The sequence below is a fragment of the Scandinavium sp. UTDF21-P1B genome, from assembly GCF_040750395.1.
In the GTDB taxonomy this organism is placed as follows: Bacteria; Pseudomonadota; Gammaproteobacteria; order Enterobacterales; family Enterobacteriaceae; genus Scandinavium.
Genome location: NZ_JBFLVD010000008.1, coordinates 171559 through 229229 on the forward strand (window position 1 = coordinate 171559; position 57671 = coordinate 229229).

Here is a 57671-nt window from a genome sequence, read left to right on the forward strand (position 1 = left end):
CCGGCAGCGGTGTCGATGATCCAGAAGATTCCTCTGGAGCAGGTCCCGGCGGCTTTCGGTAAGATCGAAAACCAGTTCGTGGGTATCCTTGTCGGTATTATTTCTGCTGAGCTGTACAACCGCTTCAGCGGCGTTGAGCTGCCGAAAGCGCTGTCGTTCTTCAGCGGCCGCCGTCTGGTACCTATCCTGACCTCCTTCCTGATGATCGCCGTTGCGTTCCTGCTGATGTACATCTGGCCGGTTATCTTCGGTGGCCTGGTGAGCTTCGGTGAGCACATTCAGAAACTGGGCTCTGCGGGCGCCGGTATCTATGCGTTCTTCAACCGTCTGCTGATCCCTGTTGGTCTGCACCACGCGCTGAACTCCGTATTCTGGTTTGACGTTGCCGGTATTAACGACATCCCTAACTTCCTGGGCGGTGCGCAGTCTATCGAAGCCGGTAAAGCGGTTGTCGGTATCACCGGTCGCTATCAGGCAGGCTTCTTCCCAATCATGATGTTCGGCCTTCCAGGTGCTGCGCTGGCGATTTACCAGTGCGCACGTCCGGAAAACAAAGCCAAAGTGCTGGGTATCATGATGGCGGGTGCCTTCGCGGCATTCTTCACCGGTATCACCGAGCCTCTGGAGTTCTCCTTCATGTTCGTGGCACCAGTGCTGTACTTCATCCACGCTGTGCTGACGGGTATTTCCGTGTTTATCGCGGCGAGCATGCAGTGGATTGCTGGTTTCGGCTTCAGTGCCGGTCTGGTGGATATGGTGCTCTCCTCGCGTAACCCGCTGGCGACGCACTGGTGGATGCTGATCCCTCAGGGCCTGGTGTTCTTCGTTATCTACTACGTGGTGTTCCGCTTCACCATCACCAAATTCAACCTGATGACGCCAGGTCGTGAACTGGCGGTTGCCGGTAGCGAAGAAGATGGTCAGGACGTGAATGTGAGCACCGGCAAAGAGCAGGATGCATCCGCGCTGGCTCGTCAGTACATTGCTGCCGTAGGTGGTTCTGATAACCTGACCGGTATCGACGCGTGCATCACCCGTCTGCGTCTGAACGTGAAGGATTCTTCTCTGGTTAACGAAGCGCTGGCCAAACGTCTCGGTGCGTCCGGTGTGATTCGTCTGAACAAAACCAGCGTGCAGATTATCGTGGGCTTCGTGGCAGAAAAAATTGCTAACGCGATGAAAACCACCGGCCACGTTGCCGCAGCAGAAGCAACTCCTGCTGCGGCGGCACCAGCAGCGGTAAAACCACAGGCTGTACCAAACGCAGCAGCGACTATTGCTGCGCTGGTATCCCCGGTTACCGGTGATGTTGTTGCTCTGGAGCAGGTTCCTGATGAAGCGTTCGCCAGCAAAGCCGTCGGCGACGGCGTAGCGGTGAAACCAACGGAGAAAACCGTCGTTTCTCCGGCAGCAGGCACCATCGTTAAGATCTTCAACACCAACCATGCGTTCTGCCTCGAAACCGAAAAAGGCGCGGAAATCGTTGTCCACATGGGCATTGATACCGTTGCGCTGAACGGCCAGGGCTTTACTCGCCTGGTGGAAGAGGGTGCGGAAGTGGTAGCCGGTCAGCCGGTTCTGGAAATGGATCTGGACTTCCTGAACGCCAACGCACGCTCCATGATCAGTCCAGTGGTGTGCAGCAATATCGACGACTTCAGCGGCCTGGTAATCAAGGCGCAGGGTCAGGTCGTTGCAGGCGTCACGCCGCTGTATGAGATTAAAGGCAAATAATCGTTCCTGAGTAAATCTTATGTGCCTTAGCGGCGGGGGAATTCCTCCGCCGCTTTTTTTTGCAGCAAATGCTCCCATTATTTTCATCAGATACGTATTTTCCGTAACTAAGGGTTGTCACTACGTCCGGCTTATAAGATCATATGCCGTTATATGTTGTTTACGCCTTGAGGAACCCGCGATGAGTGAGGCTGAAGCCCGCCCGACTAACTTTATTCGCCAGATTATTGATGAGGATCTGGCCAGTGGTAAGCACACGACCGTTCACACCCGTTTTCCGCCAGAGCCGAACGGGTATCTGCATATCGGTCACGCTAAATCGATCTGCCTGAACTTCGGCATCGCCCAGGACTATCAGGGTCAGTGCAACCTGCGTTTCGATGACACCAACCCGGTGAAGGAAGACATCGAATACGTTGAATCGATCAAAAATGACGTCGAGTGGTTAGGTTTCCACTGGTCTGGCGATATCCGCTACTCCTCGGACTATTTCGATACCCTGCATCAGTACGCCGTTGAGCTTATTAATAAAGGTCTGGCGTATGTCGATGAACTCTCTGCAGAAGAAATCCGCGAATACCGCGGCACGCTGACTGCGCCGGGTAAAAACAGCCCGTACCGCGATCGCAGCGTGGAAGAGAACCTGGCGCTGTTTGAAAAAATGCGCGCCGGCGGTTTCGAAGAAGGTAAAGCGTGCCTGCGCGCCAAAATTGATATGGCGTCATCCTTCGTCGTAATGCGCGATCCGGTGCTGTACCGCATCAAATTCGCCGATCACCACCAGACCGGTAGTAAGTGGTGCATCTACCCGATGTACGACTTCACCCACTGCATCAGCGATGCGCTGGAAGGGATTACTCACTCCCTGTGTACGCTTGAGTTCCAGGACAACCGTCGCCTGTACGACTGGGTACTGGATAACATCTCCATTCCGGTTCATCCGCGTCAGTACGAGTTCTCTCGTCTGAATCTGGAATACACCGTGATGTCCAAGCGTAAGCTGAACCAGCTGGTCACCGACAAGCATGTGGAAGGCTGGGATGACCCGCGTATGCCAACTATTTCAGGCCTGCGTCGTCGTGGCTACACCGCAGCGTCCATCCGTGAATTCTGTAAGCGTATCGGCGTCACCAAACAGGATAACACCATCGAAATCGCGTCGCTGGAATCCTGCATTCGTGAAGATCTGAACGAGAACGCACCGCGCGCGATGGCCGTTATCGATCCGGTTAAGCTGGTTATCGAAAACTACCAGGGCGAAGGCGAAATCGTCACCATGCCGAACCATCCGAGCAAACCGGAAATGGGCAGCCGTGAAGTGCCGTTCAGCCGTGAAATCTGGATCGATCGCGCTGACTTCCGCGAAGAAGCGAACAAGCAGTACAAGCGTCTGGTGATGGGTAAAGAAGTGCGTCTGCGCAATGCCTACGTGGTGAAAGCGGAACGCGTTGAGAAAGATGCAGAAGGCAATATCACCACTATTTTCTGCACTTACGATGCCGACACCCTGAGCAAAGATCCGGCCGATGGCCGTAAAGTGAAAGGCGTTATTCACTGGGTGAGCGCACAGCATGCGCTGCCGGTTGAAATTCGTCTTTACGATCGTCTGTTCAGCGTGCCAAACCCGGGTGCCGCGGAGGACTTCCTGTCCGTCATCAACCAGGACTCTCTGGTGATCAAACAGGGTTACGCTGAACCTTCCCTGAAAGCCGCTAAGGCGGGCGTTGCGCATCAGTTCGAACGCGAAGGTTACTTCTGCCTCGACAGCCGTTACAGCACCGCTGATAAGCTGGTCTTCAACCGCACCGTTGGCCTGCGCGATACCTGGGCGAAAGCGGGCGAGTAAGCTTGCTGCTTTAAGTCCTGAAAGCGTCGCTTCGTGCGGCGCTTTTTTTATGCCATTTTCGCGATGCGAAATAATCTCATTTCTGCTACTGAAACACTTATCGGCTCTGTTACATATTGCCACCTGCCCCATTTACTGGGCTGCTGACAAACCCCTGCTATTAGCGGTTCCTGCCATTTTGTCTCGCACTTGTACTTTGTAACAAAACGCAATCAAATATGTGCGCACTGTCATACTCTTGCGCATTCGTGCGGAAAAAGGATTGATAATTCGCGTCGCGAAAAATAGTCTACTGACATAGCGTCAGGCCCTTTCTGCCTCGCTACTTTTTTGCAGTGCTTATTTTATCGCTTTCGCCTTTTGCGACGGCGTTTTTAAAGTCAAAGAGGATATACACATGCGTACGTTCAGTGGCAAACGTAGTACGCTGGCGCTGGCTATTGCCGCCGTCACCGCAATGTCGGGCTGGGTTGCATCTCCGCAGGCCAGTGCAGCAGGATTCGTAGACGATTCAACGTTAACCGGCGGCATCTATTACTGGCAGCGTGAGCGTGACCGTAAAGACGTCACTGACGGTGACAAGTACAAAACCAACCTTTCTCACTCGACCTGGAACGCCAACCTCGACTTCCAGTCTGGCTTCGCCGCTGATTTCATCGGGCTTGATATCGCCGCCTTTACCGCAATCGAAATGGCCGAATCTGCCGAAAGCGGCCACCCGAACGAAATCGCGTTTTCCTCTATCAATAAGGGCTACGACGAAGACTACTCCGGTGATAAGAGCGGGATTAGCCTTTATAAAGCCGCTGCGAAATTTAAGCTTGGGCCTGCCTGGGCTCGTGCGGGTTACATTCAGCCAACCGGCCAGACGCTGTTAGCGCCGCACTGGAGCTTTATGCCTGGCACCTATCAGGGTGCTGAAGCCGGGGCGAACTTTGACTACGGTGATGCGGGCGCGCTGAGCTTCTCGTACATGTGGACCAACGAGTACAAGGCACCATGGCACCTTGAAACCGACAAGTTCTACCAGAATGACAGGAAAACCAAAGTCGATTATCTCCACTCCATCGGTGCGAAGTACGACTTTAAAAATGACCTCGTTCTGGAAGCCGCATTTGGTCAGGCGCAGGGCTTTATGGATCAGTACTTCGCCAAAGCCAGCTACAAATTCGACGTGGCCGGTACGCCACTTTCTACCAGCTACCAGTTCTATGGTGCACGTGACACCGTAGATAAAAACACCGTCAACGATATTTACGACGGTACCGCATGGTTACAGGCTCTGACCTTCGGCTACAAAGTGGCTGACGTGGTTGACCTGCGCCTCGAAGGGACATGGGTTAAGGCAGAAGGCCAGCAGGGCTTCTTCCTGCAGCGTATGACGCCAACCTATGCTTCCTCCAACGGTCGTCTGGATATCTGGTGGGATAACCGTTCCGACTTCAACGCCAACGGCGAAAAAGCCGTGTTCTTCGGCGGAATGTATGACCTGAAAAACTGGAACCTGCCAGGCTGGGCGGTGGGCGCTTCCTACGTTTACGCGTGGGATGCTAAACCGGCGGACTGGATGATCAACAGCGCAGGGCAGAAAGAGAGCATTGCCTCAAACAAAATCAAAGAGTCTTCCTACAGTCTCGATGCGATGTACACCGTCCAGGAAGGGCGCGCCAAAGGCACGCTGTTCAAGCTGCACTTCACTCAGTACGACAACCATTCAGATATCCCAAGCTGGGGCGGTGGCTACGGCAACATGTTCCAGGATGAGCGCGACGTGAAATTCATCGTTATCGCTCCGTTCACCATCTTCTGATAAGCGACGCGGCGGGCACGATGCCTGCCGCGTAACCATGAGGTCGTATCATGAAAAAATTGATTCTCGTCGCGATTATGGCGTCCGGGCTGGTGGCTTGTGCACAGCCGCAGGCACCGAAAGAAGACAGCAAGCTGAAAGCCGCCTACAGCGCCTGTATTAATACCGCGGAAGGCAATCCGGATAAGATTGAAGCCTGCCAAAGCGTGCTGGATGTGCTGAAGCAGGAGAAGGAGCACAAGCAGTTTGCCGAACAGGAAACGGTGCGCACGCTGGATTATCAGCAGTGTATCCAGGCGACCCGTACGGGTAACGATCAGGCAGTGAAGGCGCGCTGCGATAAAATCTGGCAGGAAATTCGCAGCAACAATACCCCCGCGCCGTAAGCCTTATTTCAACTCTGTTTTTGCCCCAAAATATGCCCATAAAAAAAGCCAACCGTCAGGTTGGCTTTTGCTTTTGCACGAGCGTCGATTATTTATCGGCGGCGTCGTGGGCGTGTTCATCTTCGCGGCAGTCGCCTTCAGCGCAGTGGCCGTAAAGATAAAGGCTGTGGTTAGTCAGACGAATGCCGTGCCTGGTGGCGATTTCACGCTGGCGTGCTTCAATCGAGTCATCACTGAATTCGATAACCTTGCCGCAGTCGAGGCAGATCAGGTGATCGTGGTGATGCTGCTGAGTCAGTTCGAAAACAGATTTACCGCCTTCGAAGTTGTGGCGGGTGACAATTCCGGCATCGTCGAACTGGTTCAGAACGCGATAAACCGTTGCCAGACCAATTTCCTCGCCCATATCGATCAGGCGCTTATAGAGGTCTTCCGCACTGACATGGTGATTGTCCGGCTCCTGAAGCACTTCCAGAATTTTAAGACGCGGAAGCGTGACTTTCAGGCCTGCCTTCTTTAATGCGATATTGTTGTCAGTCATGCGGAATCAGTCCTGTTGCTAGGCGATACACTTCCTTATTGGAAGTATTACTAAGAATGAATTCAGGATAATGCGTCTCATTATAGAACTGCGAAGTCTAAATGAAAACTGCAAACCCTGAGCAAAGTATGCTTTTCAGAAACGAGGCATCATCTGCAAAGCGAAACATCCGACCTCGTTAAAACAGCTGACATTGTACAGACATGTGCTCAAAAGTTAAAAATTTGTAGCGATTAATTTGATTGCTTTTATCTATTAATTTTACGGAACTTATCGCTAATACGGCGCAACCTGAGCGCTGCGCCATACGTTTATCAGGCGTTTTTGATCTCTTCGAGGTGCAGCTCTTCAGAAATCTGCTTAACCCACTTTTCAACGCGCTCAGCGGTCAGCTCCGGCTGACGGTCTTCGTCGATGGCCAGGCCCACAAAGTGATCGTCATCGGCCAGGCCTTTAGACGCTTCGAAATGATAACCCGCCGTTGGCCAGTGGCCGACGATGGTTGCGCCGCGTGGTTCGATGATGTCGCGGATGGTGCCGAGCGCATCACAGAAGTATTCTGCGTAATCTTCCTGGTCGCCGCAGCCGAACAGGGCCACCAGTTTGCCGTTGAAGTCTACCTCTTCCAGCGTCGGGAAGAAGTCGTCCCAGTCACACTGTGCTTCACCGTAGTACCAGGTCGGGATACCCAGCAGCAGAATATCGAAGCCTTCAAGATCTTCTTTGCTGCTTTTGGCAATGTCATGCACTTCAGCTACATCTTTACCAAGCTGCTTCTGAATCATCTTCGCGATATTTTCGGTATTGCCGGTGTCGCTGCCGAAGAAAATGCCTGTAATTGCCATGAGTAAAATAACCTCTTGAAACGTAATGAAATGATGGTGGAATGTTGCCCACAGATAAAGGCAATGATAGCAGGAGGAGAAGGGCGCGGGAACCGCAATCGCGCCGGACTGCACTCTCTGCTACATGAAAGTGATTTTTTGTCGGATTTTCAGACGAGTTTCTGGCTTCGCAACGCAGCCAACTGATGCATCAGTATTTCTTCAATCAGCTCGCTGCGGCTCATGTTTCTGGCTTCAGCCAGCTCGTTGAGCGCATCGACCGCTTCGTGATTGAGCTTTAGCTCAACGCGCTTGAGACCATTGCTTTTGTCGCGCTTCAGCTGATTACGCTTATTAATGCGTAACTGTTCGTCGCGCGAGAGCGGATTGGTTTTCGGCCTTCCCGGGCGACGCTCGTTTGCGAACAAATCTAATGTCGTTCGGTCCGTTTGTTCTTTTGCCATGATTCAGAGTGACTTCGGGGAAACAAGCCGCCGGACGACAGGCCCGGCGCAGATAGCGCGCAATCATACATCAGCGAAACCCCCACGCCAACGCCGGGAGCCACAATGGCGCTTGCTTGCTCGGATTTTAATCATTCCGCCAGATAGCGGCGAACAGCGCGCAGTACCGCGTCCGGTTTTTCAGCGTGGACCCAGTGCCCGGCACCGGCAATCACGTGTGCACGAGCCTGCGGGAATTGTGCCAGCAGCGTGTCGCGATACTCGGTGGTGACGTACGGAGAATTTCCGCCTGCAATAAACAGGGCAGGGTGGTCCCAGGCCGGAATCGTCTCCCAGCCGACAATATGCGGATACTGATCCCACAAAACCGGCACGTTAAAGCGCCATGCGCCACCGACGAAGGACTTCAACAGGAACTGAACCACGCCTTCTTCCTTTATATGCTGCCGCATTACTTCGGCGGCCTGCTGTCGTGTGGAAACGCCCGCTTCCGTCACCGCGTTAATCGCGGCAAAAATTTCATCGTGACGACGCACCTGATAATCCACTGGCGCAATGTCGATAGCCACCAGTTTTCCCACGCGTTCCGGTGCCAGGGCGGTAAACGCCATCACCGCCTTGCCGCCCATGGAGTGCCCAACCAGGGTGGCCTGCTCAATATCGTGAGCATCCAGCGTATCAAGTAAATCCTGAGCCATTGCCGGATAGTTCATGTCCGGGCTTCTTTCCGACAAGCCATGGTTGCGCATGTCGACTTGCAAAATATCGTGGTCGGTAACCAGGTCGCGGGCGAGGATCCCGAGGTTGTCCAGGCTGCCAAAAAGGCCGTGAACGAGGACGATGGGAGAATTAGTGTGCTGGTTTTGTGCAGATTGCGCTCGGCTGTTTAATTTCATGGCAAAGTTCTTTTTTTCGCTACGTCGGGTTAGGGTATCATGTTGAACATTCTGCCGCCCGGCTGCAACACTCAGTAGTCGTCTGAGTTTTTGCCGACACGCTATCCGCTGTTGGGTTTTGTCCCTATAATCCCAACGACTTGTATTCAGCAAAGAAATATCACTGGATTAAGATGAAAACGATCGAAGTTGATGACGAACTCTATGGCTTTATTGCCAGCCACACTAAGCACATTGGCGAGAGCGCATCCGACATTTTACGGCGCATGCTGAAAATTTCTGCCGTAGCCCAGAGTGCAGCCCCCGTTGTCAAAGAGACCCCGGCCCCGAGCGCTGCGCCGGTCGTTGCGGCGGCGGTGAAAAAAGCCTCTTCTCCGAAGGACAACGTCCGCGCCGTGCGTGAACTGCTCCTTTCTGATGAATACGCCGAGCAGAAAAAAGCGGTCAACCGCTTCCTGCTGGTGCTGACTACACTTTACTCCTTAGACAACAAAGCATTTGCCGAGGCCACAGAGTCGCTGCACGGGCGCACGCGCGTCTATTTCGCTTCCGATGAAGCGACGCTGCTGAAAAACGGCAACCAGACCAAGCCTAAGCAAGTGCCTGAAACCCCATACTGGGTGATCACCAATACCAATACCGGTCGTAAATGCAGCATGGTGGAGCACATCATGCAGTCAATGCAGTTCCCTGCGGAGCTGATTGAGAAGGTTTGCGGCACTATCTAACCCTTGCATAAGAAGGACCAGGCAATGGCAACTCATCCCCGTGCAGGCCAGCCTGCACAACAGAGTGATTTGATCAATGTCGCCCAGCTGACGTCTCAGTACTACGTGCTGAAGCCGGAAGTGGGTAACGCAGAACACGCGGTGAAATTCGGTACCTCCGGCCACCGTGGAAGTGCAGGTCGTCATAGCTTCAACGAACCGCATATTCTGGCGATTGCCCAGGCGATTGCGGAAGAGCGTGCCAAAAATGGCGTCACCGGACCGTGCTACGTAGGTAAGGATACCCACGCGCTGTCAGAGCCGGCGATCATTTCCGTACTGGAAGTGCTGGCGGCTAACGGTGTCGACGTGATCGTGCAGGAAAATAACGGCTACACGCCAACCCCTGCCATCTCTAACGCTATCCTGGTTCATAATAAGAAGGGCGGCGCGCAGGCGGACGGGATCGTTATCACGCCATCGCACAACCCACCGGAAGATGGCGGCATTAAATATAACCCGCCTAACGGTGGCCCGGCTGATACCAACGTGACCAAAGTGGTGGAAGACCGTGCCAACGCGCTGCTGGCCGATGGCCTGAAGGGCGTGAAGCGTCTCTCTCTGGATGCGGCTTATGCGTCCGGCCACATTAAAGAACAGGATCTGGTGCAGCCGTTCATTGAAGGGCTGGCGGATATCGTCGATATCAAAGCGATTCAGAAAGCCGGCCTGAAGCTGGGCGTTGATCCGCTGGGCGGTTCCGGGATTGAATACTGGAAGCGTATTGCTGAGTTCTACAAGCTCGATCTGACCATCGTTAACGATCACGTCGATCAGACCTTTCGCTTTATGCACCTCGATAAAGATGGCGCAATCCGCATGGACTGCTCCTCAGAGTGCGCGATGGCGGGCCTGCTGGCGCTGCGTGAAAAATTCGATCTGGCCTTCGCCAACGATCCGGATTATGACCGTCACGGCATTGTGACCCCCGCGGGTCTGATGAATCCAAACCACTATCTGGCCGTTGCCATCAACTACCTGTTCCAGCATCGTCCACAGTGGGGCCAGGACGTGGCCGTCGGCAAAACGCTGGTATCGTCTGCGATGATTGACCGCGTGGTGGAAGACCTGGGCCGCAAGCTGGTGGAAGTGCCAGTAGGTTTCAAATGGTTCGTTGACGGTCTGTTCGACGGCAGCTTCGGCTTCGGCGGCGAAGAGAGCGCGGGCGCGTCGTTCCTGCGCTTCGACGGCACGCCGTGGTCAACCGATAAAGACGGTATCATTATGTGCCTGCTGGCGGCTGAAATCACAGCCGTGACCGGCAAGAACCCGCAGCAGCATTACGACGAACTCGCTGATCGCTTCGGTGCGCCAAGCTACAACCGTTTACAGGCATCGGCAACCTCTGCGCAGAAAGCCGCGCTGTCAAAACTTTCCCCTGAAATGGTCAGCGCCGATACCCTGGCGGGTGACCCGATCACCGCTCGTCTTACGGCTGCGCCGGGCAACGGTGCCTCCATTGGCGGCCTGAAAGTGATGACCAAAAACGGCTGGTTTGCGGCGCGTCCTTCCGGTACGGAAGATGCGTACAAAATCTATTGCGAAAGCTTCCTCGGCGCGGAACACCGTAAGCTGATTGAGAAAGAAGCGGTAGAGATTGTCAGCGAAGTGCTGAAGAACGCCTGACGTTCAGCAATGAAACAGGCCCGGCCAGCGTTAGCGCTTCCGGGCCATTTTTTTATGCCGGGGGCAGTTCGTTTGCCCGGCCTGCAGAGTCATGCTGATTGGCAGGCCCGGTAAGCGCAAGCGCCACCGGGCATGTTTCAGCCGTGTTTATTGGTCAGCTCAAAACGAGGCGACACCAGCCCGTAGAGCGTCCAGCCCAGGAAGGTCACGATCGCGCCATACAGCATCGCTTCTTCACCTGACGAGTAGAGCGCATAGAAGCTGTACATCGCCCCAAGAAACGCCACCGCATTCGCTGCTTTCGCTTTACCCGGCGCGACCTCTGCCACTTTCTGAATAATAACCAGCGCCGCCATCGACAGAATATAAGGAATGATGTTGGTCACCACCGCCAGATTGACCAGCACGTTGAACTGGTTATTCAGCGACGGGCTAATGGTCATCAGCGACAGACCTGACTGGATGACGACAATCGCCAGCATCCCCTGAACCGGCGCTTCAGCGCGGGAGAGGCGAGAGAATATTTTCGGGAAGTAGCCTTCATCCGCCGAGGATTTGAACACCTGCGCGATGGTGAACTGCCAGCCAAGCAGAGAGCCGCAGCACGACATCACCATCAACCCCATGATGACTTTGCCCACTTCCGGGGTGAACATCTGCGCAAATGCCAGCCCGAATGGAGCAGTGGAGTTTGCCAGATCGCTGTTGGGCACAATCCCGGCGATAACGTTGGTGGAAACGATATAAATCACCGCTGCTCCGAGCGTGCCGCCGAGCACGGCAATCGGTACGTTGCGTTCCGGGTTTTCTACCACGTCGGTATTGGCACAGGCAGATTCCAGACCGAGAAACGCCCAGAGCGTCATTGCAATAGAAGAGCCTACTGCGCTAAAGAACGGAACGTGGTGCGGGTTCCAGGACTCAACGTAGAGCGTCGGGCTGAACCAGAACCAGCCAATGACGCAGAGGCCGACCACAGGAATGATCACACCCCATACGGTCACGCTGCTGATTTGGCCGGTGATGCGCGCACCGCCAAAGTTGGCAATGGTGCACAGCCACAGCACGCCAATAGTGGCGAGCCCAATCTGCAACGGGCTCAGCGTGACGCCGAACAGTTCGGTGCCGTAGCCCACGGCGGAAATGGCAATCGCCACGTTGGCAATCAGCAGCGACACGCCGTAGGTGTAGTTGGCCATAAAGTTGCCGGATTTGCCAAAAGCGTACTCCGCATAGCCGCCCATGCCGCCGGATTTACGGCTGAACATCCCGCATTTCGCGAAGGCCCATGCCAGCGCCGTGGAGCCTACCGCGGTCACCATCCAGGAGATGATCGAGATGGTGCCAACCTCGGCGAGCTTGGTCGGCAGCATGATTATCCCTGAGCCCATCATGTTAACCATGGTCAGGATGGTGAGCTGAACGACTCCCATCTTGTTAGATTTACTCATAATGTTTCCCCTTTCAGCAGCGGCTGGTGGGCGTTACGCGTTTTAATGACGTTGCACCATACCTGTTTGCGGCCATCCACTTCTGCGATGTAAACCCCTTGTAGCTCCGGTGCGAAGCCGGGCAGCAGATTGATGCCTTCCTCCAGAGCGGTGAAATAGCGCAGAACGGCACCACTCCAGATTTCACCCGGTACCACGCACAGCACACCCGGTGGATAAGGGAGCGCGCCTTCGGCAGCAATTCTTCCCTCCGCCTGCGGCAAAGAGACCAGTTCGACTTCACCGCGCAGGTAGGCGTAGTTAGCACTCTGAGGATCGATACTAACCTGTGGGAAATGCGCTTTGCGGAACATCTCTTTTTGCAGCTGCTTCACGTCATGCCGCGCGTAAAGCTGATGCATTTCCAGGCACAGCTGGCGCAGGCTGTACCCGGCGTAGCGCTGTTCGTGCTGCCGGTAAAGCGAAGGCAGCACTTCCTGAAGAGGGGCATCTTCATCGAGCAGTTTTTCAAAACGCACCAGCAGCGCAACCAGCTGCTGCAGCTTGGCCATGTCTTCGGCAGGCGTCAGCAGGAACAGAATGGAGTTGAGATCGCACTTCTCTGGGATCACGCCGTTTTCACGCAGGAAGTTGGCAAGTACGGTCGCCGGAACGCCGAAATCTTCATACTCGCCACTGGCGGTGTTGATGCCCGGCGTGGTCAGCAGCAGTTTGCACGGATCGACGAAATACTGATTCTCTGCATAGCCTTCAAATGCATGCCAGCGCTCGCCCGGAACGAAATGGAAGAAATGCAGGTTGTTAGCAATCTCTTCTGTCGGATAAGCGTGCCAGGGTTTGCCATCAACGACCGGCGGAACAAACGGGCGAAGATGATGACAGTTTTCAAGAATCAATTTACGGGCTTCAATGCCGTTGGTGACGCAATCCATCCACATGTTGCGCCCGCTCTGGCCTTCATGCATTTTAGCGTTAACGTCCAGGGCGGCAAACAGCGGATAGAACGGGCTGGTGGAGGCGTGCATCATAAAGGCGTTGTTCATCCTTTTATGCGGCACGTAGCGAGACTGACCCTTAATGTGGCTGTCTTTTTTGTGGATTTGCGAGGTTTGCGAGAAGCCAGCCTGCTGCTTATGCACGGACTGAGTCACCATGATCCCCGGATCGTTTTCATCCAGCTCCAGCAGAAGCGGCGAGCAGTCGGCCATCATTGGAATAAACTGCTCGTAGCCGACCCACGCTGAATCAAACAAAATGTAGTCGCACAGATGCCCAATCTTATCGACCACCTGGCGGGCGTTATAAATGGTGCCGTCGTAGGTGCCCAGCTGAATAACCGCCAGGCGGAACGGCCGGGCTTCACGGGCTCGCTGCGGGGCAACTTCGCTAATCAGCTCCCGCAGATAGCGCTCTTCAAAGCAGTGGGCGTCGATGCCGCCAATAAAGCCGTAGGGATTACGGGCGGTTTCCAGATACACCGGCGTGGCACCCGCCTGCAACAGCGCGCCGTGGTGGTTAGATTTGTGATTATTACGGTCAAACAGCACCAAATCACCTGGCGTCAGCAGCGCGTTAAGCACCACTTTGTTTGAGGAAGATGTCCCGTTGAGAACGAAGTACGTTTTATCGGCATTAAAGACTTTCGCCGCATGCTGCTGCGCCACGCACGGCGCGCCCTCGTGGATGAGAAGGTCGCCCATCGCCACGTCAGCGTTGCAGAGGTCTGAACGAAACAGCGTCTCGCCAAAGTACTCTACAAACTGGTTACCTGCCGGATGACGACGGAAAAATTCTCCGCCCTGATGCCCCGGACAGTCGAATGCGCTGTTGCCCTGGTTGACGTAGTCGACCAGCGCGCGGAAAAACGGCGGACGAAGTTGGGTTTCGTATTTGTTTGCTGCGGCTTCCAGCTGGCGGCCGTAGAATTCGCTACGAGCTTCATCGTGCTCAAAGACGCCATGAATGCGGGCCAGCGTTTCCGCAGGTACGATCTCTTCTTTATTAATGGCGATAAACACCGGCAGGTTATAGCCCGTCGCTGCAATATCGTCGAGTTTTCCCTCTGCAATATCGTTAAGGGATAATACCGCGGCGGCGACATCAATAAATTTAGTTCCGTGGGTGTCAATAATAGCGCGTGTGGTTGTGAAACAATCAGGGCAGGAAGCGCTGACGGCAATTTTTAATTCAGACATTTTTCATCTCTTTAATTTCAGGAAATAGCAGGCCCTCAGCTTCCGGGAAAGGAAACTGAATGCTCCGGTGAATAAGCCATAGCTGTCCGCTGATAATAAAATCAGGGCAGGACATATTCGGATAATATAAATCCCTCCGGCCCGGTTGCCGGAAATGCAGGGTTTATCAGGGTGAGCGCAGCGAGCGGCAGGAAAAAGCCTGTCGGTTCAGGGAGTCAGGAAAGACCTGTATGCTGAGCGCCCGACGTCAGAAGACTATCGGGCGTTAAAGAAGTGAAAGTCGAAGCTATTGCGGTGGGCAAACATCATAATATGCGTTGTTCGCCGGATGTGCGGCATAATTCGGTTATTGTTTTCCATAATAAATACCTTCATAAATGTGTGAAAGCGCAGGTAGTTTATCTGCAAACGAAAAGGATTCTGTGAAGGCGATCACCATTAAGTGAATAAAGCGGCAAGATATGCTGCTATTATCGGATGTTGTTGGGATTAAATGCTGATTTGTTTATTTGTTGTAAATGGATTGTGTGTGTTTTATTCGTGAATATAATTTACGACGGAAATAATATCCAAATGGCGGAGTGAATCAGAGGGGGAATAAAGTTAGATGAGCGAATTGATACCGTGAATAACTATTCACGGTATCAGATAAAATAAGCAGAAAAATTAAAGCATAAACCGGTACCCAATCCCGGTTTCAGTGAGAAGATGCTTTGGCCTTGCCGGGTCGGCCTCCAGCTTCTGGCGTAAATGCCCCATATATATCCGCAGATAGTGGCTGTGCTCCACGGCGTTTGGGCCCCAGACCTGGCTCAGCAGCTGGCGCTGGGTGAGCACTTTTCCGTGGTTGTTCAGCAGCACTGCCAGCAGGCGAAATTCGATGGGCGTCAGGTGAATCTCTTCGCTGCCCCGCACTATGCGGCGATTAACCAGATCGACCTGAATATCAGCAAATGCAATCTCCGGCTGCTGCTGTTCCGCGCTGCCGTGGCGGCGCAGAGCGACGCGCAGTCGGGCCTGCAATTCGCCAATGCCGAACGGTTTACTGAGGTAGTCATCAGCGCCGGCATCCAGCGCGGTGATTTTATCGGTTTCTTCAGCGCGGGCGGAAAGGACAATGACCGGCACCTGGCTCCACTGGCGAAAATCACGGATGAACTCGATGCCGTCGCCGTCCGGTAAGCCTAAATCCAGAATGACCAGGTCCGGCTTGCGCGTGGCGGCTTCCAGCAGGCCACGTTGCAGCGTTTCCGCCTCAAAAACCCGCAGGCCGTCGCCCTCCAGCGCGCTGCGCAGAAAGCGACGAATAGCCTGTTCATCTTCAACGATCAGTACGTTAATCACAGTTCCTCGGGAAGTTCATCCAGTTCCGGGGGCGCGTCCAGTGGCAGCGTGATGACAAAGCTTGCCCCGCCTTCCGGGCGATTATGTGCGCTCAGCTCGCCGCCGTGCACGTCGACGATAGCCTGACAAATCGCCAGTCCGAGCCCGACGCCCGGAATGGCCGACTCTTTGTGGCCTCTGGAGAATTTAGCAAAGATTGCCTGTTCCTGACCAGCGGGGATGCCAGGGCCGGAATCCCAGACCTCAAGCTGCAACAGTGCCGGTTGAGCCTTTGCGGAAATGCCGATGGTGGCGGAAGGGCCGGCATACTTCACCGCATTTTCCAGCAGATTGATCAGCACGCGTTCAAACAGGGAGCCGTCAACGTGAATCAGGGTGAGCGGGTTGCCAAGCGCCAGCTCGATATGACGACCGCCAAGCCCCATCTCGAGGGTACGGATAGCGCTGCCGACGACTTCCTCCAGCGTGAGCCACTCCCGGCGCAGATTGAAGCCGCCGGACTGAATACGCGCCATATCCAGCAGGTTATTCACCAGGCGGGTAGTGTTGAGCACGTGCTGGCGAATTTCATTGGCCTGGGGTGCGTGCTTTGAACCTTCCGTCGCCAGGTCGAGAGTCAGTATTTCTGCCTGGCCGAACAGAACGGTCAGCGGCGTGCGCAGGTCGTGAGAAAGTGCCGCCAGCAGGGAGTTGCGGAGGCTTTCCCGTTCACTCGCCAGGCGGGATTGTTCTTCACTGGCGGTCAGCGCGAGACGCTCTAGGGCGCTGGCGACCAGCAGCGTACAGGTTTCCAGCAGGCGCTGCTGTTCGGGGATCATCAGCTGGCGCAGGTTGCCCGGTTCCACCACCACCACGCCGTGCGTTTTTTCCGCTGTTTTTAGCGGCAGGATCAGGTAAGGCACGCCAGGCAGTGTGTCGGTGCCTGCACCCGCGGGCTGGCCTTTGTCGAAGCTCCAGCGGGCAATGGCTTCATCCCATGGCGTGATGCCGTCGCCGTCGGTCAGGCCGTGAAGATGGCCTTCAGCATTGGGCAACAGGACCTGGCTACGGGCATGAAAGGTGGAATGAATAAATTGTTCGCTGGTGCGGGCGATATCCAGCTGCGTACGCCCGGTTGCCAGCGCCTTCGACATCTCATACAGATGCCGAGTGCGCTGTTCCCGATAGCGTGCCACGCGGGCCTGGTAGCGTACTCCGGCGGTCAGATTACCGATCACCAGCCCGACGGTCAGCATCACGCCGAAGGTCAGGATGTACTGCACGTCGGACACGGCGAGCGTGCCGCGTGGGGCGACAAAGAACAGATCAAAGCTGATGACGTTGAGAATGGTCGCCAGCACAGACGGCCAGCGTCCGTAAAACAGCGCCACGATAACCACGCCCAGCAGGTAGATCATCACCAGGTTAGCGGCTTCAAACGCCATCATGAAATGGCTGGCGAACAGGGTGATGAAAGCACAGAGCGCTACGGCAACGACGCAGCCGCGAAGCTGTACGCGCCAACGGTCTAACCACGGACGGCTGTCCGTGCTGCGGGCAGTGTTGCCGGTTGCATTCTCTTCCAGCGCGACGATCACCAGATCGAGATCCGGGGCGCGGCGGGCGAGCCTGTCGGCAAAGGATTCACGACTCCACCAGCGGCGCTGGCTGCGGCGGCCAATAATGATTTTGCCGAGGTTGTGTTCGCGGGCATAGCGCAGAATGGCTTTGTCTTCTGCCGGGTCGGAGAGAGTGGCGGTTTCTGCGCCTAATTCCTGAGCCAGACGTAAAGCCGACAGAATATTGCGCCGTTGGTTTTCAGGCAAACGGTGAAGACCGGGCGTTTCGACATACACTGCGTGCCAGGCCGTGCCAAACTTGGCGGCCAGACGCGCAGCGGTGCGAACCAGTTTTTCATTCCCGCCGCTATGCCCGACGCACAGCAGAATGGCATCGCGGGTATGCCAGACTTTTTCCTCGCCCTGCCTGTCGCGCCAGGCGCGCATCTGATTGTCCACGCGGTCAGCTGTCCGTCTCAGCGCCAGTTCACGCAGGGCGATCAGGTTGCCTTTACGGAAGAAGTGCTCAATCGCCCGTTCGGCCTGACCTGCGATGTACACCTTGCCTTCATGGAGGCGCTGACGCAGATCATCCGGCGGCAGGTCGACCAGCACGACTTCGTCGGCAGAATCGAAAAAGGGATCGGGAACGGTTTCACGCACCTTAATACCGGTGACGCCGCTCACCACGTCATTCAGGCTTTCGAGATGCTGAACGTTAACGGTGGTGAACACGTCGATCCCGGCTTCGAGCAGTTCGTCCACGTCCTGCCAGCGTTTGGGATGACGCGAGCCTGGCGCATTGGTATGAGCCAGCTCGTCCATCAGAATTAAGGCAGGTCGACGGGCGAGGGCGGCATCAAGATCGAACTCTTCTATCTGCCTGCCGCGAGAGTGAATGCGTTTTCGCGGTTGGGTGGCGAGGCCGTTAAGCTGGGCGGCGGTTTCTTGCCGACCGTGGGTTTCCACCACGCCAACCAGGATATCGAGCCCCTGCGCCCGCAAGCGCTGCGCCTCGCTGAGCATAGCGTAGGTTTTCCCGACGCCCGCGCAGGCGCCGAAAAAGACTTTCAGTTTACCCCGATGCCAGCCGGCAGATTGCTCCAGCAGGCGGTCGGGGTCCGGGCGCAAGGGCTCGTCGGTCATGCTCAATCCTTAGGGTTGATTCAGGCCATCCAGCGCCATATTCAGTTCAACAATGTTCACCACAGGCTGACCGATAAAGTTTACCAGCGGCTGCTGCGTGCGCTCTTCGACCAGCTTCGTCAGCGCTTCGACGGAGAGGTTTCGTGCCTTCGCTACGCGCGGGATTTGCCAGATGACGGCCTGCGGCGTCAGGCTGTAATCCAGCCCGCTCGCGGAGGTTGTTACCAGCTCGACGGGTACTTTTGCGTCAGCCTGCGGATTCTCCTCACGCAGCTGCGCCACGCGTGCGGCCACCGCTTTATCCAGCTCGGGATTGCTGCCCGCCAGATTGCTGCCGCCGGACGCTTCTGGATTATAGGGGCTATTGGCGGTGGCGGAAGGGCGGCCGTGAAAATAACCTGGGGCAGAAAACGGCTGACCAATCAGGCGCGAACCGCGTATCTCATTACTCTGCAAAATCAGTGAGCCATTCGCCTGGTCGTGAAACCACCATTGTCCGAGCGCCGTCGTCAATAGCGGATAAACGCCGCCGGTTATCAGGGTCAGAAAGATCAGCACGACCAGAGCAGGGCGTAAAGTTGCCATGTTTATTTCCTCTTAAACCAGACCGAACAGCGTCAGCAGAAGGTCAATCACTTTAATGCCGATGAACGGCACCAGCAGGCCACCGAGGCCATAAATCCACAGGTTGCGACGCAGCATTGCCGCTGCCGACAGCGGTTTATAGCTCACGCCCTTCAGCGCCAGCGGGATCAGAAACACGATGATCAGGGCATTGAAGATCACCGCGCTCAGGATGGCCGAGGCGGGGGAGTGCAGATGCATCACGTTCAGCGCATTGAGCTGTGGATAGGTGGCAGCAAAGGCTGCCGGGATAATGGCGAAATACTTCGCCACGTCGTTGGAAATACTGAAGGTGGTCAGCGAGCCGCGGGTCATCAGCATCTGTTTGCCAATATGCACCACCTCAATCAGCTTGGTCGGGTTGGAGTCGAGGTCGACCATATTCCCCGCTTCCTTCGCGGCCTGCGTACCCGAGTTCATTGCGACCGCCACGTCGGCCTGCGCCAGCGCGGGCGCATCGTTGGTGCCGTCACCGGTCATCGCCACCAGGCGACCTTCAGCCTGATACTGACGGATAAGCGCCAGCTTGGCTTCCGGCGTGGCTTCCGCAAGGAAATCATCCACGCCCGCTTCGGCGGCAATGGCGGCGGCGGTCAGGCGGTTGTCACCGGTGATCATGACCGTTTTGATGCCCATCTTGCGCAACTGGGCGAAGCGCTCTTTGATACCGCCTTTGACGATATCCTTCAGGGCAATGACGCCCAGCACCGTTGCACCTTCAACCACGACAAGCGGCGTTCCGCCCAGGCGTGCTACGCTTTCGACCAGCGCATCTACCGGCGCAGGGAAGTGGCCGTTATTGGCCTCTACGTGGCGACGAATCGCATCGACAGAACCTTTACGGATTGAACGATCGTGAATGTTGATGCCGCTCATGCGAGTCTGGGCGGTGAACGGTACGAACGTCGCCTGCAGCTCCTGAACGTCGCGAACGCGGAGGTTGAAACGCTGCTTGGCCAGAATCACAATGCTGCGGCCTTCCGGCGTTTCATCCGCCAGTGACGCCAGCTGGGCGGCATCTGCCAGCGTTTTCTCATCCACGCCAGGGGCAGGTAAAAACTCAGATGCCTGACGGTTGCCGAGGGTGATGGTGCCGGTTTTATCGAGCAGCAGCACGTCGATATCGCCCGCCGCTTCCACGGCGCGTCCGCTGGTGGCAATCACGTTGGCACCGAGCATCCGGCTCATCCCGGCCACGCCGATGGCGGACAGCAGGCCGCCAATGGTGGTCGGGATCAGGCATACCAGCAGCGCCACCAGTACCGTAACGCTGACCGCTGCGCCGCCATAGGCGGAGAATGGCCACAGCGTAGCGGTTGCCAGCAGGAACACGATGGTCAGCGCGACCAGCAGAATGGTCAGGGCGATTTCGTTGGGGGTTTTACGACGCTGTGCGCCTTCCACCATCGCAATCATCCTGTCGAGGAAGGTTTCGCCCGGGTTGACGCTGCACTGGATAACCAGCCAGTCGGAGAGAATGCGCGTCCCGCCGGTGACCGAGGCGAAATCACCGCCGGATTCGCGAATAACCGGGGCGGACTCCCCGGTGATCGCGCTTTCGTCTACGGAAGCACCGCCTTCAATCACTTCGCCGTCGCAAGGGATAATATCGCCTGCTTCCACCAGGACGATGTCGCCCTTGCGCAGATCGTCAGCCGGAATATGATCCACCTGCGCCCCGTATTTGGGCTCGCGCAGCTTGCGGGCGAAGGAGGTTTTCTGGATCCCTTTCAGGCTGTTGGCCTGAGCCTTACTGCGACCTTCCGCCAGCGCTTCGGCAAAGTTGGCGAACAGCACGGTAAACCAAAGCCAGACGCTGATTGCGGCAGTGAAGCCCGCGCTGCCGGGCAGTTTCCCTATCGCCATCGCCACGGCGAGCAGGGTGGTCAGCACGCTGCCCAGCCAGACGATAAACATCACCGGGTTGTGCCACTGAACGGCTGGACTCAGTTTTTTCACGGCATCCAGCAGGGCCGGGCGAACCAGGGCCGGTTCAAAAATTGCCGTTTGCTTGCGACTCATAAAACGTGTCTCCAGCGTGCTTATAAAGAAGAGAGATGTTCTGCGACCGGGCCTAGCGCCAGGGCAGGAATAAAGGTCAGGGCGCCGACTAAAATCACGGTGCCAATCAGCAGGCCGACGAACAGCGGGCCACAGGTCGGCAGCGTGCCGGGGCTGGCGGGCTGAATTTTCTTGCTGACTAATGAACCGGCAATCGCCATAACCGGAATAATTACGCCAAAGCGGCCAACGAACATGCAGAACGCCAGCAGGCAGTTCCAGAACGGCGTGTTAGCACTCAGGCCCGCAAAGGCGCTGCCGTTGTTGTTGGCGGCAGACGAGACGGCGTAAAGCACTTCGCTAAAGCCGTGAATACCCGGGTTGAACATCCCGGCGCGTCCGGCTTCGGTCATCATGGCGAGCGCCGTGCCGAGCAGCACCAGGGCTGGGGTGATGAGGATCGCCAGCGCCGTCATTTTCATTTCACGCACATCGATTTTTTTACCGAGATATTCCGGCGTACGGCCAATCATCAGCCCGGCGATAAACACCGCCAGCAGAACGAACAGCAGCATGCCGTACAGCCCTGAACCCACGCCGCCGAACACGACTTCACCAATCTGCATCAGCCACATCGGCACCATTCCACCGAGGGCGGTGAAGGAGTCGTGCATTGCGTTAACCGCACCGCAGGAGGCTGCCGTGGTGATGACTGCAAACAGGCTGCTTTGCAGGATGCCGAAACGGCTCTCTTTGCCCTCCATATTGGCCGCGCTGTCAGCGCCCAGGCTCAGGAAATGCGGGTTGCCTTTGAGCTCAGCCCACATCACCACCACCACGCAAACCACAAAAATTACCGACATCGCCCACAAAATGGCGCGGCCCTGACGTTTGTCGTTCACCGCCTCACCGAAGGCGAAACAGAGCGCCGCGGGGATGAGGAAAATCGCCAGCATTTGCACGGCGTTGGTTAAGGCAGTCGGGTTTTCAAACGGATGGCTGGAGTTGGCGTTAAAGAAACCGCCGCCGTTGGTGCCGAGCATTTTGATCGCTTCCTGAGAGGCGACAGGCCCCATCGGCAGCAACCCTTTCGCGCCCTCAAGTGAGGTGAAATGCTGATACGGCAGGAGGTTTTGCAATGTGCCCTGCTGGATCATAAACAGCGCAATCAGTAAGGAAAGCGGCAGCAGGATCCACAGCGTCACGCGGACGATGTCCATCCAGGCGTTGCCGAGTTTGTCGGTGCTGTGGCGGGCGAATCCGCGGATCAAGGCGAACACGACGGCGATCCCGGTAGCAGCTGAGAGGAAGTTCTGCGCCGCAAGTCCGCTCATCTGGCTGAAGTAGCTCAGGGTGCTTTCGCCGCTGTAGGCCTGCCAGTTGGTATTTGAAACAAAGCTGATGGCCGTGTTCATCGCCAGATCCCACGACAGACCGGGGAGTTTCTGCGGATTTAGCGGAAGCGAACCTTGCAACATTAGCATCGCAAACAGCAGGAAGAAGCCTGCAATGTTGAGCCACAAAATGGCAACCAGGTACTGCCGCCAGTTCATCTCTTGCGAAGAGACGCCCAGTATCCGCCAGAGGCCTTTTTCAACGGTGACGGTGCCAGGAAGAGAGGTGTTAGCGATAAGCATCGCCAGAAGCGAGCCCAGTGGTTTTGCCAGAAGGAAAAGCACCAGTAAAAAACTGGCTATCAGTAAAAAAGCCTGCGCAGCCATCAGAAAGCCTCCGCATTGATCAGGGCATAAACCAGATAGCCCAGTAACAGGAAAACCAGCACGATGCCGGTTAGCACGCCTGCACTCACAGTCCACCTCCAGGTGTTTAATGATGTGCAGCAACGGTAGGTTTTTCGATGCAAAGATTTCGCAAAAAACGAAAGGCGGAGTGTAAAAAAAATATAAAAATGGGTTAAAGCCATTAATTAACTAATGGTTAGTATTAATTTAACTTTTATGTAACCAAATTACGATTAAGAGTGTAAATAAGCACTAAACGGCCTAAAAAAAGTGGTCGGATGAGTAGTAAAATTACACGCAGAACGGTATTCTTTTAAGCAGATCACATTTACCGGCCTCGATTGCCGGCCATGAAAGGGGAGAGAGATTATGTACAAAGAGTTTCCTGCACATGTTGTATTGATGCGTCGAGCTTTCGCCGTTGTGGCGGGCATTGTGGCACTGCCAGTGATGCTGTTCTGGAAAGATCGCGGGCGTTTTTACAGCTACCTGCACCGCGTCTGGTCGAAAACCAGTGAAAAACCGGTGTGGATGGATCAGGCAGAGAAAGCGACCTGCGATTTCTACTAAGCCAGAAGCCGATTTCTGAACATAAAAAAACCGCCAACGTTAAACGTGGCGGTTTTTTTATGCCCTCAGGATTCGCGGTCCGTTGGGAATACTTTTAGTTCCTACCCTGGAGGTTCGATTTTGGGCTTCTTTGAAAAGCTCGTCAAGGCATGCCATCTTGATATATTCCTAAACTACCTTGTCCAGCCTTATCTGTGGTGGGAAAAGCATTATGATAGCGATGGCCCTTCCCGCTGTCTCGCAAACAGGCACCGGTTTCAGGGAAGGTGTTTTTGTGACCGCAAAGTTCCTACCCGGGAACTTGTATTCACCGGATTGTCACCGGTGGTAATGCGGTGAAGCGGCCCTTTGCAAGGACCGCATGATGAAACGCTATCTTTGCGTAGTGTTCATTGTTACTGGCACGTTGATGCTCACGGCAGACCAACAACTCGTTCAGGTTGTGTCGTCAGATTACGCGCTGGTCAAGTATCTTCCAGGCCGCCTCGTGCGGCCTTTTTTACATTCTGGCGTCTACACTTTATCTATATGCCTGAAAGGAGTGTTGTATGAGTGAGAAGATCCCGGTAGGCATCAGCGCCTGTTTATTGGGCGAGAAGGTTCGTTTCGATGGCGGCCACAAGCGCCTGAATTTTGCCGTGGACGAACTGAGCCCGTGGGTGACGTTTGAACCGGTGTGTCCGGAAATGGCCATTGGGCTACCGGTTCCCCGGCCAGCGTTGCGGCTGGTCAAGGATGAGCATGCTGAAATGCATCTCTTATTCAGCGACGGGCGCGAAGGTGATCTGACCGCGGCAATGAGCGACTTTACCCGTAAACGTATCGCTCGTTTCGAAAACCTGTGCGGCTACATCGTCTGTAAAAATTCCCCCAGTTGCGGAATGGAGCGCGTTCGGGTCTACGACGCAGACGGAAAAAACAACCGTAAAGCGGGCCGTGGGCTGTATACCGAAATGCTGATGCAGACCTTTCCGTGGCTGCCGGTGGAAGAAGACGGACGATTGCAGGATCCTCTGCTTCGCGAGAACTTTGTGGAACGCATTTATGCATTGCATGAACTTAACGCGCTTCGCGAACGCGGGCTGACGCGCGGCGAACTGATGGCTTTTCACAGTCGCTATAAGCTCCTGCTGCTGGCGCATTCGCAGCCGCTCTACCGGGAGCTGGGCCGTTTTGTGGCGGGAATAGCTGAGTGGTCGTCGATGGATGAGTGGTTTATTGAATATCGTCAGCGCCTGATGACCCTGATGGCGCACCCGGCAACCCGACGAAATCACACTAACGTTCTGATGCACGTGCAGGGCTATTTCCGCAAACAGCTCAACAGCCGACAGCGGCAGGAGCTGGCGAACCTTATCGACAAATACCGGCAGGGTACTCAGCCTTTGCTTGCGCCCGTCACGCTGTTAAAACACTATATGGCTGAATTTCCTGATGCTTATCTGGCCGGTCAGCGCTACTTCGACCCGTGGCCTGAGGCCTTGCGTTTACGTTACGGACATTAACGGAGAATTATGCCCACCCATCTGGTCTGGTTTCGCGCCGATTTGCGCCTGCATGACAATCTGGCGCTGGCTGCCGCCTGTCGCCACCCGCACGCAAAAGTTATCGCCCTGTTTGTCGCCACGCCGAAGCAGTGGGCTGAGCATGAGATGGCTCCCCGGCAGGCAGCATTTTTACAGGCGCATCTCAACGCCCTACAAAGCCAGCTGGCGCTTAAAAATATTCCGCTGATCTGTCGCGAGGCGGAGGACTTTGCGGCATCGGTTGATGAAGTGAAAAAGGTGTGTGACGAGCATCAGGTCAGCCAGCTTTTTTACAACTATCAGTATGAAATCAATGAGCGTAAACGCGATGCGCTGCTGGAGAAAACGCTGGATACCGTGACGTGCCAGGGCTTTGATGACAGCGTGATGCTTGCACCTGGCAGCGTGATCACCGGCAATCATCAGATGTACAAAGTGTTTACGCCCTTTAAAAATGCGTATCTCCGTCGACTGAAAGAGGGGTTGCCGGAATGCGTTGCGGCTCCTGCACCACGTGAGGAGAAGTCAGTTGAACCGGTGGATATCAGGCTTAATTATCCTCAGGTTCCGTTTGATACGAGTCTGTTTGCCGCTGATGAAAAACAGGCCATCGCCAGACTGAGGCATTTTTGCCAGCAGCAGGCCGCTGAGTATGAAGAGAAAAGAGATTTTCCGGCGATTGAAGGCACCAGTCGTTTGTCCGCGTGCCTGACGCTCGGCGTGCTCTCGCCGCGTCAGTGTCTGCACCGCTTGCTTGCCGAATGTCCTCAGGCGCTGGAAGGCGGTCCGGGCGCCGTATGGCTTAACGAACTTATCTGGCGCGAATTTTACCGCCATCTGATGACGTTCCATCCTGAGCTTTGTCGCCACAGGCCGTTTATCGCCTGGACCGACAACGTCGCCTGGAACCCGGATAAAAAGGCGTTGATCGCCTGGCAGCAGGGGAAAACGGGTTATCCGATAGTGGATGCGGCAATGCGTCAGCTCCACGAAACGGGCTGGATGCATAACCGCCTGCGGATGATCGTCGCCAGCTTCCTGGTGAAGGATTTGCTTATCGACTGGCGGGAAGGGGAGCGCTGGTTTATGTCACAGCTCATTGATGGCGATCTGGCGGCAAACAACGGCGGCTGGCAGTGGGCGGCGTCAACGGGCACCGATGCTGCGCCATACTTCAGGATCTTCAACCCAACGACCCAGGGTGAACGCTTCGATAAAGATGGAGAGTTTATTCGCCAGTGGCTGCCTGAACTGAAAGCTGTACCGGATAAAGCGATTCACGAACCGTGGAAATGGGCGGAAAAAGAGAGCGTTCAGCTGGATTATCCGCGCCCGATGGTGGATCACAAACAGGCGCGACAGGAAACGCTGGCGGCCTATGAGGCCGCCAGAAAAGCTCAGGACTCCAGCGCCAGACGGCGGGAGCGGACTTTCATCGCATGACCCAGCCAGATAATCAGCACAGCGGCAACGCAGGCAAGCGCTCCCCAGGTTATCTGGCTGAACACTTCGATATAGGCATTGATGGAGTAGTTGATGGCACCAGCCGCATCGAACGCGCTTTGCGAAGTTTGATCCGCAATCACCCCCGCCACATAGTTAGCAATGGCCCCGGACAGCAGCATATAGATCCCCATCAGCACGCCGGTGACGCCCGGAATTTCAATTCGCGTAATTTGCGCCATCGCCACCGGATCGATAAACAGCTCAGCAAAGCCCATCACCGCCATGCCAATGATCATCAGCGGCATAGAGGAGTGGCCGTAGGACTCAGACCAGCGTGCGCTGAGCGTCAGAATACAGAAGCCTGCGCTCATCAGGCCGAGGCCTAAAGCGTATTTCCCCCAGATGCGCACGGCGCGGTTGCCCGTTACCGACTCCTTCACCACCCAGGCGAGGAACACGCCACACATCATCACCGCAAAGCCGTTAACCGACTGGAACATCGCCGTCGGGACTTCGTAGCCGAGAATAGTGCGATTCACGAAGCGGTCAATGTAAAGGCTGATGGAGCTGCCGCCCTGCTGCGCGAAGGCCCAGAACAACAGGCTGAAGAACGTCAGTACTACAATCAGGCCCAGCTCTTTACGCTGCTTCTGGTTCTCGGCTTTCTTATAGATTTTGCCGAGCATCGCCAGGCCAATCACGGTCGCCACAATCAGCGCATACAGGGACCACTCTTTCCAGAACAGCACAGCAATAATGACTGGTGATACAACCAGCAGCGCCAGCAGCCAGCCCCAGACGGGAACGGCCATTTTTTTGCTTTTCAGCACCGCTTTGTTGACGCCCACGGTATGGCTGAAGTGGCGATTGCCGCAGAGGAAAATCACCAGGCCCGCAAGCATGCCGATGGCCGCCAGCGCGAAGCCCATTGCCCAGCTGTACTCTTCCTGCACGTAGCCGCAGGCAATAGGCGCGATGATGGAACCGACGTTACCTGCTGCATACAGCAGTGAGAAACCACCGTCACGGCGCGGATCGGTTGGCTCATACAGTTCGCCAAGCAGGCAACTGACGTTTGATTTAAACAAACCGTAGCCGCAAACGATAATCGCCAGTGACAGATAAAGGAACAGCGAGGAGATCTCACTGGCGCCCAGCACCAGATGCCCCACGGCCATCAGAAACGCGCCAATCATCACCGCCATGCGGTTGCCGAGGACCTTATCCGCCAGCCAGCCGCCGAGAATAGGCGTCACATACACCAGTGAACAGTAGGCGCTGAAGAGCGCATAGGCATGATTGTCGTTGTATTTCAGCTGGTTGGTGAGATACAGGATCAGCAGCGCGCGCATCCCGTAAAAGCTAAAGTATTCCCAGATTTGCAGTGCGACCACGTAGTAGATAGCGCGTGGTTGTGACGATGGTGTCTTCATGTTGCTCTCAGTCTTGCCAGAAGTGCAGAAGATAATCATTCCGCATTATTCGTTTCTTATATGCTATCCATGGGTCTTGAGCATGAAAGCTCAATTTATATGCTGTCCTGGTGCATAAATATACACGATTGTGCTGTGGGTCGTTAAGCGATTTTTGCGACTAGGTTTCGGGGCGCATGAAATGTGTCGCAGGCCTGCTATCGACGTATCGCTGCGGGGCGGCTATGGTATCCCTCAGTACCGAAATAAAGTCTGGAGTGACGATGAAAAACAGTGAACTGGAACAACTGATTAACGAGAAACTGAACAGCGGCGCGTTCAGCGACTATGGCCCAAACGGGTTACAGGTTGAGGGGCGGGAAGAGATCCGCAAAATCGTCACCGGCGTTACTGCAAGCCAGGCGCTGCTCGACGAAGCCGTTCGTCAGCAGGCGGATGCAGTGATCGTCCATCATGGCTATTTCTGGAAAAACGAGTCGCCGGTTATTCGCGGCATGAAGCGCAATCGCCTGAAAACACTGCTGGCGAATGACATCAACTTATACGGCTGGCATTTACCGCTGGATGCGCATCCTGAGCTTGGCAATAACGCCCAGCTGGCCGCTCTGCTTGGCATCAATATTAAAGGTGACATTGAGCAACTGGTGCCGTGGGGCGAACTGTCGATGCCGGTTTCTGGGCTCGAGTTTGCCTCGTGGATTGAAGCGCGCCTGGGACGTAAGCCGCTGTGGTGTGGCGATACCGGGCCGGACAAAGTCAGCCGCGTGGCATGGTGTACCGGTGGTGGTCAAGGCTTTATCGACAGTGCGGCGCGTTTTGGCGTTGATGCGTTTATTACCGGTGAAGTCTCCGAACAGACTATCCATTCTGCGCGTGAGCAAGGATTGCACTTTTATGCGGCGGGCCACCACGCGACCGAACGGGGCGGCATCCGCGCGCTCAGTGAATGGCTGACCGAAAACACCGATCTGGATGTCACTTTTATTGATATCCCTAACCCGGCCTGATGAGAGAGGGAAAAAGTGCAGAGAGCGCGTTGTTACCTGCTGGGAGAGACGGCAGTCGTTCTGGAGCTTGAACCACCGGTGACTCTGGAAAGCCAGAAGCGTATCTGGCGGCTTACCCAGCGTTTGCCAGAGTATCCGGAAGTGCTTGAGGCGATTCCGGGAATGAACAACATCACCGTCATCCTGCGCAATCCGCAGAACCTGGCGCTGGATGCCATCGAGCGGCTCCAGCGCTGGTGGGAAGAGAGCGAGGTGCTGGAACCCGATTCCCGCCAGATTGATATCCCCGTGGTGTACGGCGGCAAGCTGGGGCCGGATTTATCCCTGGTGGCTGAGCACTGCGGCCTCACGCCGAAACAGGTGGTGGAGCTCCATTCATCTCAGGAATATGTGGTGTGGTTTTTAGGCTTCCAGCCGGGCTTTGCTTATCTCGGCGGTTTACCGGAGCAATTGGCTATGCCGCGCCGGGCGGAGCCACGCGTGGAGGTGCCTGCGGGCAGCGTGGGAATCGGCGGTGAGCTTACGGGCATTTACCCGCTCGCCACGCCCGGCGGCTGGCAGCTGATTGGGCATACGCCGCTGGCGCTGTTTGATGCCAGCCAGCCGGAGCCGGTTTTACTCCGGCCTGGTGATACGGTCCGATTTGTGCCGCAGAAGGAGGGCGTATGCTGAAGATTATTCGCTCCGGGCTTTATACCTCGGTACAGGACGGTGGGCGTTACGGTCTGCGCCAGTCGGGCGTCAGCCGCTGCGGCGCGCTTGATAAGCCTGCGCTGATGACCGCCAATCTGTTGGTGGGGAACGATCCGAACGCGGCAGCGATTGAAATTACGCTCGGCCAGTTTAGCGTCCAGTTTACCCGTGATGGCTGGTTTGCGCTGACCGGGGCAGGCTGTGAGTCCACGCTCGATGGCAAGCCGGTCTGGGCTGGCTGGCGGTTGCCGGTCAAGGCCGGGCAAACGCTGGTGATGAAGAATCCGCTGTACGGTATTCGCAGCTATCTGGCAGTAGCCAGCGGCATTGACGTGCCGAAAGTGCTCGGTTCGTACAGCACCGATCTGAAGGTGGGGATTGGCGGCCTGGAAGGGCGACGATTGCAGGATGGTGACAGCCTGAAGGTGTTTCCTTCAGAACGCTCGTTTAGCGGTTCGCAGGGCGTGAAATTACTGTTTCGGGGCAACCGAATTCGCGCGCTGCCGGGGCCGGAATATCATGAGTTTGATGCCGCCTCGCAGGAAAACTTCTGGCGCGCACCGTGGCAACTCAGTCCGCAGAGCAACCGAATGGGCTACCGTCTGAAAGGACAGCCGCTGGTGCGTACCACCGATCGCGAACTGTTGTCGCACGGTTTGTTACCGGGTGTGGTGCAGGTGCCATACAATGGTCAGCCTATCGTCCTGATGAATGACGCGCAGACTACAGGTGGCTATCCGCGTATAGCATGCATTATTGAAGCGGATATGTTCCAGCTGGCGCAAATCCCGCTCGGGCGACCGATACATTTTGTTCAGTGCTCTCTCGAAGAAGCACTGAAAGCGCGCGACGATCAGCATCGTTATTTTGAGCAGCTGGCGTGGCGACTCAACGGAGAATAATAAGGACAAGTTATGCCGGAAGGACCGGAGATCCGCCGGGCGGCGGACACGCTTGAAGCGGCCATAAAAGGCGAGTCCCTCACCGAAACATGGTTCGCTTTTCCGCCGCTCAAGATGTTTGAAGTGCAGCTTGTGGGGCAAACCGTGACCCACATCGAAACGCGGGGTAAGGCGCTGCTGACGCACTTTTCTGGCGGGCTGACGATGTACAGCCACAATCAGCTTTACGGCGTCTGGCGCGTCGTGGATGCCGGAGAAGAGCCGCAAACGACGCGTATATTGCGGGTGCGTTTGCAAACTGCGAAGAAAGCGATTCTGCTCTACAGCGCGTCTGATATCGAAATACTGACGCCTGAGCAGCTGGCTACGCAGCCTTTCTTACAACGCGTCGGGCCGGATGTCCTCGATACGTCACTGACGGAAGAGGAGGTTAAAGCCCGGCTGCTGTCGAAACCTTTCCGTAATCGCCAGTTTTCCGGATTGCTGCTCGACCAGGCTTTTCTCGCCGGGCTTGGCAACTATCTGCGGGTGGAAATTCTGTGGGAGTGCGAACTGGCGGCGACGCATAAAGCCAGCGAGCTGACGGCGCAGCAGATTGACAGGCTTGCGCATGCGCTGCTGGCTATTCCTCGTTTGTCGTATCAGACACGTGGGCAGGTCGACGAAAACAAACATCATGGCTCGCTGTTCCGCTTTAAGGTGTTCCATCGTGAGGGAGAGCCCTGCGAGCGCTGCGGTGGGATTATCGAGAGAACGATGGTGTCATCACGACCGTTTTACTGGTGTCCTGCCTGCCAGAAATAAAAATGCCGGGTGGCAGCTACGCCTTACCCGGCCTACAAAATAAACAGATTCCAGTAAATCTGTAGGCCCGGCAAGCTTGGCGCCGCCGGGCAGTTATTTTGCTAAATGCAAACTTAGTGCTTCTTCAGGTCTGAACTGAACTCGCGTTTGTCATAGCCGGTGTACAGCTGGCGTGGACGGGCGATTTTCATGCCTTCGGTATGCATTTCGTTCCAGTGTGCAATCCAGCCGACGGTACGCGCCATCGCGAAGATCACGGTAAACATAGAGGACGGAATGCCCATCGCTTTCAGGATGATGCCGGAATAGAAGTCCACGTTCGGGTAGAGTTTCTTCTCGATGAAGTACGGGTCGTTCAGCGCGATGTGTTCCAGCTCCATGGCAACCTGCAGCAGGTCATCTTTAGTGCCCAGCTCTTTCAGCACTTCATGGCAGGTTTCACGCATCACGGTGGCACGCGGGTCGTAGTTTTTGTACACGCGGTGGCCGAAGCCCATCAGACGGAACGAATCGTTCTTGTCTTTCGCACGACGGACGAATTCCGGAATGTGCTCAACGGTGCTGATCTCTTCCAGCATCTTCAGTGCCGCTTCGTTAGCACCACCGTGCGCCGGCCCCCACAGGGAAGCGATACCGGCAGCGATACAGGCGAACGGGTTAGCACCTGAAGAGCCTGCTGTACGGACGGTAGACGTTGAAGCGTTCTGTTCGTGGTCAGCGTGCAGGATAAGAATGCGGTCCATAGCGCGTTCCAGAACCGGGTTCACCACGTATTCTTCACACGGCGTGGAGAACATCATGTTGAGGAAGTTGCCCGCGTAGGAGAGGTCGTTGCGTGGATACACGAATGGCTGGCCGATGGAGTATTTGTAGCACATCGCCGCCATGGTCGGCATTTTGGACAGCAGACGGAACGCGGCAATTTCACGGTGGCGTGGGTTATTAACGTCCATCGCGTCGTGGTAGAACGCTGCCAGCGCGCCGGTCACGCCACACATCACCGCCATTGGGTGAGAGTCACGACGGAAGCCGTGGAACAGACGGGTGATCTGCTCGTGGATCATGGTGTGACGGGTGACGATGGTTTTGAATTCATCGTATTGCGCCTGATTCGGTTTTTCACCGTTCAGCAGGATGTAGCACACCTCGAGATAGTTAGACTGAGTGGCTAACTGATCGATAGGGAAGCCGCGGTGCAGCAGGATGCCCTCATCACCGTCGATAAAGGTGATTTTGGATTCGCAGGAAGCGGTGGAGGTGAAACCCGGGTCAAAAGTAAATACGCCTTTCGAACCAAGACTACGAATATCAATCACGTCTTCGCCGAGCGTACCTTTTAGCACGTCCAGTTCAATAGCAGTGTCACCGTTGAGAGTGAGCTTTGCCTTTGTATCAGCCATTTACGGTCTCCTTAGCGCCTTATTGCATAAGACTGCGGGATGCCGGATTCGCTTTCAGGGTGCGGTTAGACGTTACCAGTTTGTTATTTGGCTCACCGCCGAGCTCACGAGGGTTAACCAGGGTACAGAGCAAAGGGCGCCGGGGGCATACGTTCATCGCACTATGAAACTACAGCAAATCAGGGTCTTAGCAGTCCGATTATTCAAACCTGTCTATCACTATTCACTGTCAGATTACATCGGTCAATACTTTCTCACTGTTACATAACTTATTGTCAGGTGAAAGCATGACCCCATAACTTTTACGCATTATATGCCTTTTCAGGTGATGGTTGTAACAATAATGTTTAATATTTGTCAAATCAGGTGAGTAAAAATTAAAATAATGTTGTTATCGTGACCCTGATCACTGTTCCGCATAAAACCCGACAAACTATATGTAGGTTAATTGTAATGATTTTGTGAACGGCCTATACTGCCGCCAGGTCTCCGGAAACCCCTGCAATCCCGAGCCACCCAGCGTTGAAATGTGTCGTTTTAGCTCTTGAAATGGAGTTTTTACATGACGCGCAGTTATAGAAAGGACGCTGTCTGACCCGCACGCAGACCGGAGGAAGGAAACAATAAGAACAGCATGTGGGCGTTATTCATGATAAAAAATGTGAAAAAACAAAGACCTGTCAATCTGGATCTGAAAACGATCCGATTCCCTGTAACGGCGATAGCGTCCATCCTCCACCGCGTTTCTGGCGTGATCACTTTTGTGGCGGTTGGCATCCTGTTGTGGTTACTGGGCACCAGTCTCTCTTCTCCTGAAGGTTTCCAGACGGCGAGCTCAATCATGAGCGGCTTCTTCGTCAAATTCATTATGTGGGGCATTCTGACGGCGCTGGCGTATCACGCCGTGGTCGGCATTCGCCATCTGATGATGGATTTTGGCTATCTGGAAGAGACATTCGAAGCAGGTAAAAAGTCTGCCAATATTTCTTTTGTTATTACTGTCGTGCTTTCACTTCTCGCAGGAGTCCTCGTATGGTAAGCAACGCCTCAGCATTAGGACGCAACGGCGTACATGACTTCATCCTCGTACGTGCCACCGCGATCGTTCTGACTCTGTACATTATCTACATGGTTGGTTTCTTCGCGACCCACGGTTCGCTCACCTGGGAAGTCTGGACGGGTTTCTTCTCTTCCGCTTTCACCAAAGTCTTCACCCTGCTGGCTTTATTCTCCATCTTGATTCATGCCTGGATCGGCATGTGGCAGGTGTTGACCGACTACGTTAAACCGCTGGCTATTCGCCTGCCGCTGCAGCTCGCTATCGTCGTGGCGCTGGTGGTTTACGTCATTTATGGATTTGTTGTGGTGTGGGGTGTGTAATGAAACTGCCAGTCAGAGAATTTGATGCTGTTGTGATCGGCGCAGGTGGCGCAGGTATGCGTGCCGCGCTGCAAATTTCCCAGAGCGGCCAGACCTGTGCGCTGCTCTCTAAAGTCTTCCCGACCCGTTCTCATACCGTTTCCGCGCAGGGTGGCATCACCGTGGCGCTCGGTAATACCCATGAAGATAACTGGGAATGGCACATGTATGACACCGTTAAAGGGTCAGACTACATCGGTGATCAGGACGCTATCGAATATATGTGTAAGACCGGTCCGGAAGCGATTCTGGAGCTGGACCATATGGGCCTGCCGTTTTCTCGTCTTGAGAATGGCACCATCTATCAACGTCCGTTTGGCGGCCAGTCGAAGAACTTCGGCGGTGAGCAGGCGGCACGTACCGCAGCCGCAGCGGACCGTACCGGTCACGCTTTGCTGCACACGCTTTACCAGCAGAACCTGAAAAACCACACCACGATTTTCTCCGAGTGGTATGCGCTGGACCTGGTGAAAAACGCCGATGGTGCCGTTGTCGGTTGTACCGCCTTGTGCATCGAAACCGGTGAAGTGGTTTACTTCAAAGCTAACGCTACCGTGCTGGCGACCGGCGGTGCAGGCCGCATTTATCAGTCCACCACCAACGCGCACATCAACACCGGTGACGGCGTTGGTATGGCTATCCGTGCGGGCGTGCCTGTGCAGGATATGGAAATGTGGCAGTTCCACCCGACCGGTATCGCGGGCGCAGGCGTTCTTGTAACAGAAGGCTGCCGTGGTGAAGGCGGATATCTGCTGAACAAACACGGCGAGCGCTTTATGGAGCGTTACGCGCCGAATGCGAAAGACCTGGCCGGTCGTGACGTGGTGGCGCGTTCCATCATGATCGAAATCCGTGAAGGCCGCGGCTGTGACGGCCCGTGGGGTCCTCACGCTAAGCTGAAGCTTGACCATCTGGGTAAAGAGGTTCTCGAATCCCGCCTGCCGGGCATCCTTGAACTCTCCCGCACCTTCGCTCACGTTGATCCGGTGAAAGAGCCGATTCCGGTTATCCCAACCTGCCACTATATGATGGGCGGTATTCCGACCAAAGTGAGCGGCCAGGCGCTGACCGTTAACGAGAAAGGCGAAGACGTGGTGATCCCGGGCTTGTTCGCGGTTGGCGAAATTGCCTGCGTATCCGTGCACGGTGCGAACCGTCTGGGCGGCAACTCACTGCTGGATCTGGTGGTGTTTGGCCGTGCTGTTGGCCTGCATCTGCAGGAGTCTATCGCCGAGCAGGGCACGCTTCGTGACGCAACCGAAGAAGAAGTGAATGTTTCTCTGGAACGTCTCAACCGCTGGAACGGCAACCGCGACGGCGAAGATCCGGTTGAAATCCGCAAAGCGCTGCAGGAATGCATGCAGCATAACTTCTCGGTGTTCCGCGAAGGCGATGCGATGGCGAAAGGTCTGGAGCAGCTGAAGGCCATCCGCGAGCGTCTGAAAAATGCTCGTCTGGACGATACCTCCAGCGAATTCAACACCCAGCGCATCGAGTGCCTGGAGCTGGATAACCTGATGGAAACCGCATACGCCACCGCGGTGTCGGCAAACTTCCGTACCGAAAGCCGTGGCGCACACAGCCGCTTCGACTTCCCGGATCGCGATGATGAAAACTGGCTCTGCCACAGTCTGTACCAGCCGCAGACGGAAACCATGACCCGCCGTGAGGTGAACATGGAGCCGAAACTGCGTCCGGCATTCCCGCCGAAAGTGCGTACCTACTAATTGCGGAGACAGGAAGATGAAACTCGAGTTTTCAGTTTATCGTTATAACCCGGATGTCGATGACGCTCCGCGCATGCAGGATTACACCCTCGAAGCGGAAGAAGGGCGCGACATGATGTTGCTGGATGCTTTGATCCAGCTGAAAGAACAGGACCCGACGCTGTCGTTCCGCCGCTCCTGCCGCGAAGGCGTTTGTGGCTCAGATGGCGTGAACATGAACGGCAAGAACGGCCTGGCGTGTATCACCCCGGTTTCCGCTTTGCAGCGCGCAGGGCAGAAAATCGTGATTCGCCCTCTGCCGGGGTTGCCGGTGGTGCGTGATTTGGTGGTAGACATGGGGCAGTTCTATGCCCAATATGAGAAGATTAAGCCTTACCTGTTGAATAATGGGCAAAATCCACCCGCTCGCGAGCATTTACAGTCGCCCGAGCAGCGTGAAAAACTGGACGGCCTGTACGAGTGTATTCTCTGTGCCTGCTGCTCCACTTCTTGCCCGTCGTTCTGGTGGAATCCGGATAAGTTCATCGGCCCGGCCGGTCTGTTAGCGGCGTACCGCTTCCTGATCGACAGCCGTGATACCGAAACCGACAACCGCCTGGAAGGGCTGAGTGACGCTTTCAGCGTATTCCGCTGTCACAGCATCATGAACTGCGTCAGTGTCTGTCCGAAAGGGCTGAATCCGACGCGCGCCATCGGCCACATCAAATCGATGTTGCTGCAGCGCAGTGCGTAAATTGTAGTGGTTGCCGGATGGCGACTGACGTCTTATCAGGCCTACGGGTTATGGACCTTGTAGGCCTGATAAGCGGAGCGTCATCAGGCAAATAATTGCAGGAAATCTTTAAAAACTGCCGATGTACTTCCCCTTCTCAGGCGAGAAGGCAGGGGAGAGGGCACAGGCCCTAAGACAGTTTCTAAAGGTTCCTTCGCGGGCCTGAACAGAAGAGCTCGCAAGTGAACCCCGGCACGCAGACCCGGTACCCCGGTGTGCGTGGTAGTTTCTACGGCGAAAGTAAGCATAAAAATGCTTAAGGGATCACGATGCAGAACGGCGCAATGAAAGCCTGGCTGGACTCTTCTTACCTCTCTGGTTCCAACCAGAGCTGGATAGAACAGCTCTATGAAGACTTCTTAACCGATCCTGACTCTGTCGACGCCAACTGGCGTTCCATGTTCCAGCAACTGCCTGGCACCGGAGTCAAACCCGATCAATTTCATTCCACAACGCGTGATTACTTCCGCCGTCTGGCGAAGGATGCCTCGCGTTACTCTTCCGCGATTTCCGATCCCGATACCAACGCGAAGCAGGTAAAAGTCCTGCAGCTGATCAACGCCTGGCGTTTCCGTGGTCATCAGGCCGCGAACCTCGATCCGCTTGGCCTGTGGAAGCAGGATCCTGTGGCCGATCTGGAACCTGCGTTCCACGATCTGACCGAAGCCGATCTCCAGGACAGCTTTAACGTGGGCTCTTTTGCCATCGGCAAAGAAACCATGAAGCTGGGCGATTTGATTGCCGCGCTGAAGCAAACCTACGGTGGCTCCATCGGCGCGGAATACATGCACATTACCTCCACGGAAGAGAAGCGCTGGATCCAGCAGCGTATCGAATCGGTGGTCGGTCACGCGAGCTTTACCGCTGATGAGAAAAAACGCTTCCTGACTGAGCTGACAGCGGCGGAAGGCCTTGAGCGTTATCTGGGCGCGAAATTCCCGGGTGCGAAACGCTTCTCGCTGGAAGGCGGCGATGCGCTGGTGCCAATGCTGAAAGAACTTATCCGCCACGCGGGTAAGAGCGGCACCCGTGAAGTGGTGCTGGGCATGGCGCACCGCGGTCGTCTGAACGTGCTGATCAACGTGCTGGGTAAAAAACCGCAGGATCTGTTCGATGAATTCGCCGGTAAACATAAAGAACACCTCGGCACCGGCGACGTGAAGTACCACATGGGCTTCTCGTCTGACATGGAAACCGAAGGCGGCCTGGTTCACCTGGCGCTGGCGTTCAACCCGTCGCACCTCGAAATCGTGAGCCCGGTGGTTATCGGTTCCGTACGCGCCCGTCTGGATCGTCTGGAAGAGCCAAGCAGCAATAAAGTATTGCCAATCACCATTCACGGCGACGCCGCCGTGGCGGGCCAGGGCGTGGTTCAGGAAACCCTGAACATGTCCAAAGCACGCGGTTACGAAGTGGGCGGTACCGTTCGCATCGTTATCAACAATCAGGTGGGCTTCACTACGTCCAACCCGCTGGATGCGCGCTCCACGCCGTACTGTACCGATATCGGTAAGATGGTGATGGCGCCAATCTTCCACGTGAACGCAGATGACCCGGAAGCCGTGGCGTTTGTGACTCGCCTGGCGCTGGACTTCCGTAACACCTTCAAACGCGATGTGTTCATCGATCTGGTTTGCTACCGTCGTCACGGCCATAACGAAGCCGACGAGCCAAGCGCAACCCAGCCGCTGATGTACCAGAAAATCAAAAAGCATCCGACCCCGCGCAAACTTTACGCTGACAAGCTTGAAAGTGAAAAAGTGGCAACGCTGGAAGATGCCACCGAGATGGTCAATCTCTACCGCGACGCGCTGGATGCCGGTGAATGCGTGGTGAAAGAGTGGCGTCCGATGAACATGCACTCCTTCACCTGGTCACCGTACCTCAACCACGAGTGGGATGAGAGCTACCCGAACAAGGTGGAAGTGAAGCGTCTGCAGGAGCTCGCGAAACGCATCAGCACCGTGCCGGAAGCCGTTGAAATGCAGTCCCGCGTAGCGAAAATCTACGGTGACCGCCAGGCGATGGCCGCAGGCGAGAAGCTGTTCGACTGGGGCGGCGCAGAAACGCTGGCTTACGCAACGCTGGTGGACGAAGGCATTCCGGTGCGTCTGTCCGGTGAAGATGCCGGTCGCGGCACGTTCTTCCACCGTCATGCGGTTATCCACAACCAGGTTAACGGCTCCACTTATACCCCGCTTGAGCACGTGCACAACGGTCAGGGTCAGTTCCGCGTCTGGGACTCCGTGCTGTCTGAAGAGGCCGTTCTGGCCTTCGAATACGGCTACGCCACCGCAGAACCGCGCATTCTGACTATCTGGGAAGCGCAGTTCGGCGACTTCGCCAACGGTGCTCAGGTGGTTATCGACCAGTTCATCAGCTCCGGTGAGCAGAAATGGGGCCGGATGTGTGGCCTGACCATGCTGCTGCCGCACGGCTACGAAGGGCAGGGTCCGGAGCACTCCTCCGCGCGCCTGGAACGTTATCTGCAACTCTGTGCTGAGCAGAACATGCAGGTTTGCGTGCCGTCGACTCCGGCTCAGGTTTACCACATGCTGCGTCGTCAGGCGCTGCGCGGAATGCGCCGTCCGCTGGTGGTGATGTCACCGAAATCCCTGCTGCGTCATCCGCTGGCGGTTTCCAGCCTTGATGAGCTGGCGAACGGCACCTTCCAGCCGGCGATCGGTGAAATTGACGAGCTGGATCCGAAGGCGGTGAAACGCGTCGTCATGTGCTCTGGTAAGGTTTACTACGACCTGCTGGAACAGCGTCGCAAAAACGATCAGAAAGATGTCGCCATCGTGCGTATCGAGCAGCTTTATCCGTTCCCGCATCAGGCGATGCAGGATGCGCTGAAACCTTATGCTCACGTACATGACTTTGTCTGGTGCCAGGAAGAGCCGCTCAACCAGGGCGCCTGGTACTGCAGCCAGCATCACTTACGTGAAGTGATTCCATTTGGGTCTGCCCTGCGTTACGCAGGTCGCCCGGCCTCTGCTTCTCCGGCAGTAGGGTATATGTCCGTTCACCAGAAACAGCAGCAAGATCTGGTCAATGACGCGCTGAACGTCGATTAATTAAAGGATACAAAATGAGTAGCGTAGATATTCTTGTTCCCGACCTGCCAGAATCCGTAGCCGATGCCACGGTTGCCACCTGGCACAAGAAGCCAGGCGACGCGGTTGTCCGCGATGAAGTGCTGGTCGAAATCGAAACTGACAAAGTGGTACTGGAAGTACCGGCGTCGGCGGACGGCATTCTCGATGCCGTACTGGAAGATGAAGGCACAACCGTGACTTCCCGTCAGATCCTGGGTCGCCTGCGTGAAGGTAACAGCGCCGGTAAAGCCACTGAAGCGAAAGCGGACACCAAAGAGTCTACGCCGGCCCAGCGCCAGCAGGCTTCTCTGGAAGAGCAGAGCAATGATGCCCTGAGCCCGGCGATTCGTCGCCTGCTGGCTGAGCACAATCTCGAAGCCAGCGCCATTAAAGGCACCGGTGTCGGTGGTCGTCTGACCCGTGAAGACGTGGAAAAACACCTGGCGAAAGCCCCGGCTAAAGCAGAAGCGAAAGCGCCTGCCGCGGCTCCGGCTGCAGCACCAGCCCCGCTGGCTGGCCGCTCCGAAAAACGCGTACCAATGACCCGTCTACGTAAACGCGTGGCCGAGCGTCTGCTGGAAGCGAAAAACTCTACCGCCATGCTGACCACGTTCAACGAAGTCAACATGAAGCCAATCATGGATCTGCGTAAGCAGTATGGCGATGCGTTTGAAAAACGTCACGGCATCCGTCTGGGCTTCATGTCCTTCTACGTGAAAGCGGTGGTTGAAGCGCTGAAACGCTACCCGGAAGTGAACGCCTCCATCGACGGCGACGATGTGGTGTACCACAACTACTTCGACGTGAGCATGGCGGTTTCCACGCCGCGTGGTCTGGTAACGCCAGTGCTGCGCGACGTTGACACGCTGGGCATGGCGGACATCGAGAAAAACATCAAAGAGCTGGCGGTGAAAGGCCGTGACGGCAAGCTGACCGTGGAAGATCTGACCGGCGGTAACTTCACCATCACCAACGGCGGCGTATTCGGTTCTCTGATGTCCACCCCGATCATTAACCCACCGCAGAGCGCGATTCTTGGCATGCACGCCATCAAAGATCGCCCAATGGCGGTAGACGGTAAAGTAGAGATCCTGCCGATGATGTATCTGGCACTCTCCTACGATCACCGCCTGATTGACGGTCGTGAATCCGTGGGCTTCCTCGTGGCCATTAAAGAGCTGCTGGAAGATCCAACTCGTCTGCTGCTGGACGTGTAGTAACAAGAGTATCACCTGCCCTGTAGGCCGGATAAGGCGTTTGCGCCGCCATCCGGCAAAAGTGTAATGCCCGATGGCGCTCTGCGTATCGGGCCTACGGGTTCAAAGATAACGATTACCCTAAAAGTGGATAGAACGCATGAACTTACATGAATACCAGGCCAAACAGCTGTTTGCCCGCTATGGTTTACCTGCGCCAGTAGGCTATGCCTGCTCAACTCCGCGTGAAGCTGAAGAAGCCGCTTCAAAAATTGGTGCGGGCCCATGGGTCGTAAAATGCCAGGTACACGCTGGCGGCCGCGGTAAAGCGGGCGGCGTAAAAGTGGTTAACAGCAAAGAAGACATCCGCGCTTTCGCGGAGCACTGGCTGGGTAAACGCCTGGTAACCTATCAAACAGATGCGAACGGCCAGCCTGTTAACCAGATTCTGGTGGAAGCGGCGACCGATATCGCAAAAGAGCTGTACCTGGGCGCGGTTGTTGATCGCAGCTCCCGTCGCGTGGTGTTCATGGCGTCTACCGAAGGCGGCGTGGAAATCGAAAAAGTAGCGGAAGAAACTCCGCACCTGATCCACAAAGTGGCTATCGATCCGCTGGCGGGCCCAATGCCTTACCAGGGACGCGAACTGGCGTTCAAACTGGGTCTGGAAGGCAAACTGGTTCAGCAGTTCACCAAGATCTTCATGGGCCTGGCAAACATCTTCCTGGAACGCGATCTGGCGCTGATCGAAATCAACCCGCTGGTTATCACCAAACAGGGTGACCTGATCTGCCTCGATGGCAAACTGGGTGCGGACGGCAACGCCCTGTTCCGTCAGCCGGATCTGCGTGAAATGCGCGATCAGTCTCAGGAAGATCCACGTGAAGCGCAGGCTGCGCAGTGGGAACTGAACTACGTTGCTCTCGATGGCAATATTGGTTGCATGGTCAACGGCGCGGGTCTGGCGATGGGCACCATGGACATCGTTAAGCTGCACGGCGGTGAACCGGCTAACTTCCTCGACGTTGGCGGCGGCGCAACCAAAGAGCGCGTGACTGAAGCGTTCAAAATTATCCTCTCTGATGACAACGTGAAAGCTGTGCTGGTGAATATCTTCGGCGGCATCGTTCGTTGTGACCTGATTGCTGACGGCATCATCGGTGCAGTAGAAGAAGTGGGCGTGAACGTGCCGGTGGTCGTGCGTCTGGAAGGTAACAACGCCGAGCTCGGCGCGAAAAGACTGGCTGACAGCGGCCTGAATATTATTGCAGCGAAAAGTCTGACCGATGCGGCTCAGCAGGTCGTTCACGCAGTGGAGGGGAAATAATGTCCATTTTAATTGATAAAAACACCAAGGTTATCTGCCAGGGCTTTACCGGTAGCCAGGGGACTTTCCACTCTGAACAAGCGATTGCTTACGGCACCAACATGGTTGGCGGCGTAACGCCAGGAAAAGGCGGCACCACGCATCTTGGCCTGCCGGTCTTCAACACCGTGCGCGAAGCGGTAGAAGCGACCGGCGCAACCGCCACCGTTATCTACGTTCCGGCGCCGTTCTGCAAAGACTCTATCCTGGAAGCCATCGATGCAGGCATCAAGCTTATCATCACCATCACCGAAGGCATCCCGACTCTGGATATGCTGACCGTGAAGGTCAAGCTGGATGAAGCGGGCGTGCGCATGATTGGCCCGAACTGCCCGGGCGTTATTACCCCAGGCGCCAGCAAAATCGGCATCATGCCAGGCCACATTCACAAGCCTGGCAAAGTGGGCATCGTTTCCCGCTCCGGCACCCTGACCTATGAAGCGGTTAAGCAGACCACCGACTATGGTTTCGGCCAGTCCACCTGTGTGGGTATCGGCGGTGACCCGATCCCGGGTTCTAACTTCATCGACATCCTGAAGATGTTCCAGGAAGATCCGCAGACTGAAGCAATCGTGATGATCGGTGAGATCGGCGGTAGCGCAGAAGAAGAAGCTGCTGCGTATATCAAAGATCATGTGACTAAGCCTGTAGTCGGCTACATCGCGGGCGTCACTGCACCGAAAGGCAAGCGTATGGGTCACGCAGGTGCAATCATTGCGGGCGGGAAAGGTACGGCGGATGAGAAATTCGCAGCCCTGGAAGCCGCTGGCGTGAAAACCGTTCGCAGCCTCGCCGACATCGGTGAAGCGCTGAAAACCATCATTAACTGATAATCCTCTCTGCTCCCCGTGCGGGGAGCTTTATATGTCCCTTTTCGACATGGTTGGCCACCTTAGCGGGTGGCCTTTTTTATACCTGCGCATTGTCCGCGTCTCTGTGGCGTATCCGCTCTGATCAATAATTCTGCAAACGAGTCCCGACTGCACATTGCACGAGCGTTTTCTTTTTAACCCGGCGTTATGTTGGTGTGTTAAATATTAAAATCATTGCTGTGAATGAAATGTAATAAAAAGCAGCTATACTTGGCGGCAGAAAAAGCCTTTCTTAGGGTTTAAACTTCTAATCCTGTTCCTCTTTCTCGTCTTATTGTGCCCGCAGTTAAAAAGCCATTACCTTTCGTGCCAATTTCGTCTTATTTGATAACCATCAATGTCATGCCGCGAACATGTTTTTAACATTGATTTCACTATGAATCATAGTGCGCATACAGAATTAACATGTGAGGGTGAAATTGATTTAAATCAATATGTAATGCCTGGAAAAACGTAGTGTAAAGCGGTAAATTGTCGCGGATCAAAGTGGTCGAAATGCATCATCTTAGCTATATATTGATCAGCGTCGAAAAACGTAAATCTTACTCAATAAAAACCTGTTTATTGTAAGGGTTTTACGGCGTAATATATTCATGGGATCAATTTGGGTTTTTTTATTAACTTATTTGTAACCTTTGCTTATTGCCGTTATCACACACGATCGCGGCAACGGGACGGGAAGCAAATCAATTTGTATTGGGGCATGCGTGTGAATCCTTTCTAACGGGATTCACTCTCGGAGTCTTCATGCGATGAGCAAGGAGTCATGATGTTAGATATAGTCGAACTGTCGCGCTTACAGTTTGCCTTGACCGCGATGTACCACTTCCTTTTTGTGCCACTGACGCTCGGTATGGCGTTCCTGCTGGCCATCATGGAAACGGTCTACGTCCTTTCCGGCAAACAGATTTATAAAGATATGACCAAGTTCTGGGGCAAGTTGTTTGGTATCAACTTCGCTCTGGGTGTGGCAACCGGCCTGACCATGGAGTTCCAGTTCGGGACTAACTGGTCTTACTATTCCCACTACGTGGGCGATATCTTCGGTGCGCCGCTGGCGATCGAAGGGCTGATGGCCTTCTTCCTCGAATCCACCTTTGTAGGTCTGTTCTTCTTCGGTTGGGATCGTCTGGGTAAAATCCAACACATGGCGGTAACCTGGCTCGTTGCTCTGGGTTCAAACATGTCCGCACTCTGGATTCTGGTCGCCAACGGCTGGATGCAGAACCCGGTGGCATCAGACTTCAACTTCGAAACCATGCGCATGGAGATGGTGAGCTTCTCCGAGCTCGTCCTGAACCCGGTTGCTCAGGTGAAATTCGTGCACACCGTGGCATCCGGCTACGTGTGCGGCGCGATGTTCATCCTCGGTATCAGTTCCTACTATATGCTGCGTAATCGCGATTTCGCTTTCGCGAAACGCTCCTTTGCTATTGCCGCGAGCTTCGGTATGGCCGCAGTACTCTCCGTTATCGTGCTGGGTGATGAATCCGGTTACGAAATGGGTGACGTACAGAAAACCAAACTGGCCGCCATTGAAGCCGAATGGGAAACGCAGCCAGCACCGGCTTCCTTTACCCTGTTTGGTATTCCCGATCAGGATGCGCAGAAAAACCATCTGCAAATTCAAATTCCTTACGCGCTGGGCATCATCGCCACCCGTTCTGTTGATAAGCAGGTGACGGGCCTGAAAGAGCTGATGGTTCAGCACGAAGAGCGTATTCGTAACGGGATGAAGGCTTACAAACTGCTGGAAGAACTGCGTTCCGGTTCAGCCGATCAGTCCGTACGTAACGAATTTAACAGCGTGAAAAAAGACCTGGGTTACGGTCTGCTGCTGAAGCGTTATACCCCGAACGTCTCTGATGCGACGGAAGCACAAATCCAGCAGGCGACGAAAGACTCGATTCCTCGCGTCGCTCCGCTGTACTTTGCTTTCCGTATCATGGTGGCGTGTGGCGTGCTGATGCTGCTTATCATTGCCGCCTGCTTCTGGACGGTTATTCGTAATCGTATCGGCAGTAAAAAATGGCTGCTGCGTGCTTGCCTGTACGGTATTCCGCTGCCGTGGATCGCCATTGAGTCCGGCTGGTTTGTCGCAGAATATGGTCGTCAGCCGTGGGCGATAGGTGAGGTGTTACCGACGGCCGTCGCGAACTCGTCGCTGACCACAGGCGATCTCCTCTTCTCGATGTTGCTGATTTGCGGCCTGTACACGTTGTTCCTGGTGGCGGAAATGTTCCTGATGTTCAAATTTGCGCGTCTGGGACCAAGCAGCCTGAAAACCGGTCGTTACCATTTTGAGCAGACCCCTGTGTCTGGTCAGCCGGCACGCTAAGACAGGAGTCGTCAAATGTTCGATTATGAAGTATTACGTTTTATCTGGTGGCTGCTGGTTGGCATTCTGCTGATTGGTTTTGCGGTCGCTGATGGTTTCGACATGGGGGTGGGCATGCTCACCCGTTTGCTTGGTCGCACTGACACCGAGCGTCGAATCATGATTAACTCCATCGCCCCGCACTGGGACGGTAACCAGGTGTGGCTGATCACCGCAGGTGGCGCACTGTTCGCTGCCTGGCCGATGGTCTACGCGGCTGCGTTCTCCGGTTTCTACGTGGCGATGATTCTGGTGCTGGCGTCTTTATTCTTCCGTCCGGTTGGTTTCGACTACCGTTCCAAGATTGAAGATACCCGCTGGCGCAACATGTGGGACTGGGGCATCTTCATCGGTAGCTTCGTACCACCGCTGGTGATTGGCGTGGCGTTCGGTAACCTGCTTCAGGGCGTACCGTTCCATCTCGACGAGTACATGCGTCTTTACTACACCGGTAACTTCTTCCAACTGCTCAATCCGTTTGGTCTGCTGGCAGGGATTGTGAGCGTGGCGATGATCCTGACGCAGGGCGCAACCTATCTTCAAATGCGTACCGCAGGCGAACTGCATCTGCGCACGCGTACCGTTTCTCAGGTAGCGGCTCTGGTGACCATGGTGTGCTTCGTTCTGGCGGGCGTCTGGGTTTACTACGGCATTGATGGCTACGTGGTGAAATCGGTTCTCGATCACCATGCCGCGTCTAACCCGCTGACTAAAGAAGTCGTGCGTGAAGCGGGTGCCTGGATGGTGAACTTCAACAATATGCCGGCTCTGTGGGCGATTCCTGCTCTGGGCGTGGTGCTGCCTCTGCTCACTATCGTCACTTCGCGTGCAGAGAAGGGCGCCTGGGCGTTCCTGTTCTCCTCGCTGACGCTGGCCTGCATCATCCTGACCGCAGGTATCGCTATGTTCCCATTCATTATGCCTTCAAGCACAATGATGAACGCGAGCCTGACCATGTGGGATGCGACCTCCAGCCAGCTGACGCTGAACGTGATGACTTACGCGGCGATGGTGTTTGTACCGATTATTCTGCTCTACACCGCCTGGTGTTACTGGAAAATGTTCGGTCGTATCACCAAAGATGACATCGAACGCAACACCCATTCCCTGTACTGAGTAAGGAGCAACATATGTGGTACTTCGCATGGATTCTGGGAACGCTTCTGGCTTGTGCGTTCGGCGTGATCACCGCCCTGGCGCTAGAACACGTTGAGTCCGGACAAAAAGAAGATCATTAATGACTAAACTTATCGCAGCGTTGTATGCGGTAATGGACAAGGGCCCGTTAAGGGCCCTTTCGTTACTGATGGCATTAGTGCTGGCGGGCTGCATCTTCTGGGATCCCTCCCGCTTTGCGGCTAAAACCAGCGAGCTGGAAATCTGGCATGGTTTCCTGATCATGTGGGCGGTGTGTGCGGGCGTCATTCATGGCGTGGGTTTTCGTCCAAAGTCAATCCACTGGCAGGGGATTTTTTGCCCACTGATTGCTGACCTCGTCCTGCTTGCCGGGCTGATTTTCTTTTACGCCTGATTCAGAAACATCCGTTAATCGCTATGGGCTTGTTCGAGCCCATAAAAATTTACTCTCCGTTTACTTTCCCCCATTCCAAACCATCATTCCCGCGCGTATAGTAGCGAAGTTTGAAAGCCCTAAATATTGTTTGCATTACCGGGATGTAAAGTGAATACAACGCTGTTTCGATGGCCGGTTCGTGTCTATTACGAAGACACCGACGCCGGTGGTGTGGTTTACCACGCCAGCTATGTCGCTTTCTATGAGAGAGCACGCACTGAGATGCTGCGCCACCATCACTTCAGCCAACAGGTTCTGCTGGCTGAACGCGTTGCCTTTGTGGTGCGCAAGATGACGCTGGAGTATTTCGCCGCCGCCAGACTCGACGACATGCTCGAAGTCCAGACGGAAATTACAGCGATGCGGGGCACCTCTCTGGTGTTCACGCAGCGGATAGTCAACGCAGAAAACAAAGTCCTCAACGAGGCGGAAGTGCTGATTGTTTGCGTTGATCCACTCTTAATGAAGCCTCGTGCGCTTCCCAAGTCTATTGTCGCGGAGTTTAAGCAGTGACTGACATGAATATCCTTGATTTGTTCCTGAAGGCAAGCCTTCTGGTTAAACTTATCATGTTGATCTTGATTGGTTTTTCAATCGCCTCCTGGGCCATCATTATCCAGAGAACGCGTATCCTCAATGCGGCAGGTCGCGAAGCTGAAGCCTTCGAAGACAAGTTCTGGTCCGGCATTGAACTCTCTCGCCTGTATCAGGAAAGCCAGGGCCGTCGCGACAACCTGACCGGTTCAGAGCAGATTTTCTACAGTGGCTTCAAAGAGTTTGCTCGTTTACATCGGGCGAACAGCCACGCGCCTGAAGCGATTGTGGAAGGGGCGTCGCGTGCGATGCGCATCTCCATGAACCGAGAGCTGGAAAACCTCGAAAACCACATTCCTTTCCTCGGCACGGTCGGTTCCATCAGCCCGTATATCGGCCTGTTTGGCACAGTGTGGGGGATCATGCACGCCTTTATCGCACTGGGTGCGGTAAAAGTGGCAACGTTGCAGATGGTGGCTCCAGGTATTGCCGAAGCGCTGATCGCAACCGCGATTGGTCTGTTTGCCGCGATTCCAGCGGTTATGGCTTATAACCGCCTGAACCAACGCGTGAACAAGCTGGAGCTGAACTACGACAACTTTATGGAAGAGTTCACCGCGATTCTGCACCGCCAGGCATTTACCAGCAGCGAAAGCAACAAGGGGTAAACCATGGCCAGACGTGGACGCGGACGTCGTGAACTGAAGTCCGAAATTAACATCGTTCCGTTGCTGGATGTGCTGCTGGTGCTGCTGCTGATCTTCATGGCGACAGCGCCGATCATTTCGCAGAGCGTGGATGTCAATCTGCCAGATGCGACCGAGTCGCAGGCCGTCAGCACCAATGACGATCCGCCGGTGATTGTGGAAGTGTCCGGAGTAGGGCAGTACAGCGTCAATGTCGGTCCGGACAAGATGCCACAGCTGCCGCCGGAGCAGGTTGTTGCTGAAGCTCAGCGTCGGCTGCAGGCGAATCCGAAAACGATCTTCCTGATCGGTGGCGCGAAAGATGTGCCTTACGATGAAATCATTAAAGCGCTAAACCTGTTGCACAGCGCGGGTGTGAAGTCAGTGGGTTTAATGACCCAGCCAATCTGACCCGGCTAACAGGCTAACAGTTTTTGGGAACCGAGAGTGTCAAAGGCAACCGACCAACAAAACGAAAAGCTTAAACGCGCGATTATCATTTCAGTCGTCTTGCATATCATTCTGATTGCACTGCTGATTTGGAGTTCGTTCGATGAGCATATAGATGCTTCGGCAGGCGGGGGCGGTGGCTCATCTATTGATGCGGTGATGGTCGACCCGGGTGCGGTCGTGCAGAACTACAATCGTCAACAGAACCAGCAGGCAAGCGCTCGTCGCGCGGAAGAGCAGCGTGAAAAACAGGCGCAGCAGCAGGCGGAAGAGATGCGAGAAAAGCAGGCCGCCGAACAGGAGCGCCTGAAGCAGCTCGAGCAGGATCGTCTGAAAGCACAGGAAGAAGCCGCTAAGCAGGCTGACGCGCAAAAACAAGCGGAGCAGGCAGCTAAGCAGGCGCAGGAACAGCAGAAGCAGGCGGAAGAAGCCGCCGTGAAAGCGGCGGCGCTGGCGAAGGCCAAAGCAGACGCCCAGGCGAAAGTTGCGGCCGAAGCCGCGAAGAAAGCGGCGGCGGATGCTCAGAAGAAAGCCGAGGCGGAAGCAGCAAAAGCCGCAGCTGACGCTCAGAAGAAAGCTGAGGCCGAAGCGGCGAAAAAAGCTCAGCAAGACGCTGAGAAAAAAGCTGCCGCCGATGCCGCGAAAAAAGCCGCCGCAGCAGAGAAAGCTGCGGCTGCAAAAGCAGCTGAAAAAGCGGCCGCAGATAAAGCCGCTGCCGAGAAAGCTGCCGCCGAAAAGGCTGCTGCAAAGAAAGCCGCAGCTGACAAGGCTGCTGCAGATAAGGCCGCTGCGGCTAAAGCGGCAGCAGCGAAAAAAGCAGCTGAAGCAAAAGAAGCATCGGGCGTTGACGACCTGCTGGGCGATCTCAGCTCAGGTAAGAATGCGCCGAAAACCGGTGGTGGGGCGAAAGGAAACAATGCCGCCGCCGCCGGAAGCGGTAACACTAAGAACAACGGCGCTTCAGGCGCGGATATCAGCAACTATGCCGGACAGATTAAAGCGGCTATTGAAAGTCGCTTTTATGATGCTTCTTCGTACGCAGGTAAAGTGTGTACGCTGCGTGTCAAACTGAATCCTGACGGTACTTTAGCTAGTATCACCTCTGAGGGCGGCGATCCGGCGCTTTGTACTGCGGCACTGGCTGCAGCACGACAGGCTCGGTTCCCTAAACCTCCATCAGAAGCCGTGTATGAAGTGTTCAAAAATGCGCCGCTGGACTTCAAACCTTAAGGCAGATTTCCCCGTACAAGCGGGGAAAAATGTACCAGGCAAGTCTCAGGGTTTTGGTAGTTTTGTGTATTTGAGTTTGTTAACATTCTGCTAAATTATCGTGGGCTTTTCGCCTGGATAAGGGAGATATGATGAAGCAGGCATTAAAAGTAGCATTTGGTTTTCTGATGCTGTTTGCAGCGGCGCTGCACGCAGAAGTACGTATCGAAATCACCCAGGGGGTGGATTCGGCACGCCCAATCGGCGTGGCGCCATTTAAATGGGCCGGTCCGGGTGCGGCACCTGAAGATGTTGGCGGTATCGTTGCGGCTGACCTGCGTAACAGCGGTAAATTTAACCCGCTCGATCGTTCTCGTCTGCCTCAGCAGCCGGGTTCTGCTCAGGAAGTTCAGCCTGCGGCATGGTCTGCGCTCGGTATTGACGCTGTTGTCGTCGGCCAGGTGACGCCAAACGGTGACGGTTCTTACACCGTGGCTTACCAGCTGGTAGACACCGGCGGCGCGCCGGGTACCGTTCTGGCCCAGAACTCCTACAAAGTGAACAAGCAGTGGCTGCGCTATGCGGGCCATACTGCCAGTGACGAAGTATTTGAGAAGCTGACCGGTATCAAAGGCGCTTTTCGCACTCGTATCGCTTACGTAGTACAGACTAACGGCGGCCAGTTCCCGTATGAGCTGCGCGTATCTGACTATGATGGTTACAACCAGTTCGTGGTTCACCGTTCTCCGCAGCCTCTGATGTCTCCGGCGTGGTCTCCGGACGGTTCAAAACTGGCTTACGTTACCTTCGAAAGCGGTCGTTCTGCGCTGGTTATTCAGACGCTGGCAAACGGTGCTATTCGTCAGGTTGCTTCGTTCCCGCAGCACAACGGCGCACCATCATTCTCTCCTGACGGCTCCAAACTGGCCTTCGCTCTGTCGAAAACCGGTAGCCTGCAGCTGTACGTGATGGATCTGGGCTCCGGTCAGATTCAGCAGGTGACGACGGGCCGCAGTAACAACACGGAACCAAGCTGGTTCCCGGACAGCCAGTCTCTGGCCTTTACTTCAGACCAGGCCGGTCGTCCGCAGATTTATAAAGTTGGTATTAACGGCGGTACTCCACAGCGTATTACCTGGGAAGGTGCTCAGAACCAGGACGTGGATGTGAGCTCCGACGGCAAATTTATGGTGATGGTGAGCTCGGCTAACGGCCAGCAGCATATTGCCAAACAAGATCTGGCAGCGGGTGGCGTACAGGTTCTGTCGTCAACGTTCCTGGATGAAACGCCAAGTCTGGCACCGAACGGCACAATGGTTATCTACAGCTCTTCTCAGGGGATGGGATCCGTGCTGAATCTGGTTTCTACAGATGGGCGTTTCAAAGCGCGTCTTCCGGCAACTGATGGACAGGTTAAATCGCCTGCCTGGTCGCCGTATCTGTGATAATAATTAATTGAATATTATAGGAATCAAAGAAATGCAACTGAACAAAGTGCTGAAAGGACTGATGATCGCTCTGCCAGTAATGGCTATCGCGGCGTGTTCTTCCAACAAGAATGCCAGCAACGATCAGAGCGGTGAAGGCATGATGGGTGCTGGCACTGGTATGGATGCTAACGGTAACGGCAACATGTCTTCTGAAGAGCAAGCTCGTCTGCAGCTGCAGCAGCTGCAGCAGAACAACATCGTTTACTTCGATCTCGACAAGTACGATATCCGTTCTGACTTCGCTGCCATGCTGGACGCGCACGCAAACTTCCTGCGTAGCAACCCGTCTTACAAAGTCACCGTAGAAGGTCACGCTGACGAACGTGGTACTCCAGAGTACAACATCGCGCTGGGCGAACGTCGTGCTAACGCGGTTAAAATGTACCTGCAGGGTAAAGGCGTTTCTGCTGACCAGATCTCCATCGTTTCTTACGGTAAAGAGAAACCTGCCGTACTGGGTCACGACGAAGCGGCTTACTCCAAAAACCGTCGTGCCGTACTGGTTTACTAAGAGAATTGCATGAGCAGTAACTTCAGACATCACCTGTTGAGTCTGTCGTTACTGGTTGGCATAGCGGCCCCCTGGGCCGCTAATGCTCAGGCGCCAATCAGTAGTGTCGGCTCAGGCTCGGTCGAAGACCGCGTCACTCAACTCGAGCGTATTTCCAACGCTCACAGTCAACTTTTGACTCAACTCCAGCAACAGCTTCAGGACAACCAGGCCGATATTGATGCCCTGCGTGGTCAGATTCAGGAAAGCCAGTATCAGCTCAATCAGGCGGTTGATCGCCAGAAGCAGATCCAGTCTCAGCTTGATGGCATGAGCAGCGGCGGTAATGCGGCTCAGGCGCAGCCAGCAGCAGGCGATCAGAGCGGGGCGGCTGCAGCTACCGCAGCACCGTCAGCGGGCGCGGCAGCGTCAGGCTCGCCTGTGCAGAGCGGGGATGCCAACACGGATTACAATGCGGCTATCGCCCTGGTGAAAGATGCTTCTCGCCAGGATGACGCCATTGCCGCATTTCAGGCTTTCGTCAAAAAATACCCGGATTCAACCTACCAGCCGAATGCCAACTACTGGCTCGGACAGCTGAATTACAACAAGGGTAAAAAGGATGATGCGGCGTTTTATTTTGCCTCCGTGGTGAAAAATTACCCAAAATCACCGAAAGCCTCCGACGCGATGTTTAAAGTCGGTGTGATCATGCAGGACAAAGGTGATACTGCGAAAGCCAAAGCGGTTTATCAGCAGGTGGTCGCTAAATATCCAGGCACTGAAGGAGCCAAACAGGCACAAAAACGCCTGAATGGACTCTGATGCTTATGGCATGACCTGAAATTGAACTCTTTCTGGTCATGCCGCATGAATCATAAGCACTTAGCGCATTTTATTCGAAAAATTTGTTGCGCTGAAATCTGAAACCAGTAATATATGCCGCCGTTGCCAAGGGATATCAAACATCCTGAAAGCCGCGAAAACAGTGGGTCGTTAGCTCAGTTGGTAGAGCAGTTGACTTTTAATCAATTGGTCGCAGGTTCGAATCCTGCACGACCCACCACTACTAAAGTAGATTGTGGTAGTAAAGCGTGAAGGATAACGTTGCTTCAGCAACGGCGCCGTAGGGCGAGGCTTCGGCCGAGTCATCCTGCACGACCCACCACTAACTTAAGTTAGTAAGAAGTATCCAGCGTAGTATCGGGTGATTAGCTCAGCTGGGAGAGCACCTCCCTTACAAGGAGGGGGTCGGCGGTTCGATCCCGTCATCACCCACCACTCGGGTCGTTAGCTCAGTTGGTAGAGCAGTTGACTTTTAATCAATTGGTCGCAGGTTCGAATCCTGCACGACCCACCAATATTTTGGTGAAATCGAGTGTTCAGCAGTACCTCTTCGAAGCAACACCCAATGGGTCGTTAGCTCAGTTGGTAGAGCAGTTGACTTTTAATCAATTGGTCGCAGGTTCGAATCCTGCACGACCCACCATCTTAATTGGTGGCGTCTTCGAAGAAAATCCCGAAAGGGGTCGTTAGCTCAGTTGGTAGAGCAGTTGACTTTTAATCAATTGGTCGCAGGTTCGAATCCTGCACGACCCACCAATGTGGAAAGGCGCCCTAAAGGCGCCTTTTTGCTGTTTCCGATTCGTGCCGGATGAGACAAAATTGTCTGGAACAATTTTGAACAACGTAACGCGTTGTCCCGAAGGGTGAGTCTCAGGATGAGACGAATAGCCTGCTGCAGGTTCGAGTCGAACGACGTGAGACAACGGAGCCGCTTGTGGCGACGGCCCGAAGGGCGAGCGAAGCGAGTAATCCTGCACGACCCACCAAATTCAGAAAAAAGCGCCTTTTGGCGCTTTTTTGTTTTTCTGCGCTTCCCCAAAATTATCTCACGACTTTCTGATTGAATTTCGCTATCTTGTTTAGCATATAAAACACCATCAGTGGAAATAGCCCGATTGTGCACATTCCTACGGTGGTTTGGTTAAGCCAGTAAAACGAGAAGCCATGATGAGCGTAATGTTTGATCCTGAAAGCGCAATTTATCCGTTCCCGCCAAAACCCGCCCTGCTTAGCGCCGATGAAAAGCAGTTTTACCGTGAAAAGATAAAGCGGCTGCTGAAAGAAAAAGAGGCGGTGATGGTGGCGCACTACTACACCGACCCGGAAATCCAGCAGTTAGCGGAAGAGACAGGCGGCTGTATTTCCGACTCTCTGGAAATGGCACGTTTCGGGGCTCGTCATCCGGCGAAAACATTGCTGGTTGCGGGCGTGCGTTTTATGGGCGAAACCGCAAAAATACTCAGCCCGGAAAAAACCATTCTGATGCCGACGCTGAATGCGGAATGCTCGCTCGATTTAGGCTGCCCGATTGATGCTTTTAATGCCTTCTGTGACGCTCACCCGGATCGTACCGTCGTGGTGTACGCTAATACCTCTGCTGCCGTAAAAGCGCGCGCTGACTGGGTTGTCACTTCCAGTATCGCTGTCGAACTGATCGAGCATCTCGACAGCCTTGGCGAAAAAATTATCTGGGCTCCGGATCGTCATCTGGGGCGCTACGTGCAGAAGCAAACGGGCGCAGATGTGCTGTGCTGGCAGGGCGCCTGCATCGTACATGATGAGTTCAGGACGCAGGCGCTGGCACGCATGAAAGCGCTGTACCCGCAGGCGGCGATTCTGGTACATCCGGAATCACCGCAGTCGATTGTTGATATGGCGGATGCCGTAGGCTCAACCAGCCAGCTTATTGCCGCAGCGAAGACGCTCCCGAACCAGCAGCTTATCGTAGCCACCGATCGCGGTATTTTCTACAAGATGCAGCAGGCCGTGCCGGAGAAAGAGTTACTGGAGGCCCCAACGGCTGGAGAAGGGGCGACCTGTCGCAGCTGTGCCCATTGCCCGTGGATGGCGATGAACGGCCTGAAAGCCATTGCCGAAGGGCTGGAGCAGGGCGGGGCGGCGCATGAGATCCACGTTGATGCCGCATTGCGGGAAGGCGCGCTCTTGCCACTCAACCGCATGCTGGATTTTGCGGCTACACTACGTTCTTAACGCTGTCGTTACTTTGCTCAACGGAAGGAGAACAAATGGATTTTTTCAGCACACAAAATATTCTGGTGCATATCCCGATTGGCGCGGGCGGCTATGATCTGTCCTGGATTGAAGCCGTGGGGACGGTTGCAGGGTTGCTCTGTATCTGGCTGGCGAGCCTTGAGAAAATCAGCAACTACGCTTTCGGTCTGCTGAACGTCACGCTGTTTGCCATCATCTTCTTCCAGATCCAGCTGTACGCCAGCCTGCTGCTGCAGCTATTTTTCTTCGCGGCGAATATTTACGGCTGGTACGCCTGGTCGCGGCAAACCAGCCAGCATCAGGCCGAACTGCAAATTCGCTGGCTGCCGCTGCCTAAAGCGCTGGCCTGGCTTGCGGCATGCGTGGTGGCGGTTGGTCTGATGACGGTCTTTATCAATCCGGTATTCGCTTTCCTGACCCGCGTGGCGGTCAGCATCATGCAGTCCGTCGGGCTCAACGTGATCGTGCCGGAGCTTCAGCCGGATGCCTTCCCCTTCTGGGATTCCTGCATGATGGTGTTGTCGATCGCGGCGATGATCCTGATGACGCGTAAATACGTTGAAAACTGGCTGCTGTGGGTCATCATCAACGTGATAAGCGTAGTGATTTTCGCGCTTCAGGGCGTGTATGCGATGTCGCTGGAGTATCTGCTGCTGACGTTTATTGCTTTGAACGGCAGCCGGATGTGGATGAACAGCGCCCGTGAGAGAGGTTCACGCGCGCTGTCGTCTTAGTGGTGATGATGGTGGGCGTGTCCGGACTGCGCCTCATTCAGGTGGCATTCCGGCCCGCTGCAGGGCTGGTATTCCATCTGGATGGTGGCATGTGCTATCCGATAGTGGTGTTCAAGATAGTGCTGAATGCGTTCCAGCAGGGCGTCATGATCGTGGGGGGGAATAACGTGAACATGCAGCGTCATCACCGGTTTTTCCCCTACCAGCCAGATATGAACATGGTGCACATCCCGGACTTCCGGGATTTCGCGGCGTAAACCCCGCTTCAGTGCGGCAACATCCAGCGAGCCGGGCGCACCTTCCAGCAGCTCATTCACGCTTTCTTTCAACAACTGCCAGGCGCTGCGTAACACCAGGCACGATACCAGCACGGACAATATTGGATCAATTGGCGTCCAGCCTGTCGTCAGAATCACAATTGCTGCAACAATTGCACCTACTGAGCCTAACAAATCCCCAAGCACGTGTAGCGCCGCGGCGCGCACGTTCAGGTTTTTCTCTTCACTGCCCCGATGCAGGATCCAGAAGGAGAGAATATTGGCGAGCAGTCCAGCGATGGCAATCACCATCATTGTCGCGCCGGCAATCGGCTGCGGGTGACGGAAACGAACAAACGCCTCCCAGACGATTAGCACCGTAATCAGCACCAGCGCAATGGCGTTCACGAAAGCCGCAAGCGTTGTCAGACGCAGCCAGCCAAACGTGTGTCGGGCACTGGGAGGGCGGCGTGCGAAATGAACTGCCAGCAGTGCGAAAAGTAACGCGGCGGCGTCGGTAAGCATATGTCCGGCATCGGCAAGGAGCGCCAGCGATCCGGAAATAAGACCACCCACCACCTCCAGCAGCATAAAGCCTGCCGTGATGATAAACGCCAGCAGCAGGCGACGACCATTGCCGTCATCCTTCGTCTGGCCTGAAGAGTCTAAGTGCGAATGTGCCATATGCAGGTCCCGCTTTTTAGTTAATGCATGACATCATTGCAGATCTTTATCTGTTGCGCACAAAAATAAAGGAGAGCCATGCTCTCCTTTATTATGAAGGGCTAAACGGGTTTACTGGGTTGTACCATCGGTTTTGGTGTCGACATCGTCGTTCATGCCGCTGCCGGTCTGAACTTTCTTATTCATGTCCGGGCATTTGCCGTCTTTGCACATCGTATTTTTGTGAATGTCATCCTTGCTCATGTGTTGGGCATCGCTTGCCGACCCGTTTGGATGCAGCATCGTGCCGTTTGAATCAGTATTCACATTGCTGTTGTCGACTCCGTTAGGAGCCATGTTCTGATGGGCATCGGGCGCTACCTGTCCTGCATCGGCGGAAGAATTCGCCTGTCCATTATTTTCTGAGGCATTGTCGGCGGCCAGCGCCGCGCCGCTCATCATCGAAAGCATGGCAGTCAGTACGAGTGTAGCCAGTGTCTTGTTTTTCATGAGGATGCTCCTGTTCTGGTCGTTACGTCGGATAACTTCTTCCAACAGTGCATGGCCGTATGCGCGTGGCGCATGATGGTGAAAGATTCCATTATGCTGATTTATGTCAGCCGGGAATCTTGTTAAACATCTTTTTTTTGGTATTTACATTTAAAAAGTGTAGCGACATTCTCACTTCTCGCTACATTCTGGCGTTTTTTTGGGGAATTCCAGGAATTGTCCGGCGCAAGTGTAAAACCCTGTTTACACTTCCTGGCTGACGAGATAGATTGGAAGGATTGCACTCAATCATATAAGTATGGCAACGCTGGAAAGATCATGAATTATCAGAACGACGATTTACGCATCAAAGAGATCAACGAGTTATTACCTCCTGTCGCGCTCCTTGAAAAATTCCCCGCCACTGAAAATGCCGCAAATACGGTTTCTCATGCCCGCAAAGCGATCCATCAGA

53 protein-coding genes, 5 tRNA genes and 1 other RNA gene (2 of these 59 only partly in view) are annotated in these 57671 nt (G+C 55.0%); 41 read left to right on the forward strand and 18 right to left on the reverse strand.

Annotated features, from left to right (window positions below; translation table 11 throughout):
• From nagE to chiQ, 4 genes are all read left to right on the forward strand, one after another.
• Positions 1-1734 carry the 3' portion of an N-acetylglucosamine-specific PTS transporter subunit IIBC gene (gene nagE / locus AB1287_RS04760; protein WP_435617105.1) on the forward strand. 288 nt of this gene lie to the left of the window's left edge, so only the last 1734 of its 2022 coding nucleotides appear in the window; the start codon falls outside the window, past its left edge; the stop codon is at positions 1732-1734.
• A gap of 181 nt (positions 1735-1915) precedes the next feature.
• Positions 1916-3580 carry a glutamine--tRNA ligase gene (glnS, locus tag AB1287_RS04765; protein ID WP_312629194.1) on the forward strand — a complete coding sequence of 555 codons (1665 nt, stop codon included), beginning with the start codon at positions 1916-1918 and terminating at the stop codon, positions 3578-3580.
• Between the two features lie 397 nt (positions 3581-3977).
• Positions 3978-5390 carry a chitoporin ChiP gene (gene chiP, locus AB1287_RS04770; RefSeq protein WP_312629193.1) on the forward strand — a complete coding sequence of 471 codons (1413 nt, stop codon included), beginning with the start codon at positions 3978-3980 and terminating at the stop codon, positions 5388-5390.
• Between the two features lie 50 nt (positions 5391-5440).
• Positions 5441-5776, forward strand: coding sequence for a ChiQ/YbfN family lipoprotein (gene chiQ / locus AB1287_RS04775; RefSeq protein ID WP_312629192.1), 336 nt, complete (start codon positions 5441-5443; stop codon positions 5774-5776).
• Positions 5777-5864: 88 nt separating this feature from the next.
• Here chiQ and fur read toward each other — a convergent pair whose 3' ends face one another.
• From fur to ybfF, 4 genes are all read right to left on the reverse strand, one after another.
• Complete coding sequence (fur, locus tag AB1287_RS04780) at positions 5865-6317, reverse strand: ferric iron uptake transcriptional regulator (RefSeq protein ID WP_097164769.1); 453 nt, start codon at positions 6315-6317, stop codon at positions 5865-5867.
• 314 nt (positions 6318-6631) lie between these two features.
• Complete coding sequence (fldA, locus tag AB1287_RS04785) at positions 6632-7162, reverse strand: flavodoxin FldA (RefSeq protein ID WP_312629191.1); 531 nt, start codon at positions 7160-7162, stop codon at positions 6632-6634.
• Positions 7163-7311: 149 nt separating this feature from the next.
• A complete protein-coding gene (ybfE, locus tag AB1287_RS04790; protein ID WP_312629190.1) occupies positions 7312-7605 on the reverse strand; it encodes a LexA regulated protein in 294 nt (97 codons plus the stop codon).
• Between the two features lie 131 nt (positions 7606-7736).
• On the reverse strand, positions 7737-8501 hold the full coding sequence (gene ybfF / locus AB1287_RS04795) for an esterase (protein ID WP_435617106.1): 765 nt from the start codon (positions 8499-8501) through the stop codon (positions 7737-7739).
• 173 nt (positions 8502-8674) lie between these two features.
• Here ybfF and seqA point away from each other — a divergent pair, with 173 nt between their 5' ends.
• Entirely contained in the window at positions 8675-9229 is a 555-nt protein-coding gene (seqA, locus tag AB1287_RS04800; RefSeq protein WP_435617107.1) for a replication initiation negative regulator SeqA, read from the forward strand.
• Between the two features lie 24 nt (positions 9230-9253).
• The gene (gene pgm / locus AB1287_RS04805; RefSeq protein ID WP_435617108.1) at positions 9254-10894 is read left to right on the forward strand and encodes a phosphoglucomutase (alpha-D-glucose-1,6-bisphosphate-dependent); all 1641 of its coding nucleotides are present in this window, start codon (positions 9254-9256) and stop codon (positions 10892-10894) included.
• A gap of 137 nt (positions 10895-11031) precedes the next feature.
• Here pgm and potE read toward each other — a convergent pair whose 3' ends face one another.
• From potE to kdpF, 9 genes are all read right to left on the reverse strand, one after another.
• The gene (gene potE / locus AB1287_RS04810; protein WP_435617109.1) at positions 11032-12345 is read right to left on the reverse strand and encodes a putrescine-ornithine antiporter; all 1314 of its coding nucleotides are present in this window, start codon (positions 12343-12345) and stop codon (positions 11032-11034) included.
• Positions 12342-14540: an ornithine decarboxylase SpeF gene (gene speF, locus AB1287_RS04815; RefSeq protein ID WP_435617110.1), complete on the reverse strand. Its 2199-nt coding sequence runs from the start codon at positions 14538-14540 to the stop codon at positions 12342-12344. Before speF ends, potE begins: the two co-directional genes overlap by 4 nt.
• A 255-nt stretch (positions 14541-14795) precedes the next feature.
• Positions 14796-14900, reverse strand: coding sequence for a leader peptide SpeFL (gene speFL / locus AB1287_RS04820; RefSeq protein ID WP_116480921.1), 105 nt, complete (start codon positions 14898-14900; stop codon positions 14796-14798).
• Positions 14901-15206: 306 nt separating this feature from the next.
• A complete protein-coding gene (gene kdpE, locus AB1287_RS04825) occupies positions 15207-15884 on the reverse strand; it encodes a two-component system response regulator KdpE (RefSeq protein WP_435617111.1) in 678 nt (225 codons plus the stop codon).
• Positions 15881-18568, reverse strand: a complete 2688-nt coding sequence (gene kdpD / locus AB1287_RS04830; RefSeq protein WP_435617112.1) for a two-component system sensor histidine kinase KdpD — start codon at positions 18566-18568, stop codon at positions 15881-15883. The genes kdpE and kdpD overlap by 4 nt, the downstream gene beginning before the upstream one ends.
• Positions 18569-18577: 9 nt before the next feature.
• Positions 18578-19153 carry a potassium-transporting ATPase subunit KdpC gene (gene kdpC / locus AB1287_RS04835; protein WP_435617113.1) on the reverse strand — a complete coding sequence of 192 codons (576 nt, stop codon included), beginning with the start codon at positions 19151-19153 and terminating at the stop codon, positions 18578-18580.
• 12 nt (positions 19154-19165) lie between these two features.
• Positions 19166-21214 (reverse strand): potassium-transporting ATPase subunit KdpB, encoded by a 2049-nt coding sequence (gene kdpB, locus AB1287_RS04840; RefSeq protein WP_435617114.1) that lies wholly within the window; start codon positions 21212-21214, stop codon positions 19166-19168.
• Positions 21215-21234: 20 nt separating this feature from the next.
• Positions 21235-22914 carry a potassium-transporting ATPase subunit KdpA gene (gene kdpA / locus AB1287_RS04845; RefSeq protein ID WP_435617115.1) on the reverse strand — a complete coding sequence of 560 codons (1680 nt, stop codon included), beginning with the start codon at positions 22912-22914 and terminating at the stop codon, positions 21235-21237.
• Entirely contained in the window at positions 22914-23003 is a 90-nt protein-coding gene (gene kdpF / locus AB1287_RS04850; RefSeq protein WP_110510103.1) for a K(+)-transporting ATPase subunit F, read from the reverse strand. The genes kdpA and kdpF overlap by 1 nt, the downstream gene beginning before the upstream one ends.
• 301 nt (positions 23004-23304) lie before the next feature.
• On the opposite strand from kdpF, the gene AB1287_RS04855 reads away from it, so the two are divergent.
• From AB1287_RS04855 to phrB, 3 genes are all read left to right on the forward strand, one after another.
• Complete coding sequence (locus tag AB1287_RS04855; RefSeq protein ID WP_312629179.1) at positions 23305-23505, forward strand: YbfA family protein; 201 nt, start codon at positions 23305-23307, stop codon at positions 23503-23505.
• A gap of 548 nt (positions 23506-24053) precedes the next feature.
• The gene (locus tag AB1287_RS04860; RefSeq protein ID WP_435617116.1) at positions 24054-25010 is read left to right on the forward strand and encodes a YbgA family protein; all 957 of its coding nucleotides are present in this window, start codon (positions 24054-24056) and stop codon (positions 25008-25010) included.
• Positions 25011-25019: 9 nt separating this feature from the next.
• Complete coding sequence (gene phrB / locus AB1287_RS04865) at positions 25020-26474, forward strand: deoxyribodipyrimidine photo-lyase (RefSeq protein ID WP_435617117.1); 1455 nt, start codon at positions 25020-25022, stop codon at positions 26472-26474.
• Here the strand turns inward: phrB and dtpD are convergent.
• Entirely contained in the window at positions 26429-27910 is a 1482-nt protein-coding gene (gene dtpD / locus AB1287_RS04870; protein ID WP_435617118.1) for a dipeptide permease DtpD, read from the reverse strand. The two genes, phrB and dtpD, sit on opposite strands and share 46 nt — an antisense overlap.
• A 263-nt stretch (positions 27911-28173) precedes the next feature.
• Between dtpD and AB1287_RS04875 the strand changes: the two genes are divergently transcribed.
• From AB1287_RS04875 to nei, 4 genes are read left to right on the forward strand one after another with little or no spacing between them, the layout of a single operon-like run.
• The gene (locus AB1287_RS04875; protein WP_312629174.1) at positions 28174-28917 is read left to right on the forward strand and encodes a type 2 GTP cyclohydrolase I; all 744 of its coding nucleotides are present in this window, start codon (positions 28174-28176) and stop codon (positions 28915-28917) included.
• A 15-nt stretch (positions 28918-28932) separates the two neighbouring features.
• Complete coding sequence (gene pxpB, locus AB1287_RS04880) at positions 28933-29589, forward strand: 5-oxoprolinase subunit PxpB (RefSeq protein ID WP_312629173.1); 657 nt, start codon at positions 28933-28935, stop codon at positions 29587-29589.
• Positions 29583-30512, forward strand: a complete 930-nt coding sequence (gene pxpC, locus AB1287_RS04885; protein WP_435617119.1) for a 5-oxoprolinase subunit PxpC — start codon at positions 29583-29585, stop codon at positions 30510-30512. The genes pxpB and pxpC overlap by 7 nt, the downstream gene beginning before the upstream one ends.
• A 12-nt stretch (positions 30513-30524) precedes the next feature.
• Positions 30525-31316, forward strand: a complete 792-nt coding sequence (nei, locus tag AB1287_RS04890) for an endonuclease VIII (protein ID WP_312629171.1) — start codon at positions 30525-30527, stop codon at positions 31314-31316.
• Between the two features lie 113 nt (positions 31317-31429).
• Here the strand turns inward: nei and AB1287_RS04895 are convergent, their stop codons facing one another.
• A complete protein-coding gene (locus tag AB1287_RS04895) occupies positions 31430-32716 on the reverse strand; it encodes a citrate synthase (protein ID WP_312629170.1) in 1287 nt (428 codons plus the stop codon).
• 229 nt (positions 32717-32945) lie between these two features.
• Positions 32946-33026 (reverse strand): hypothetical protein, encoded by an 81-nt coding sequence (locus AB1287_RS22450; RefSeq protein ID WP_436799820.1) that lies wholly within the window; start codon positions 33024-33026, stop codon positions 32946-32948.
• Between the two features lie 324 nt (positions 33027-33350).
• On the opposite strand from AB1287_RS22450, the gene sdhC reads away from it, so the two are divergent.
• The 27 genes from sdhC to pnuC all read left to right on the forward strand — a co-directional run bounded on the left by sdhC (position 33351) and on the right by pnuC (position 55787).
• Complete coding sequence (gene sdhC / locus AB1287_RS04900; RefSeq protein WP_435617120.1) at positions 33351-33755, forward strand: succinate dehydrogenase cytochrome b556 subunit; 405 nt, start codon at positions 33351-33353, stop codon at positions 33753-33755.
• Complete coding sequence (sdhD, locus tag AB1287_RS04905; protein WP_110510095.1) at positions 33749-34096, forward strand: succinate dehydrogenase membrane anchor subunit; 348 nt, start codon at positions 33749-33751, stop codon at positions 34094-34096. Before sdhC ends, sdhD begins: the two co-directional genes overlap by 7 nt.
• Positions 34096-35862, forward strand: coding sequence for a succinate dehydrogenase flavoprotein subunit (gene sdhA / locus AB1287_RS04910; RefSeq protein ID WP_312629162.1), 1767 nt, complete (start codon positions 34096-34098; stop codon positions 35860-35862). Before sdhD ends, sdhA begins: the two co-directional genes overlap by 1 nt.
• A gap of 16 nt (positions 35863-35878) precedes the next feature.
• Positions 35879-36595 carry a succinate dehydrogenase iron-sulfur subunit gene (locus AB1287_RS04915; protein WP_435617121.1) on the forward strand — a complete coding sequence of 239 codons (717 nt, stop codon included), beginning with the start codon at positions 35879-35881 and terminating at the stop codon, positions 36593-36595.
• A gap of 308 nt (positions 36596-36903) precedes the next feature.
• On the forward strand, positions 36904-39711 hold the full coding sequence (gene sucA, locus AB1287_RS04920; protein ID WP_435617122.1) for a 2-oxoglutarate dehydrogenase E1 component: 2808 nt from the start codon (positions 36904-36906) through the stop codon (positions 39709-39711).
• Positions 39712-39725: 14 nt separating this feature from the next.
• Complete coding sequence (gene odhB, locus AB1287_RS04925; RefSeq protein WP_435617123.1) at positions 39726-40949, forward strand: 2-oxoglutarate dehydrogenase complex dihydrolipoyllysine-residue succinyltransferase; 1224 nt, start codon at positions 39726-39728, stop codon at positions 40947-40949.
• A gap of 139 nt (positions 40950-41088) precedes the next feature.
• A complete protein-coding gene (gene sucC / locus AB1287_RS04930; protein WP_097164741.1) occupies positions 41089-42255 on the forward strand; it encodes an ADP-forming succinate--CoA ligase subunit beta in 1167 nt (388 codons plus the stop codon).
• The gene (gene sucD / locus AB1287_RS04935; RefSeq protein ID WP_097164740.1) at positions 42255-43124 is read left to right on the forward strand and encodes a succinate--CoA ligase subunit alpha; all 870 of its coding nucleotides are present in this window, start codon (positions 42255-42257) and stop codon (positions 43122-43124) included. The genes sucC and sucD overlap by 1 nt, the downstream gene beginning before the upstream one ends.
• Before the next feature lie 811 nt (positions 43125-43935).
• Positions 43936-45504 carry a cytochrome ubiquinol oxidase subunit I gene (gene cydA, locus AB1287_RS04940; RefSeq protein WP_435617176.1) on the forward strand — a complete coding sequence of 523 codons (1569 nt, stop codon included), beginning with the start codon at positions 43936-43938 and terminating at the stop codon, positions 45502-45504.
• A 15-nt stretch (positions 45505-45519) separates the two neighbouring features.
• Positions 45520-46659, forward strand: a complete 1140-nt coding sequence (gene cydB / locus AB1287_RS04945; protein WP_435617124.1) for a cytochrome d ubiquinol oxidase subunit II — start codon at positions 45520-45522, stop codon at positions 46657-46659.
• A gap of 14 nt (positions 46660-46673) precedes the next feature.
• A complete protein-coding gene (cydX, locus tag AB1287_RS04950; RefSeq protein WP_097164737.1) occupies positions 46674-46781 on the forward strand; it encodes a cytochrome bd-I oxidase subunit CydX in 108 nt (35 codons plus the stop codon).
• Positions 46781-47074, forward strand: a complete 294-nt coding sequence (ybgE, locus tag AB1287_RS04955) for a cyd operon protein YbgE (protein WP_435617125.1) — start codon at positions 46781-46783, stop codon at positions 47072-47074. The genes cydX and ybgE overlap by 1 nt, the downstream gene beginning before the upstream one ends.
• 150 nt (positions 47075-47224) lie before the next feature.
• Positions 47225-47629, forward strand: a complete 405-nt coding sequence (gene ybgC, locus AB1287_RS04960) for a tol-pal system-associated acyl-CoA thioesterase (protein WP_097164735.1) — start codon at positions 47225-47227, stop codon at positions 47627-47629.
• Complete coding sequence (gene tolQ / locus AB1287_RS04965; protein ID WP_312629151.1) at positions 47626-48318, forward strand: Tol-Pal system protein TolQ; 693 nt, start codon at positions 47626-47628, stop codon at positions 48316-48318. Before ybgC ends, tolQ begins: the two co-directional genes overlap by 4 nt.
• A 3-nt stretch (positions 48319-48321) precedes the next feature.
• Positions 48322-48747: a colicin uptake protein TolR gene (gene tolR / locus AB1287_RS04970; RefSeq protein WP_097164733.1), complete on the forward strand. Its 426-nt coding sequence runs from the start codon at positions 48322-48324 to the stop codon at positions 48745-48747.
• Between the two features lie 36 nt (positions 48748-48783).
• The gene (gene tolA, locus AB1287_RS04975) at positions 48784-50016 is read left to right on the forward strand and encodes a cell envelope integrity protein TolA (protein ID WP_435617126.1); all 1233 of its coding nucleotides are present in this window, start codon (positions 48784-48786) and stop codon (positions 50014-50016) included.
• 131 nt (positions 50017-50147) lie between these two features.
• On the forward strand, positions 50148-51440 hold the full coding sequence (gene tolB / locus AB1287_RS04980; protein ID WP_435617177.1) for a Tol-Pal system beta propeller repeat protein TolB: 1293 nt from the start codon (positions 50148-50150) through the stop codon (positions 51438-51440).
• A 34-nt stretch (positions 51441-51474) separates the two neighbouring features.
• Complete coding sequence (gene pal, locus AB1287_RS04985; RefSeq protein WP_435617127.1) at positions 51475-51996, forward strand: peptidoglycan-associated lipoprotein Pal; 522 nt, start codon at positions 51475-51477, stop codon at positions 51994-51996.
• A gap of 9 nt (positions 51997-52005) precedes the next feature.
• Entirely contained in the window at positions 52006-52800 is a 795-nt protein-coding gene (cpoB, locus tag AB1287_RS04990) for a cell division protein CpoB (protein ID WP_435617128.1), read from the forward strand.
• A 165-nt stretch (positions 52801-52965) separates the two neighbouring features.
• Positions 52966-53041: transfer RNA gene (locus tag AB1287_RS04995), tRNA-Lys, on the forward strand.
• Between the two features lie 139 nt (positions 53042-53180).
• A tRNA-Val gene (locus tag AB1287_RS05000) sits at positions 53181-53256 on the forward strand.
• Between the two features lie 3 nt (positions 53257-53259).
• A tRNA-Lys gene (locus AB1287_RS05005) sits at positions 53260-53335 on the forward strand.
• A 53-nt stretch (positions 53336-53388) separates the two neighbouring features.
• A tRNA-Lys gene (locus tag AB1287_RS05010) sits at positions 53389-53464 on the forward strand.
• 37 nt (positions 53465-53501) lie between these two features.
• A tRNA-Lys gene (locus AB1287_RS05015) sits at positions 53502-53577 on the forward strand.
• A 95-nt stretch (positions 53578-53672) separates the two neighbouring features.
• Positions 53673-53807: non-coding RNA, RtT sRNA (locus AB1287_RS05020), on the forward strand.
• A gap of 181 nt (positions 53808-53988) precedes the next feature.
• Positions 53989-55032 (forward strand): quinolinate synthase NadA, encoded by a 1044-nt coding sequence (nadA, locus tag AB1287_RS05025; RefSeq protein WP_435617178.1) that lies wholly within the window; start codon positions 53989-53991, stop codon positions 55030-55032.
• Positions 55033-55067: 35 nt separating this feature from the next.
• Positions 55068-55787 (forward strand): nicotinamide riboside transporter PnuC, encoded by a 720-nt coding sequence (gene pnuC, locus AB1287_RS05030; RefSeq protein ID WP_435617129.1) that lies wholly within the window; start codon positions 55068-55070, stop codon positions 55785-55787.
• Here pnuC and zitB read toward each other — a convergent pair.
• Both zitB and AB1287_RS05040 read right to left on the reverse strand, forming a co-directional pair.
• Positions 55784-56728 (reverse strand): CDF family zinc transporter ZitB, encoded by a 945-nt coding sequence (gene zitB / locus AB1287_RS05035; protein ID WP_435617130.1) that lies wholly within the window; start codon positions 56726-56728, stop codon positions 55784-55786. The two genes, pnuC and zitB, sit on opposite strands and share 4 nt — an antisense overlap.
• A gap of 111 nt (positions 56729-56839) precedes the next feature.
• The gene (locus AB1287_RS05040; protein ID WP_435617131.1) at positions 56840-57217 is read right to left on the reverse strand and encodes a YbgS-like family protein; all 378 of its coding nucleotides are present in this window, start codon (positions 57215-57217) and stop codon (positions 56840-56842) included.
• A 318-nt stretch (positions 57218-57535) separates the two neighbouring features.
• On the opposite strand from AB1287_RS05040, the gene aroG reads away from it, so the two are divergent.
• Positions 57536-57671, forward strand: the 5' portion of a protein-coding gene (aroG, locus tag AB1287_RS05045) for a 3-deoxy-7-phosphoheptulonate synthase AroG (protein WP_435617132.1). It continues 917 nt past the right edge of the window; the window shows 136 of its 1053 coding nt (coding positions 1-136); it begins with the start codon at positions 57536-57538; its stop codon lies off the right edge, out of view.

Excerpts from the sequence above, each read along its gene's own strand:
- glnS (WP_312629194.1), top strand. The coding sequence starts at position 1,916 with ATGAGTGAGGCTGAAGCCCGCCCGACTAACTTTATTCGCCAGATTATT.
- chiP (WP_312629193.1), top strand. The coding sequence starts at position 3,978 with ATGCGTACGTTCAGTGGCAAACGTAGTACGCTGGCGCTGGCTATTGCC.
- chiQ (WP_312629192.1), top strand. The coding sequence starts at position 5,441 with ATGAAAAAATTGATTCTCGTCGCGATTATGGCGTCCGGGCTGGTGGCT.
- fur (WP_097164769.1), bottom strand. The coding sequence starts at position 6,317 with ATGACTGACAACAATATCGCATTAAAGAAGGCAGGCCTGAAAGTCACG.
- fldA (WP_312629191.1), bottom strand. The coding sequence starts at position 7,162 with ATGGCAATTACAGGCATTTTCTTCGGCAGCGACACCGGCAATACCGAA.
- ybfE (WP_312629190.1), bottom strand. The coding sequence starts at position 7,605 with ATGGCAAAAGAACAAACGGACCGAACGACATTAGATTTGTTCGCAAAC.
- ybfF (WP_435617106.1), bottom strand. The coding sequence starts at position 8,501 with ATGAAATTAAACAGCCGAGCGCAATCTGCACAAAACCAGCACACTAAT.
- seqA (WP_435617107.1), top strand. The coding sequence starts at position 8,675 with ATGAAAACGATCGAAGTTGATGACGAACTCTATGGCTTTATTGCCAGC.
- pgm (WP_435617108.1), top strand. The coding sequence starts at position 9,254 with ATGGCAACTCATCCCCGTGCAGGCCAGCCTGCACAACAGAGTGATTTG.
- potE (WP_435617109.1), bottom strand. The coding sequence starts at position 12,345 with ATGAGTAAATCTAACAAGATGGGAGTCGTTCAGCTCACCATCCTGACC.
- speF (WP_435617110.1), bottom strand. The coding sequence starts at position 14,540 with ATGTCTGAATTAAAAATTGCCGTCAGCGCTTCCTGCCCTGATTGTTTC.
- speFL (WP_116480921.1), bottom strand. The coding sequence starts at position 14,900 with ATGGAAAACAATAACCGAATTATGCCGCACATCCGGCGAACAACGCAT.
- kdpD (WP_435617112.1), bottom strand. The coding sequence starts at position 18,568 with ATGACCGACGAGCCCTTGCGCCCGGACCCCGACCGCCTGCTGGAGCAA.
- kdpC (WP_435617113.1), bottom strand. The coding sequence starts at position 19,153 with ATGGCAACTTTACGCCCTGCTCTGGTCGTGCTGATCTTTCTGACCCTG.
- kdpB (WP_435617114.1), bottom strand. The coding sequence starts at position 21,214 with ATGAGTCGCAAGCAAACGGCAATTTTTGAACCGGCCCTGGTTCGCCCG.
- kdpA (WP_435617115.1), bottom strand. The coding sequence starts at position 22,914 with ATGGCTGCGCAGGCTTTTTTACTGATAGCCAGTTTTTTACTGGTGCTT.
- AB1287_RS04855 (WP_312629179.1), top strand. The coding sequence starts at position 23,305 with ATGTACAAAGAGTTTCCTGCACATGTTGTATTGATGCGTCGAGCTTTC.
- AB1287_RS04860 (WP_435617116.1), top strand. The coding sequence starts at position 24,054 with ATGAGTGAGAAGATCCCGGTAGGCATCAGCGCCTGTTTATTGGGCGAG.
- phrB (WP_435617117.1), top strand. The coding sequence starts at position 25,020 with ATGCCCACCCATCTGGTCTGGTTTCGCGCCGATTTGCGCCTGCATGAC.
- dtpD (WP_435617118.1), bottom strand. The coding sequence starts at position 27,910 with ATGAAGACACCATCGTCACAACCACGCGCTATCTACTACGTGGTCGCA.
- AB1287_RS04875 (WP_312629174.1), top strand. The coding sequence starts at position 28,174 with ATGAAAAACAGTGAACTGGAACAACTGATTAACGAGAAACTGAACAGC.
- pxpC (WP_435617119.1), top strand. The coding sequence starts at position 29,583 with ATGCTGAAGATTATTCGCTCCGGGCTTTATACCTCGGTACAGGACGGT.
- nei (WP_312629171.1), top strand. The coding sequence starts at position 30,525 with ATGCCGGAAGGACCGGAGATCCGCCGGGCGGCGGACACGCTTGAAGCG.
- AB1287_RS04895 (WP_312629170.1), bottom strand. The coding sequence starts at position 32,716 with ATGGCTGATACAAAGGCAAAGCTCACTCTCAACGGTGACACTGCTATT.
- AB1287_RS22450 (WP_436799820.1), bottom strand. The coding sequence starts at position 33,026 with ATGCGTAAAAGTTATGGGGTCATGCTTTCACCTGACAATAAGTTATGT.
- sdhC (WP_435617120.1), top strand. The coding sequence starts at position 33,351 with ATGTGGGCGTTATTCATGATAAAAAATGTGAAAAAACAAAGACCTGTC.
- sdhD (WP_110510095.1), top strand. The coding sequence starts at position 33,749 with ATGGTAAGCAACGCCTCAGCATTAGGACGCAACGGCGTACATGACTTC.
- sdhA (WP_312629162.1), top strand. The coding sequence starts at position 34,096 with ATGAAACTGCCAGTCAGAGAATTTGATGCTGTTGTGATCGGCGCAGGT.
- AB1287_RS04915 (WP_435617121.1), top strand. The coding sequence starts at position 35,879 with ATGAAACTCGAGTTTTCAGTTTATCGTTATAACCCGGATGTCGATGAC.
- sucA (WP_435617122.1), top strand. The coding sequence starts at position 36,904 with ATGCAGAACGGCGCAATGAAAGCCTGGCTGGACTCTTCTTACCTCTCT.
- odhB (WP_435617123.1), top strand. The coding sequence starts at position 39,726 with ATGAGTAGCGTAGATATTCTTGTTCCCGACCTGCCAGAATCCGTAGCC.
- sucC (WP_097164741.1), top strand. The coding sequence starts at position 41,089 with ATGAACTTACATGAATACCAGGCCAAACAGCTGTTTGCCCGCTATGGT.
- sucD (WP_097164740.1), top strand. The coding sequence starts at position 42,255 with ATGTCCATTTTAATTGATAAAAACACCAAGGTTATCTGCCAGGGCTTT.
- cydA (WP_435617176.1), top strand. The coding sequence starts at position 43,936 with ATGTTAGATATAGTCGAACTGTCGCGCTTACAGTTTGCCTTGACCGCG.
- cydB (WP_435617124.1), top strand. The coding sequence starts at position 45,520 with ATGTTCGATTATGAAGTATTACGTTTTATCTGGTGGCTGCTGGTTGGC.
- cydX (WP_097164737.1), top strand. The coding sequence starts at position 46,674 with ATGTGGTACTTCGCATGGATTCTGGGAACGCTTCTGGCTTGTGCGTTC.
- ybgE (WP_435617125.1), top strand. The coding sequence starts at position 46,781 with ATGACTAAACTTATCGCAGCGTTGTATGCGGTAATGGACAAGGGCCCG.
- tolR (WP_097164733.1), top strand. The coding sequence starts at position 48,322 with ATGGCCAGACGTGGACGCGGACGTCGTGAACTGAAGTCCGAAATTAAC.
- tolB (WP_435617177.1), top strand. The coding sequence starts at position 50,148 with ATGAAGCAGGCATTAAAAGTAGCATTTGGTTTTCTGATGCTGTTTGCA.
- pal (WP_435617127.1), top strand. The coding sequence starts at position 51,475 with ATGCAACTGAACAAAGTGCTGAAAGGACTGATGATCGCTCTGCCAGTA.
- cpoB (WP_435617128.1), top strand. The coding sequence starts at position 52,006 with ATGAGCAGTAACTTCAGACATCACCTGTTGAGTCTGTCGTTACTGGTT.
- nadA (WP_435617178.1), top strand. The coding sequence starts at position 53,989 with ATGAGCGTAATGTTTGATCCTGAAAGCGCAATTTATCCGTTCCCGCCA.
- pnuC (WP_435617129.1), top strand. The coding sequence starts at position 55,068 with ATGGATTTTTTCAGCACACAAAATATTCTGGTGCATATCCCGATTGGC.
- zitB (WP_435617130.1), bottom strand. The coding sequence starts at position 56,728 with ATGGCACATTCGCACTTAGACTCTTCAGGCCAGACGAAGGATGACGGC.
- AB1287_RS05040 (WP_435617131.1), bottom strand. The coding sequence starts at position 57,217 with ATGAAAAACAAGACACTGGCTACACTCGTACTGACTGCCATGCTTTCG.